Genomic DNA, 57671 nt, shown 5'->3' with positions numbered 1-57671 from the left:
CTAGTTACGCTTGCAGTACCATTTATCCCACTTTAATGGGCAGTAAGACCCCCACCTCAAAATTCAGAGAAAGCAAAGAAGTTAGGCGGGGGATCAACTGCCCATTAAAGTCCGATTGGTTCAACTTTATGTAGTAAAGCTCTATAAAGAGGGAGATGGGACTGTAAATTACATTTGTGAAATTACAAATGTGTCTAGGTCCTCATTATATTAGAAAGCTATCGGAAAGGAACAGTTAATGAGTTATACCCAAAATCAGAAATATATAATAGAAAATAAATTTCATATAGGGGTGGAATTATATGCCTAAAATTGACAATATGCTAGCAATTCTATGGATGCTTCGTTCAGGTAAAAAAATTACTGCGAAACAAATTTCAGAAAAGTTAGAGATAAATATAAGGACTGTGTATCGTTATATTGATACAATTTCAACTAGTGGCGTACCTATAATTTCAGAACCAGGACATAACGGCGGATACACTTTATTGAACAATTTTATTGAGGCTCCTCTTTTTTTTGATTTTGAGGAGCAAACTTCACTATTTCATGCTGCTGTTTTTGCAGAAGAAGCCGGATATTATGGGGGTGAAGCATTAAATAGGGCCATTTCAAAACTAAGTAAATACTCAAATCAAGAGCAGGAAACAAAAATAAACCAACATTTAACTAGTCTTGAAGTAATAAGCCGATTAACTTCACTCTCTATAGAAACTTTTTTGAAGGAGTTGGAGCAGGCTGTAGCTGACGGGTACTCAATAAAAATTCTTTACCATAAAAGTGGCGAAAAGCAATTAAATTATAGATTGGTCAATCCATACAGAATTATCTATTGGAATAATAAGTGGTATGTGATTGGATTGTGTCATCTTAGGAATGATATCCGTAGTTTTAGAGTAGATCGAATTGAAAGTCTAACGCTGACTGAAAATAAGTTTAACCAGCCAGAAAATTTTTCAGCAAGTGACTTTTTTATAAAAAGTCTTCTTCCAACTATAGAAGATAAGGAAAGTATTATTTCTTTGGTTATTAATGGGGATAAAAGTGTATTAGCTGATATTTGCCAACATTGGTTTTTAGGACATTATTTACAAGAACGAACTTCAAATCAAGCAGTTTTTCTTCTTGAAAAAGATATGATACATAAATATGTACCTTATTTACTTTTACCGTACAATAAATCTATTAAAGTTATCGAGCCAATAAGTCTTAAAAATAGACTTATTGAAGTTCTGTCGGAATTAATAAAATTTCATCAAGTATGATAACTTCCCTGACGTTAACTGTCAGGGAAGTTATATTATAATAGCTGTATAAATTGTGATTGGAGTGTTATTGGATGCAAACAAAAAAAGCTTTTCTATATGTATTTAATACAATGTCAGACTGGGAATATGGATATTTAATTGCTGAACTAAACTCAGGAAGATATTTTAAAAAAGATTTAGCACCTTTAAAAGTAATTACAGTAGGAGCTAATAAAGAAATGATTACTACTATGGGAGGACTGAGCATAAAACCAGATATTTCCCTTGATGAATGTACTTTTGAGAGTAAAGATCTTTTAATTTTACCAGGAGGGACTACTTGGAGTGAAGAAATTCATCAACCTATCTTGGAAAGAATCGACCAAGCTTTAAAGCTTGGCACTATTGTTGCTGCAATTTGTGGTGCAACTGATGCCCTCGCGAATATGGGATACTTGGATACTAGAAAACATACAAGTAATAACTTAGAATATACTAAAATGGTATGCCCTAACTATAAAGGAGAAAAGTTCTATGAGTTGGAATCTGCAGTATCTGATGAGAATTTAGTTACTGCGTCAGGAATAGCTCCTCTGGAATTTGCAATGGAGGTACTGAAAAAAATAGATGTATTTACACCAGATGCAATACATTCATGGTATAACCTAAATAAGACTCATAAACCTGAATACTTCTTCCAGTTAATGAATTCAATAAATAAATAAATAAATAAATGAATGAATGAAATAACTAAAAAGCTCAATTTCTCTATTTTGACTTGCAGAGAAGTTGGGCTTTTTAATGCGGAATTCCCTTATCGTTGTAAATCCGCATTTCTCTGACGCTCCCCCTATGTAAGCTTCTACGGTAATCCTACTCCAATTTCAATAAACCAATGCTATACTGTCCGTTTATAGGTACATTTCATTAAGTAGAAAGTAATAAATCTATTGAGGTTTAATAATTTTGATACTCATAATTTGACATGCACAAAACCAAAAATTGCATGTTACATTATTAGGCGCAACAATATAAATAATACCATTTGTTCATTTCATAAATAATGTTAATAAAAAAGGTGAAAGGATTTTTAAAGCTAAAAATAGAAATCTATATAAGAGAATATTTCGATGGTAGGGATATTATGAAAATCGGTAAGTTTGGAGAAGTAAATAACTTAAGTATTGATACAATTAGACATTATATGGATCTTAGTCTCATTATTCCTGAAAAAAAGGGAGGGCACTATTTTTTTGATGAGTATTGTCAAACAGATTTAGAACTCATTTTACATTACAAAGATTTAGGATTTAGTTTGAATGAAATTAAAGAACTATTTTTTTATAAAAATTTAGCGAAATCTATGAATTACGAAAAAGATACCTTTTACCAATCTTTATTTAAACTGAAATTTGACAAGATGGAACAGGAAATAGAACTTTTGAAGAAGAAACGGGACAAATTAAAGGAAGTGTTACATGATTTATTATTAACAAACGAAACTTCTAATTCAATTATAGGGATAGATTTAAGTGTACTACATTTACTTACATGTTCTAAGTGTAGCGAAAAATTAATTCTTCAAGATGGAATTATTACTAACAATCAAATTACTGAGGGGAAGTTAATTTGTGATTGTGGTGAAGAATATATTATTACTTCAGGAATTATAACTGCGGGTAAATTATTTAAAGCAAATGAGCTGACGTCACTTGATGATACTATTTCGGATTATATTCATGAAACGGATACTGCTTTTTTAGAAAATATACAGAAGGGAGGAGAATGGGCGAAAAAGAAACTAATGCAGCTAGATTTAAATAATAAGATACTACTTGATTTAGGATCCGGCCTCGGATTCTTTTTACGGAATAGTTATGAAGAACTACCGGAAGATTGTTTATATATTGCTGTTGATCGAGATTTGAATAAACTTTTATTTTTAAAAGATGTAATTGAAAAAAGAAATCCTAAAAGAAACATTTTATTTATCTGTGCTGATTTTTTAAATATCCCTATTCAAAAAGATTCTGTTGATATTGTAATTGATCAGTCTGGTACAAGTAATTATAGTTTTGAACATGAGGCTTTTTTATTACACGAATTAAATTCGCTTTTTAAACACGATTGTTATTTATTAAGCTCATTTATTTTATTTAATAAATTCAGTATAAATAGCCAAATTACAACTAGATTTCGAGAGAATTTTAAACTTTCAAAAGTAATGAAAGAAATTCATAATCTAAGGTTTCAATCCATTGATGAACGAACGTCAAATTATTTGGAACGGGGCGGAAAATACGAGGATTTCTTTGTTCAAGGAGAAGAAATTTATACATATTCATTTTTCGGAAAAAGATGGGGTTAACCCCATCTTTTATTTATTTTCCCTTCAAACTTTTCAAATCGTACATATTGCGATTGGGTTGACCCGAGAACTTACAATGTACGTAACACAAAATTAGGCAGGGGGAAAAGTTATGGCAAGTTTACGATTACATATGGAAAATAAAAAAAGAAACCTGGAACTAAGAAATGTTTTTTTATATTCAATCGCAAAAACAGTATCACTATTCGGTAGCTCTATTTATAGTTTTGCATTAGGATTGTATGTTTTACAAATAACCGGATCAGCGTTAAATTTCGCGATTACGCTCATATTAGGAACAATTCCAATGATTGTTATGAATCCATTTGCCGGTGTAATTGCTGATAAGGTTGATAAAAAGAAACTCATCGTTTGTATGGATTTACTAAGTGGCTGCTTATTAATAGCTGTATATATATTAAGTAGCCATTATGGATTAAACTTATTTATTATTTATACTACAACCTTTCTTATGACAGTATTTACAACATTTTTTGGAATAGGGTTAGAGGCTGCAAAACCAAATATCGTCTCTAAAGAGAGACTAATGAGTCTTAACTCTATAAGTAAAATTATCGACTCTATATCTTTAATTCTAGGACCTATGTTAGGAGGCATTGTTTTTGCAGTCTTTGATATGAAAACTTTTATAATTATTAATGGTATTTCATTTATCCTTTCGGCTATATCCATATTGTTTATAAACTTTAAATTATGTGAGCAATACATAAATGAGGAATGTTCAATTAGAGAAATTAAATTTATTAAAGATATAAAGGAGGGATACTCTTACTTAATGGAGCGGGAAAGCTTAAAAAATACGTTTTGTATTTTAATTTCACTTAATTTCTTCTTAGGGTTTGCTGTAACTGTTCCATTGCCCTACATTATTAATACAGTTCTCAATCTTAGCTCTAAACAATTTGGTATGATTCAAGGGACTTTTCCAGTAGGGATGATAATTGGTGCAATGGTAGTAAAAAAGATAACTGATCGTTTTTCTTACTCCTATCTTTTGAAAAAGCTAAGTTCTATGTTGTCAGTTATTATGATTATTTCAGGGATTCCAGTTTTATTCAAAAGCTTCGAAGTGAATGATTTTGTATTCGTTATTACGTATTGCGTTATTATGTTCTTTTTAGGGCTAATGATAGCATTAATTGATATCCCTTTAATTTATTTTATGCAAAGAGAGATTCCAGATGAATATAGGGGCAGAGTGCTTAGTATTGGATTAAGCATAGGTAAAATGATGCAGCCGATAGCACTGGCATTATCAGGTCTATTATTAAATCATATTCCAGCCTACACGCTTCCAATTGGAGGAGGGATCGTATTTCTTATTTTGAATCAGGCTTACTCAAATAAATTGAATTTAGAAATTCATTCAAAAGGGTATAGTGTTGAACGTAATTAAATAATATCGAAAAAGCGCAGGATGATAATCCTGCGCTTGTCTATCGTAATTCAGCTGTTTTTCTAATAACAATCTTATCAATATCATCTTCTTCATCACCAATAAATAACCCGCGTTCTTTTAAATACGCTTCAAAATATAAATCTGCTTCTGCACGTTCATCATATGGTTTTACAGATAGAACGAAACCTAATTTGTTTTGTTCCTCTAGATGAGAAGTGGAAATGTATGCCGGTACATTGTGGCGTAAAAAGAGTTCTTTAACCGGAATAATCATATCTTTCATTAATTTCGTTAACATACCCATTTCAAACTCGAAATTAAAGCGATCTATACTACATAAATCGGCGAATACTACACCGATAAAACCTGTATTAAATACTTCTTGATATTCTACGTCTTCGTCATGATTACCGTAAAAATTCTTTTCGATTAAATAATTTACAAAATAAGCAACACCGTCACTTTGTTCAAATGGTTTCGTTGAAAGAACAAAGCCGATTTTCTTTTGTTTATGTAAATATACACATGACATATATGCTGAAATATTATGTTCTTTAAATAAAGAACTTGTTGCTCCAGAGAGACCATCTAATACGTGATGAACAATTTGAAGTTTTTTACGAGCGAAATAATAGGATTTCTTTTGTAACTCCAATGTATCAATAAAGACAGAGCCGATAAAGCCTGTATTTGAAATAATAGGTGTTTGCTTTTTTCTTCCTCTGCGCTTTGCTTGAGCCATTGTAAAAATCATCCCTTCATGTACAAGTAAGTTTAAAAAGAACGTTTGTTCGTATGTTTATATTTTACTATTAAAACGCTCTAAAGTAAAGGGTTTTTGAAGAAAAAAACAACAAAAAAGACACCTGCAAAAGGTGCCTTAAACGCTGTAGGGAAGAGGGTTCATCCATACAATTTATATTATGACACAGAAACAATCTCTTCTGTATCTTCTACATCTAAATGACAGTCCATAGTACGAACATCTTGATCTTCATGACTTCCGAAATAAATAGTAATTTTCATATGTATCGCTCCTTTATTCTAGGAATACCTAAAATAATTACTAGTAATGTTAATATTTATTATATACCACTTTTTTCATTCCGACAACTTTATATCGTTTTTTATTCTTTTAGGGCGCAAAGAGTGATGTAAAGAGATATTTTTATAGAAATAGGTACATTTCTTATATGTTATATTTAATACTGAAGTATTCGATTACAAATATTATGAAAGGAGAAAAATGAATGAATTTTAAACAGTTACTAATAGATAATTTTACATATAAAACTTCATATATTGCACGGCAGGCACAGGGAATGAATGTAAAAGAAACGAAGGATTACATTGCTGTCGACTGTGGTTTACCTGCAGATACATTTAATATCATTACTTTACTAAACAATAATGTAACGGAAGATATCGAGAAATTATATAAGGAGGTAGCATACTATAATCAAAAGAAATATCCAATGAGTGTTTGGTTTTGGGACGAGAAGCTAGAGGATACTATAAAGAATGAATTATAATAAAGCTTGGATTAAAAGAAACAGAACAAAATATCGCGATGGTAGCAAACTTACATACAATACATCCAACAACAAACTTGCCAGAAGGTTTTACGATACAAAAAGCATCTTCATCAGAACAAATTAAAAAGTTTGGAAAAGCGTTAGCTAGTCTATTTGGTACATCAGAGGAAGGTATATATGTACAAGCATTCTACAATCAAACTACTTCTTTCCATTTATGGAATAGTGAAAATATGAAACTGTACTTAGGGTTTTATAAAAATGAAGTCGTATCGGTTGGTTCATTAGTGTGTACAAAAGATAGTATTGGTATTTATGATATAGCAACGAAAGAAGAAATGAGAGGAAAAGGATTTGGTTCTACTATGTTTCATTACTTGCTGCAAGAAGCAAAGGAATTAAACGTTGCTCAATGCGTATTACAAGCTTCACCTGATGGGATTAATATTTATAAAAAGGCTGGTTTTCAATCTGTTGGACAAATGACTGTATTTGAAAATCGACATTTATTTGAATAAATTATCCAAGCCAAATTGCTTTCATGTAGGAGTTAATACATCATTATGAAAAAGATATATATCGTTACAATACTTTGCATCTTTATAGTAATAGGTACTTTTGTTTTTCATAAAGTAAATGAACGTAAGTACACAAAAGCTATTAATCAATCGAATCATATAAAAAACATTGCACATAGAGGGGCTTCGGCGTATGCACCGGAACATACAATTGCTGCGTATAAATTGGGACAACAATTAAAAGGCGATTATATAGAAATAGATCTCCAAATGACAAAAGACGGATATTTAGTAGCTATGCATGATGAAACATTAAATCGTACTACAAATGGTACAGGACTAGTCAAGGAACATACATTAGAAGAAATAAAGCAACTAAATGCAGGCTCTACTTACAATAAAAAGTATCCAAATTTAGCAAAGAAAGAATATGAAAATGCTAAAGTTCCAACACTCGAAGAAGTAATTGAAGTGTTTGGGCATGACGCGAACTATTATATTGAAACCAAATCACCTGATGAATATCCAGGAATGGAAGAAAAGTTATTAGAAATTATTAATCACTATGAAATACAGGATAAAGTTATTATTCAATCATTTAGTGAAGAAAGTCTGCAAAAAATTCATAATTTAAATGTTAATATACCCCTGGTGCAATTATTATCCTATAAGAAGGCAGTTCAATTAACTGAATTAGAGATAAAAAAGTATAAAACATATTGCATTGGTCTTGGAATGAACTATAAATATATTGATTCAGCTTACGTAAAGAAAATAAAGAAACAAGGATTAGAAGTTCATCCATTTACTGTAGATAATGAAGCAGACATGAAAAAGTTACTATTATGGGGAGTTGACGGGATGTTTACGAATTATCCGGATCGTTTACATTCATTATTAAAGTTTTAATTAAAAGAAACTGTTTTTAACGTAATAGTTTATATAGGTTTTCGAGTAATATATAATTAAATTAATCTAGTTAAACTAAAAAGGAGTGTAAGTAGGATGAATATATTAGCTGTTGTCCCACGCCTCTATGTTTCAGACTTACAAACTCATCTAGAATTTTACAAAATACTATTAAAGCAAGAAAAACCACACGAATTTCAAATGAACGGAACGCCTGTGATTAGATTTACAAATTTACTTTTAATTGAAGAATTAAAAGAAACAATTAAGAATCATGTTGCTGCAACGATTGTAATTGATGATCTCAACGAAGTAAAAGAACTAATCTTAAACTATAACGGTGTAATGATTACTGAACCAATACAAGTACCCACAGGTATGAAAATGATAATTCGTCATCCAGATGGTAATATCATTGAATACATAGAGCCGACATTGAAATGAAATATGAAAAAGACGTGAAGAAGAATCCAATAAGCATATTGGATTCTTTTTTTGCTAGTTTTACGAACCGAACGCGAAAGAATACGACATTGGGTATTATTTTTCATAAGTTTAGTCAGAAAGTAACGAAAATGTAATGAATTTTAACTACGCTTTTTATATTTTTTTGATACACTGGCTACGAGAGGAATACCGATCAATGTAGGTAAAAACCAAAACCATATAGGTGGTAGTAAATTAATTAAGGGGATATGAATACCGACGTTTACTAAAAGTGCGGTTACCGCACCTATATAAGAACCTAACATACCTCTAATATGGTGGTGGATCCAATTTTTCCAGCGTTTTTTTCGTGCAAGGTAGCCATAAATGGCAAAAGCATAAGAGGAAATTGCTACATAAAATAAATATGCGATTTTATCCCAGTTTATAATGGATAATATAATTGCAGTAAGGGTAATGACAACATAGGATGCATGATATATTTCGCCCCATTCCGTATGTTTCCCTTTCTTCTTTTGAGCAACCATCGCCACAATACCGGTAATTAAACATATTGTTCCAAATAAAATGTGGATGGTTAAAAGAACATTGAAAATGCTCATAATAATTCCTCCTTTTTTATTTTTATAGTATTGCAGTATAGGAGAAAAGTTGAAACATATCTTTTATTCGTCTTAATATATTGAAATAAAGGTACTCTTAGAAAAAATTTTCTTGAATTTAGTGAGTCACGTATTACGTGAAATGAAGGAGAGACTTCCATGTTTACATCTATTACATATTTACAATCAGGGAATGACAAGCAACAAAAGGTTTATGATGTTTTGAATAAACTAAACATCATGGAGGATTTAGCTTTGTATAGTCCCGTTCTTTGCGGGACTATACCTATAAGAATTGATACGCTTCAATCTGACTTAGATATAGTAATGGAAGTACATAACTTTGATGTTTTTGAACAAGAAATGAGATCTTTATATGGTTCTTATGAAGGATTCAAAATAAAAAAGAAAAAAATTAAAAATATCGAATCAATAAAGATGAATTTTAAATTTGAAGGTTTTGATTTTGAATTATTTGCCCAACCTAAGCCAGTGCGTAATCAAAATGCGTATAGACATATGATAGTAGAACACATGTTATTAATGCAGCATCCACATATAAGAGAAGAAATTATTCGCTTAAAAGAGAACGGTTTAAAAACAGAACCTGCTTTTGCTCAAGTATTAAATATTGACGGAGATCCTTATGACGAACTTATTTTATTGGGACAGGAAATGAGATTGTGGTAATGTATAGTGATAATAAATTTATTGAATTTTGATTAAAAAAGATAAGAGCCTTACTACATTCTATATGCAGCAAGGCTCTTTAAAGTTGTTTCAAATTATATCTATCTGCTTATGTAATGCTTAAAAAATGAATAATAAAGTTGTTTACTTCTTATTAAACTAACGCCCCCGTTAGTTTAAGTGTAACTCTTCACAATTATTTGATATTATATAGATAAATAGAAATATAAATCAGAATTTAGTTTATAGTTATAAAAATAAGTTATTTATACCCTTATAATTCTTCAGAAAGGAGAGTGTATGAAAAAGACTCTTGTTTTTGTATTAACGATATTTATATTATTCTCAGGATTCGCAACACAAAGTTATGCGTTGTCAGATTCGAAATCTGTGGCAATACAAGCATTGCTAGATGATGCCTGTCGTACGTCAGGTGTGCCTGGAATGTCACTCTCAATACTTGCTGATGGTGAAGTGTTCTACTTTTCTTCTGGGTATGCAGATCTTGAAAAGGGACTGTCTGCAAGTGAAAATACACTCTATGAGTTGGCCTCGGTGAGTAAAGCTTTTACTGGTATGGGGATTTTGCTATTGGAAGAGCAAGGGCTGCTATCAATGACTGACCCTATCCAAAAATATTTACCTTGGTTTACGTTAAAGTATCAAGGTAAACCTGTTGATATGCAAAACCTTACACTAAATAACTTTCTTCACCATACCAGCGGCCTAACAAATATTAGACATACTCAAAATATTCCACAAGGTAATACGCCTGATATGTTGCAAAAGACTGTGGAAACGCTGGTAGATGCAGAATTGGCGTTCTCTCCCGGTGAACAATATAACTATGGAACCGTTAATTATGACGTATTGGGTTTGGTTATTGAGATTGTATCACGACAAAGCTATGAAGACTTTATGAAGGAACAGGTATTTCTACCCTTAGGTCTTCACCAGACGTATGTTTATAAAGAAGATGCTCAAGCCACTGGACAGTTAGCACAGGGCTACCGTTCTTCCTTTTTTATAACAACTCCATTTAACGCTCCGGATTATGCTGGGAATAAACCTGCCGGCTATATCATTTCTAATACAAAAGATATGGCGCGTTGGATGGGCATACAGATGGGTATCGTGCAGGACATACCCGAAATATTTCACAGGGCCATCGAAAAATCCCATAGGGGTGATATGTCTGTTTCGGCTGTCAATGATATGTATTATGCGGCAGGTTGGTCGGTAAACGCCGAACAAACGTTTATAGAACACACTGGGGGTAATCCAAATTTTAGTACCGAAGTAGCCATACTGCCAAATGAAAGAACAGCCATCTGCTTACTGAGCAACGGCGCAAATACCAATATAAACCTGGTACTAAAAGTTAAAAATATATTAAACGGCAATCTAGCTCAGTCATATGAGATAAGCGGCACACAGCTTTTGGACATCATTTTGTCGTCTACCACAATTACTCTTTGTCTATTAGCCGTTCTGTTATTTTTCTTAGGATTAAGAAAAAGGAAAACGAATGAGCAGCAGCCGATGACAAAAAAGAGAACAATCGTAACAATTATTTTCCTAATCGCTACGATTGCCCAGTGTATAATGTTTTTTGCCTTCGATTGGTCAACGATACTTATTTGGCAAACATATAGTGTTCTTACAGCTTTAATTTCGTCAACATTATTAACAGCAAGCATTACTTGGTTTGTATATACTCACCGATTAGATGCCTCGGTCCGAAAATAAGTATAATATTAAGTAAATAAATCCTAATTTATCGATATTCTTAATTTAAAAAACAGAAGACACCTCGGTGTCTTCTTTAATGTCATCGACACTTCTCCTAGTTAAACCCACTTGCTATTTCTTTCACTAACCTGCCTCGTTAGTAGAAGAAGGATTTTTAAACAACTTTATTATTTTTTAAATGACTTTATTGTAAATTAAACAACTTTATTATCTCTGTACAGGTAAATAAGATATACAAAAACTCCTCCATAGAAAAAGAGGAGTTTTTGTTATGCCATTAGCTTACGAATTAATTCACTTAACAATTTAATGCCGTTAGTCATTTGCTCTGGAGAAGCATATCCATATGATAAACGAATGTATCGATCGGATTCTTCTTCATAAATACGTCCTGGGTTTAAAAGAACTCCTTTTGATAGTGCCTCTGAAAATAATTTCTTCATCGGAATGCTAGGTACTACCTTTAGCCATATAAAAAATCCACCACTAGGAATATCCCACGTTGCAACATCTGCACAATACTCATTTAAAGCCCGTATCATGATTTGTCTTCGTTCTTTTAGTTGAATTCTTACGTTTGCAACATGTTCCTCATAAAAACCTTTATTTATCCATTCAGCAGCAACTCTTTGAGATAATGAACTCGATCCATAGTCTGTTTGCATTTTTATATCTGACAATCTATCAATAACTGGTTGCGGTCCAATAATCCATCCAATTCTAAGTCCTGGGCTAAGTGTTTTAGATAGGCTACTAATATATAATACATGTCCATGTTTATCTATCGACTTTAAAGGGACTGGAGGTGGTTCATCAATCCATAACTCGCGGTAAATATCATCTTCAATAATAGGTAACTGTTCCTTTTCACATATTTTTATTATTTCTTTTCTTCGTTCTTTAGACATTAATATCCCTGTTGGGTTTTGAAAACTAGGGATAGAATATAAAATGTTTTTCTTTTTACTATATTTAATGCGTTTTAATAATTCGTTAGGTAAAACACCGTGATGATCCATAGCTATACCAGATAAATTTATATTTGCTGATTGAAATACATGAAGCGAATATAAGTAAGAAGGTTGTTCAAGTAAAACGGTGGACTCTCTATGTAAAAGACCAATTGATATTAATTGCAATGCTTGTAATGCACCCGAGACGATTAATATGGAACTCGGTGACGTATGTATTCCGAATGATTTTACGTTTTTACTTATTGCTTCACGTAACGGATAAAACCCTTTTTGTTCCTCATATCCAAAATAATCTAATTCCTCACTTACTTTTTTCATAATGGACTGCATCGTTTCTAACGGAAAAAGATGAGGAGCAAGTTCGCCTTTACTAAGATGGATAAGTTTGTTATTTGCTTCTGCCTCATTTATTTCTCGTACCATTAACTTGCTTGGTTTATGAATACCGGCCTTTACATATTCACTCCAATCAGGTGGTGGATTCGTTGCTAATAATGACCATGTATTATTCGTTACAATTGTTCCTGCTCCAATTTTCCCTTGAATCAATCCATCAGCCATAAGTTCATCTAGTGCAGTTATTACAGTGCTACGATTTACTTGAAATGATTTTGCTAACTGCCTTTGACTAGGGATCTTACTTCCAATTGGCCATTCTCCATTTTCAATTTTTTCTTTCATATAATCTACTATCTGCCGATACTTAGGCAGTTTTTTACTAGTTGTCATCAAAAAACTCCTTCGTTCACTTGAAAAATACCAAGTGGTTGGTTTTTACGATAAAAAACTGGTTGAAGACATTGTATCAACTATTAAATATGATGAAAAGAAATAATTGGTAATTTAAAAATGGTTGGTTTATTAGGGAGGGAGAAACAACATGCATAATAAAAAATGGGATTTACGCATTATATGTGCTCATGCTTTTACGATTCTTATATGGGGATCTGCTTTTCCGGCAATTCGCATGGGGCTTGAATCTTATACACCTGAGCATCTAACTTTACTACGTTTATTAATTGCTTCATTTATACTTCTTTTGTTTTCCTTTATATATAAGTTACGGCTACCGGATTTAAAGGATATCCCAGCAATTTTTATATTTGGTGCTTTAGGATTTACTTTTTATCACATCGCATTAAACTACGGCGAAAAAACAGTAAATGCTGGGTCTGCAAGCTTAATTGTTTCCGTCACACCTATAGTAACGGCAATTCTTGCTTCTATTTTTTTGAACGAAAAAATGAAATTAAACGGTTGGATCGGTGGTGTAATTAGTTTTATAGGAATTGCTCTCATATCATTTAGCCAAGGAGATGCTATTCAATTAAATAGTGGGGGATTTTTTATACTATTAGCAGCAATTTCAGAAAGCTTATATTTTGTTTTCCAAACTTCTTACTTAAAAAAGTACGGCTTCTTACCATTTACGATATATACAATTCTATCTAGTACGGTATGTATGCTTATTTTCTTACCTGGAATGTATACAGAAATACTAGCAGCTCCTCTTGAAGTGAATATGAGTGTTATATATTTAGGTTTATTTCCAACAGTACTCCCATATATCGCATTGGCTTATATCATATCTCATTCTGGTGCTTCTGAAGCAACAAGTTCTCTATATTTAACGCCAATAACTGCATGTTTCGTTGCTTGGATATGGTTAGGAGAAGTACCGACTTTTGTTTCAATAATTGGTGGGGGGATTACTATACTTGGAATTTTGATTGTTCATATACCAGTATTAGGAAAAGAAAAACATAGGAATTTAGCAAATGATCAATCCGTATAATGTAATTCAATCATAATTTTATGATACTTTTTTATATAGTTTCTTTCTTATGTTGATAAATATAATATTTTGTATTTCAGTTAAATATTGTATGTTACATTTTATGTAGTAAGCATTTTAAAAGGAGCTGACAACATAATGGATGGAAAAAGAAAAATTTTCACATGTATTTCTATTATAGGAATCGGACTAGCTAGTTTTTCTAATTCTAGTCTCGCAGCAATTGTAACGGACAATTCAGTACAAAATTCTATTCCCGTAGTTAGTCAACAAGTAGCTGCTGCAAAGGAAATGAAACCCTTTCCCCAGCAAGTTAATTATGCAGGTGTTATAAAACCGAATCATGTTACACAGGAAAGTTTAAATGCTTCTGTAAGAAGTTACTACGATAATTGGAAAAAGAAATATTTGAAAAATGATTTATCTTCTTTACCTGGTGGTTATTACGTAAACGGAGAGATTACGGGCGATGCGGATGGATTTAAGCCACTTGGAACTTCAGAAGGTCAAGGGTATGGGATGATAATTACAGTATTAATGGCTGGTTATGATTCGAATGCTCAAAAAATCTATGACGGTTTATTTAAAACAGCAAGAACTTTTAAAAGCTCTCAAAATCCTAATTTAATGGGATGGGTTGTCGCAGATAGTAAAAAAGCACAAGGTCATTTTGATTCTGCTACTGATGGGGATTTAGATATTGCCTATTCTCTTCTTCTTGCCCATAAGCAGTGGGGATCTAATGGAACAGTTAATTATTTGAAAGAAGCACAAGACATGATTACAAAAGGTATTAAAGCTAGTAATGTTACAAATAATAACCGACTAAATTTAGGAGATTGGGATTCTAAAAGTTCACTTGATACGAGACCATCTGATTGGATGATGTCACATCTTAGAGCATTTTATGAATTTACAGGTGATAAAACTTGGCTTACTGTTATTCATAATTTGTACGATGTTTATACGCAATTTAGTAATAAATACTCTCCCAATACAGGACTTATTTCAGATTTCGTTGTAAAAAACCCACCACAACCCGCACCTAAAGACTTCTTAGATGAGTCAGAATATACAAATGCATATTATTACAATGCTAGTCGAGTACCTTTAAGAATTGTAATGGACTATGCGATGTACGGTGAGAAGCGAAGTAAAGTCATTTCTGATAAAGTATCTTCATGGATTCAAAATAAGACGAATGGAACTCCTTCTAAAATTGTGGATGGTTATCAATTAAACGGATCCAATATTGGTAGTTATCCAACTGCTGTATTTGTGTCACCGTTTATTGCTGCAAGTATAACAGATAGTAATAATCAAAAGTGGGTAAATAGCGGTTGGGATTGGATGAAGAATAAGAGAGAAAGCTATTTTAGTGATAGTTATAATTTATTAACTATGTTATTTATTACAGGAAATTGGTGGAAACCTGTACCTGATAATAAAAAGACACAAAATCAAATAAATGATGCAATTTATGATGGATACGATAATTAATTAAATTTGAGAATGGTTAATTAAAAAGGAATTAGCATACGCTAGTTCCTTTTTACTATCTTGTAAAACATTATCCATTCTAAAATTCGCATAGATATACTTGTTTTTTTCATATACATAGTTATTGATGATTCTATGTTTTTGTGAAGGGAGGGTATTTCTTGGAAAAAGTATTATTTTTCGGAGACCCAGGTATTGATGACTCATTTGCTATTATGTATGGTTTACTGCATCCCGAAATTGAAATTGTCGGTATTGTAACCGGATACGGAAATGTTGAGCATATACATGCTGCACATAATGCAGCGTATATTTTACAGTTAGCAAATAGACAAGACATTCCTGTCATTAGTGGTGCAACAAAACCACTTACAGAAGAAATCACTACGTACTACCCTGAAATTCACGGAGCAGAAGGATTAGGTCCCATCCATGTTCCAGAAAAAGTATTATCTATTCCAATATACAATTTTGGCAGTATTGCTGCGATTCTTATAAAGTACGGAAAAGATTTAACGATTGTTGATGTAGGAAGATCTACCTCGTTAGCAATTGCTTTTAATTTATGGAATGATTTAATGCTAAATGTAAAAGGAATCTATTTCATGGGTGGTGTTTTTTTAGAAGTAGGAAACGTTACGCCATTAGCAGAGGCAAACGTGTATGGCGATCCTATAGCAAGTAAAATTGTTTTCCATCAAGCAAAGAATTTATTAATATTCCCTTTAAATGTAACAAACAAAGCTGTGTTAACACCAAATGTATTTAACTATATTCAAGCTAATACAAAGAATCCATTTCATATGATAATGAAACCAATGTATGATTACTATCTATCCGCATACAAAAAACTTAATCCATCTATCGAAGGACCTTTGCTACATGATGTGGTTGCAATAAGTGGATTAGTAAATCCAAGTTTTTTTGAATTTGTGCATCGTACAGTAAATGTAGATACATACGGAGATACGAAAGGACAAACATTTGCTGATTTTCGCCCTAGCTCTATATCTGAAGGAGCCCATATAGCATTAGAAATAGATGAACAAAAATTCATTCAAGATTTTATAAAAACCATGTTATAAGTTGGTGTCGACAAAGGGAATTGTTTCACTACGTTGAATATAAACATACATCCTCTATATAAGGGAGCTTACAATATTGAATGTCCAGTTAAAGGTTGTTACGAGAGAAAATTGGGAAGAAGCATTAAAGCTACAAGTTAAAGAAAATCAGTTGAAATTTGTTCCATCCGTAGCAGTTTCACTTGCTAAAGTATATATAAAACCAGATGGTGACAATGTAGAGTACATGCCATTTGTGATATATGATGGCGACCGTATGGTTGGTTTTATTATGCATGCTGTTGTAAGAGAGACATCGGATATGTATTGGATTAACGGATTTATTATTGATCAATCGCAGCAAGGTAACGGTTATGGAAAAGCGGCATTACAAGAAAGTATATACTTAATAAAAAATACGTTTAAGGCATGTAAAGAAATTAGATTAACAGTACATAAAGATAATATCTCTGCTAAGAAACTATATGAACGTTATGGTTTTCAATCATTGGGACATGATTATGATGGTGAGCAAGTATATCGCTTATTCGTTTAATTATTTATGTAGCAAAGGTGTGAAATGAATTATGCAATTTACTGAAGTCAAAATTGAAGTATTTATCCCTGAAGAATACATTGAAATGTTGAGGAATGAGTTAAATAAAATTGGTGCTTGTAAAACGGGAGAATATGATCATTGTCTGTCCTATAGTTCTGTGAAAGGATACTGGAGACGGTTAAAAGGCGCATCACCTTTTAACGGGGAAATTGGTCAGATTTGTGAAGGGCAAGAATGTAAAATTGAAATAAATTGTAAACGAGAACTTGTAAAAAATGCTCTTGAAGTTATCAATAAAATTCATCCGTATGAGACACCAATGATTTATAATATCCCGATATTAAATGACTATTTTGAGCAAGTATAAATTGAATACCTAGGAGGAATATCAATTGAAAAGTAAATTCCATCATATTGTACGAGCTGTTATGGTAAAGGATAAAAAATTGTTAGTGGCGGAATATATTGGCCATCATTATTTTTTACCAGGTGGTCATGTTGAAGTTGGCGAATCAGCTGAAAATGCATTAATAAGAGAACTACAAGAAGAACTCGGAGTAAATTGTAGTATAAAACAATTTTTAGGAGTCATAGAAAACCAATGGCAAGATCGAGAAGTTCTTCACCATGAAATCAATCATATTTTTGAGATAGATTCACAAGAGTTACATATTGATTTCGTACCAAAATCTAAAGAATCTCATTTAGCGTTTCACTGGATAGATTATAATCAAGAAACATTAAATACGTATAAAATTATGCCAGCTCCTTCAGTTAAAGAGTTACTAGAAAGAAAATTAAGTGATGAACTACTAAACTGTTGGATTAGCAATTTTTAAACGCCTCTATCAATAGTAAATCCGTCCGCCAAAAGGAAAATAAGAAAATAGGCTAAAAAACAAGGTACATCACCTAGTGTAAGTTCATATTTTGTTGATGTACGCATTTAGTCTATAGTCTTGTTTCTACTTTATTTACAAAAATTTATTAACTTTAATATTTGGACGGAATTTACATTAATAAATGGAGGGTTTCATAATGAATCAGTTTCAACAAGAACTACAATCATTAAACCTTAATGATTTTCAAACTGGTAATGTTGTTTATTGGGATCAACAACAAAATCAATATCCATATTATTACATTCAAGGCGATGTACGTCGTTGCGGTGGATGCGGTGGTTGTGGCGGACGCTGCGGTGGTTGTGGCGGCAGATGTGGTGGATGCGTAGGTTGTGCAGGATGTTTCGGTTGCTTTAATTGCTGGAACTGGTGGATCATTTAGGTATAGAAGATCAAAACTATTTTACATGAAAGAAAGGTGTGAAAATTATTTTGCACTTTTCTTTCATGCTGTAATTTTGTATTAGTGTTAAGGGGGATTCATTTGTATACATATGATAAGTTGATTTCTTGGGTAGAGAATATAAAAGAAAAAAATCATAGTTCTGCAGCAGCACTTTGTATTATAAAAGATAATAAAATCGTACTAGAGCATTATAGTGGTTATCACACAAATACATCTACAAACAAGAGAGTAACAGCATCTTCACAATTTAACGTTGCTTCTGCTAGAAAAAGTTATTTAGGATTAATGATAGCGTATGCGCTTTACGAGGGGAAAATAAACTCTATTGATGATGAAGCGATAAAATATTTTAAAGACTTTGATCCTGTATTGCTTGGTAAAACGACGATAAGACATTTAGTAACACATTCGCACGGATTAGAAGAAACGAATGACGGGACAATTTTTCGTGAATTTGAACCGGGGCAAGGATGGGCGTATAGAGATATTAATGTAAGGATGATGACACGTCTTATTTATCAGCTATATAACAAAAGTTTTCCTGAATTGTTAAAAGAGCGTGTGTTTAAACATGCTAATTTTCAAGAAACAGGTTGGAGAGTTCAGCAAGATGAAAATTTAGTTGAAGTCGTTAATGATCCAAATGAAGATGCAATTAGCGCAATTGGTACAGTAGATGACGGTACGGAAAAAAATCTGTTTGTTTCAGCTAGAGAATTTGCTTATTGGGGAAATCTTCATTTAAATCAAGGTGTATTAAACGGGAAACAAATTGTTCCAAAAGAAGTGATAGAAATTGCGACAAGTTTACAGAGTCCAACATTTACAAACAATGAACTACCACAAAACGGGTTATTTTGGTTCGTTCAAAATGAATCTGCACAGTTGAGCGAACTTGGTGAACGAGTACCCAAAGGATCATATCAAATATTAGGAATTACGGGACCAACTATATTAGTAATACCTGAATATAATGTAGTTGTTGCAAAAATGTATAATAAAAGATATAACTACGGCGGTGATAATTATTTATATTATTTACGTGAATTCAGCAATTTAGTCGTGGATACATTTCGTAACGGTAATAGGGCATAATTACTCCTATAATGAAAAGGAGTGAGAGAAAGTGAAAGATAAAATGAATAAAAACAAAAAGCAAAACATTAAAGATGTAAATACAGAGCAAAATGCAATTTATAGCGATCCGAAAGATGCAGCTAATATGCAAACGGTACCGCAGCCGAAGGATTTTGATGAAATTGAATATTAATTTTTCGTTTATCCGACCATATGATGAATCAAAAATACATCTTAAGTCCCATCACATGATTGAAAACTTTTGGTACTCTATATACATAAGCATTTGAAAATGTCTTATCTTAACAAAGCTTTCTTTAAGTAAATCTAATATAACCTGCAGAAAGACACTTCATTATGGAGTGTCTTTTTGTGTACATGAATTCAATTTCCATTTTTCATGCAGTATCTTGCTTTTTATGATGGTTATACTAACTGTGAAAATTCATGTCACGATAAAAGAAGGGGACAGTTAGTATGAAACAAACCTCTATAAATCCGTTACTAATTGTTCTAGGTACAATCATTGTTCAAATTGGCCTTGGAACAATTTACACATGGAGTTTATTTAATCAGCCCCTTGTTAGTAAGTTTGGATGGAACCTTAATGCCGTTGCGATAACTTTCTCCATTACAAGCTTCTCTTTATCATTTTCAACATTATTTGCAGGAAAGTTACAGCAAAAATTAGGGCTTCGAAAACTCATCGCTACTGCAGGGATTGTGCTGGGACTCGGTTTAATACTTAGTTCACAAGTTTCTTCCTTACCATTACTTTATTTATTAGCTGGTGTAGTAGTTGGTTATGCAGATGGAACTGCTTATATCACATCATTATCTAATTTAATTAAATGGTTTCCAAATCGAAAAGGACTTATTTCTGGTATATCTGTTTCTGCATATGGAATGGGTAGCTTAATCTTTAGATATATAAACGGAAGTCTGATCGATAGCCTTGGTGTATCACAAGCATTTTTATATTGGGGTATCATCGTTTTACTTTTAGTATTAATCGGATCGTTCTTCTTACGTGAAGCAATAGTGAGTAACACTGTAACTGAGACGTTACACAATGATTATACGCCTCGTGAAATGATGCGAACGAAGCAAGTATATCTTTTGTTTTTTATGCTATTTACGTCGTGTATGGGTGGTCTATATTTAATCAGTATGGTAAAAGATATTGGAGAGCAGCTCGTTGGACTTAGCGCTGCAACTGCTGCTAATGCCGTCGCAATGATTGCAATTTTTAATACAGTAGGTAGAATCATTCTTGGAACGCTATCAGATAAAATTGGTCGAATGAAAATTGTCTCTGCAACGTTTGTTATTATTGGATTGTCAGTCTTTGCTTTAAGTTTCATTCCACTAAATTACGGGATTTATTTCGCTTGTGTAGCCAGCGTAGCCTTTTGCTTTGGTGGTAATATTACAATTTTCCCAGCCATTGTTGGGGATTACTTCGGTTTAAAAAACCATAGTACAAATTATGGGATTGTATACCAAGGGTTCGGATTTGGTGCGCTTGCAGGATCATTCATCGGGGCGCTTCTTGGAGGATTTGAACCAACCTTTATTATAATCGGCGTTCTTTCTGTTATTTCTTTCGTTATATCTATTTTAATTCGTCCACCAAAAGCAGAAAAGAAAAAAGAAACACAACATTTATATCGAAAAGTAGCTTAAGTTTAAAAAGAGTCCTCATAAAGGGCTCTTTTTATATTACACAACATTTAATTTGCCCTTTTTAGCCATTGTGTAGGAAGAATACACTTACTTAATTTAAAATGAAATGATTTGAGAAGCAATAAAGTGGTTTATTTATTACCGAATCAAGTAGCAGATAAGTAAAATATTCATATTGTTTTATAAAAGAATCAGAATGCTATTATAAAACTATAGTTAATCCGCTTTGTTATTAGGCAAACATTTCATTTATATACCAGTATTTTATTATAAAGGTAGTTGGCTTATTTTGGTTACAACCATGATTTCTTCTTTTATTGCATTTACTTCAACAAATATTGTTACATTAGTTATCTTTTTTTGCATGATAGCAATATGGTGTTTTATTAGCTACACATTGTTAAGAGCTCTTATTTTAGCTAAATTACTTGAGAGAAATTGTCATATTATCGTGCCAATCGTTCTAATTGGTTTAGGAATGTTCATTCTTTTTCGCAGTAATACAATAGAATTATTTTACTAATACGTTCAAACTAACGGAAGTTTTAATTAAAAAGAATCAAAAGCGATAAAAAGCGATAAAAAGCGATAAAAAGCCGTACTACAAATAAAATGTAGTACGGCTTTTTAAAATTTTAGTGAAATGAAACAGTGCACTACGACTATTAAGTTAGACAGGATATTACGATTATTAAATTGAATAGATACTTTAAAAGGAGCGTGATGATTAAAATGAAAATAGTAAAACAATGGGTCCAAGAAGATAGTGATTACATAAGAGAAAAAGTAATTGAATATAATCAAAAACATATTTCAGATGAAGAGAAAAAGCCTTCAGAAAAAATTAGTTTTATAGTGAAAAATGAAGATGATGAAATAGTAGGTGGAATAACTGCAATTACATTTTGGCATCACGTACATGTTGATTTCCTGTGGGTTTCTGAAGAATATAGACACGAAGGTTATGGAACCAAGTTAATAAAACTTATTGAAGAATTTGCAATTGAAAAAGAGTGTAGGCTAATCAATTTAGATACTTTTAGCTTTCAGGCACCTGCTTTTTATAAAAAACATGGATATAAAGTAATTGGAGTAAGCGAAGATCACCCTAAAGGGCATAATCGATACTATTTGGAAAAAAGGTTAGAAAATATATAGAATCCCAAAATGAATCAATCAAACCATAAAGAGCGTACGTTGAATAATTACTTTCAAAATACGCTCTTTTTTATTTAGAAATGAAGGGGTATCGAGTATTACCTTTACTAAGGACAGATAAATGAAATACTCAATTAACTTTTTTATATTTTAAAACGAATAAATGGTAGAATGTAACAAAGATAGAAAATTCCCATTATTAGAGGTGGACTTAGATGAAGAAAGTAAATGTTACATATGCACTTTTATACGATAAAACAAACGAAAAGATCTTAATGGTAAAAAACAAAGGAAAGAATGGTTCTTATTACACACTACCAGGTGGCGCGGTTAAATTGGGAGAAACGTTAGAAGAGGCATTAATTCGGGAAGTGAAAGAAGAAACCGGTCTACATATAACTGTAAATGGTATTTGTTACATTAGCGAAGCTTTTTTTGAAGAGAGAGGACATCATGCAATTTTCTTTAATTTTTTAGGCGAAATAATCGGCGGAGAGACATATATATCAAGACCAAAAGAAATCGAAGAGATTACTTGGATGGAACTTCATATAGCAGCACCGTATTTGCGTATACCAGAACATTTACTAGACATTTTACAAAAGAAAGAAACAGTACCTTACATTTTTAATGGAACAATCATTCATCAAGCAACATAAAAATATCATTTCATATGAGGCGGGGAAAAAATGGAGTTTATCGTTAATCATAAACATTTCACTCAAGCACTTTCAGAAGTAAGTAAAGCAATATCTACCAAAGCTATAATTCCTATACTATCCGGTATAAAAATAACTGCAAATCAATCTGGAATTACTTTAATCGCAAGTAATTCAAATATTTTTATCGAAAAATTCATCCCTAGTTCCATGGATGACGAACAAATTACGACTACCTTAAAAGCAGGAACAATTGTTGTACCTGCAAAATACTTCATTGAAATTATAAAGAAAATGCCAAGCGATATAGTAATAAAAAGTAAGAATGAGCAAACAATTACCATACAATCAGAAGAAATCACATTAAACTTAAATAGTTTTCCAGTGAATGAATTTCCTAACGTACCACAAATAGACGATCATGCAGAAATACAAATAGAAACAAAACAATTAATTGATGCGTTTAAACAAACAGTCTTTGCAGTAGCGAAAAATGAATCTAGGCCCGTTCTTACCGGAGTACATATCGAGTTAGACCACAACAAATTAATATGCGCTGCAACTGACTCTCATAGACTAGCTATACGTGAAACATTAATTTCTACTAATGTGAAAGCGAATTGTATTGTACCAAGTGCAACCATTAATGAACTTTTAAAATTAATGAACAGCAATTTAGAATTCGTTTCTATTTATCTATCAGAAAGCCACATTATTTTTACATTCGGCACAACTACATTATATTCAAGATTAATTGAAGGGAAATATCCTAATATATCTAGTTTAATTCCAAATAAATTTCAAACAGTCATTAACATAGATAGACAAAGAATGTTACAAGGGGTAGATCGATCAAGCTTATTAGCAAGCGAATGGGCAAATAACAATGTTAACTTAGAAATTGTAAACGAATCTACAATTAAAGTTTCTTCTAATGCTTCTCAGATTGGAAAAATATCTGAGACACAACAGATAGATGCGATTCACGGTGAAAAACAATTACATATATCTTTCGATGGACGATTTATGGTGGATGCTTTAAGGGCAATAAAAGAAGAAACGGTTACTTTAAGTTTCAGTGGTTCTATGAGACCGATATTAATTGAAGCAGGGGCACAATCTGCAGCAGTACATCTTATATCTCCAGTAAGAGCTTATTAAAAACGTAGGAAGGAATTACATTATGTACAAGCACACTTTATGTTTTATAAAAAGAAACGAAGAGATACTTATGTTAAATAGAGAATATGACCCTGTAAAAGGATTATGGAATGGGGTAGGAGGAAAGATAGAAAAGGGAGAAACACCTTTAGAAAATGCAATTCGTGAAATAAAAGAAGAGACTAATATAAAAGTTACACATGACCAAATTCAATTTAAAGGCATTATTAAATGGGAGGATTCTTCATATTCTGGCGGAATGTATGTTTATCTAGTAGAGCTATTTAATGAATTTACATATCACACTCCAAAAAAAGTCTCAGAAGGAATTTTAGATTGGAAAGAGGTTTCTTGGATTCTTAGTGACTATAATTACGGCGTAGGAGAGATGATACCTAAATTTTTAGTTGAAGTGCTCCACAATGAATTCATATTAGAGCATAATTTTATTTTATCTAATCATAAATTAATAGATTATAGGAATAAAGAATTAGCGAAGCAGGACAACTCTATAGATAATATAATTCCATTATAAAAAGTAAGAATCTTAATCTATCATACACAGCAAAATAATTATCACCTAAATATAAAAGCCATAGATTATTCGAAGAGTAGCTAAGGAGAAAATTTATATGAGGATGAGTGTGATGAAGAAAATAAGTATTTTACTTATAGGTATCGTTCTAATTACTATTGCTTTTTATCAATACAACAAAAAAGAAGGTTTAGCTAAAAATGATAAGGTGTTTGTAGAAGACTTTAAAGGTAAAAATGATTCAAACAAAATACAATCTGCTATTAATAAAGCAGAATCTAGTAAAATTAAAACAGTATTGCTTGATGATAAGAAGTATAAAATCACGTCACCAATCGTAGTGAAACAGGGTGTAAAGTTATTATTTGGTTATGGAACACAATTTGTTGTTGAAGGTAATTTTAGAGTTCTAGAGTTAGAAAAAAACGCTTCTATTGAAGGAGCTTATATAGCTATAGATGATCCTACATTTAATTCTGAAGTTATATATTTAGACGGAAAAAATAAGTATTATAACACTTGGCACAAAACAAAAATAAAAGATATAAATATTATCAATTGGACAGAAACGAATAAAGGCACCGGCATTTCTTTGTATTCTGGTGGGAAGGAAAATGAAATTTCATTTATTAATTTTGAAAATATAAAAGTTGTAGGAATGGAAACTGGGGTGAAATTAGTAGCAAAGAAACCACAATCTGGACATGCATGGATAAATGCCAACCGTTTTATGAATTTCTCTCTCGAAGATTGTGTAAATATGATTTATATGGATAGTAATGTAACAACGCCAAATGAAATTAGTGGTAACCTATTTACAAACCTTCAAATACAACCTACAAATAAAACGAAAAGTATTGCAAAGGTAAGTGGACAGCATAACGAGTTCAATGGAATGGTGTGGGATTTACAGAAAATCAATCATGAAAACGAACTCGTTGAACTAACTGATAAGAGTATGAATACAGTGATTGAAATGTCCAGTGTACCAGCAAATAGAATTTTAGATAGCGGGAAATCAAATATAGTGAAATAAGTTTAAAAACAGAAAAAGAGCGCATTCCTTATAAGAAATTTCGCTCTTTTTCTATTTATAATTAAATTTCTCTCCACCAAGCTGATGAAGGATAGTCTATAGATTTTAAAGTAATAGATTCGCCAATTTGAGGCGTTGTAATTTTAACTCCTAAACGGTTAGCTTCTTTCGTAACACGCTCTATCGGGTCACTCCATTCATGTAATGCTAATGTAAAAGCACCCCAATGAATCGGAAGAAGTAATTCTCCTTGTACATCAATATGAGCTTGTACAGTTTCTTCAGGCAACATATGAATCGCAGACCACCTCGGATCATATTGTCCGCATTCCATCAATGTAAGATCGAATGGACCATATTTATCACCAATTTCTTTAAAGTGAGGGGCATAACCGCTATCACCACTAAAGAAAATTTTAGTCTCTTGACCAAGAATAAGCCATGAACACCATAACGAACAATCTCTATCTGTCATACTTCGTCCAGAGAAATGCCTTGCAGGAGCACATACTAACTTAATATTATCAAACGTAATTTCGTCCCACCAATTATGCTCACTAATTTTACTAGGTGAAACACCCCATTTAATAAGATATTGTGCAACTCCAGTTGGAACATAAAAGTGCTTTGCGCGATCTTTTAACTGCATAATACTTTTATAATTTAAATGATCATAGTGATTATGAGAAATGATAATCGCATCAATTTCTTGCAGGTCTTCACGTTCTAAAGAAAAGGTACCGCTATAACGTTTACTATTAAACAGAGGAAACGGGGAAGAGGCATCTCCAAACATCGGGTCTAATAACAATGTTTTACCTTCTATTTTTAATAGTGAAGCAGAGTGCCCAAACCATGTAATACTCTCTAAAGACTTATTGTTTTTCTCCGATAAAACAATAGGTAAATTCTTTATAGGACGCAGTTTAGTTTTCATTTTAAAGTAATCAGTCATTAAACCTATAATATCTTTCGGTTTAAAACTTACATCAGTATGAATTTGATTTATATATTTCTTTTTCATTCGTTCTCCTTTTTACGTTTAACAATATACGTATGTTGTTATTGTAGCTATCTGTAGTTTAAACGAAATCATTTTACCTTTCACCTTAAATACAGTACATTTCATAAATTTGTCAAATTCATTATTTGTGTATATAAAATGTAAATCCTACAGCAGCAGATACAAGGAATATGAAGTAAATGTAAATTGTTTTAATTTAGTAAAGTTCTTCTTATAAGCAACAAAGAACATATGTTTTGTTATATGTTATAGAAGAAAATATGTCTCTAATTATCAAAGGGAAGGAGAGGATGTAAGTGCAAATAGAGAGAAAAAAGAAATCAAAATGTAAACTATCAAAATCTGAAATCATTCATCTGTATGCGGAAGGGAAGGGTACCTCAGAAATCGCTATGCTTGCTAACGTATCTGCAAGGTATATTCGTATGGTTTTAACAGACAATAACGTTCCAAGGCGTGCTATAGGGAGTTGGAAGAGGAAGTATGACATATCAGAAGATTATTTTAAAACGTGGTCAAATAATATGGCTTATATATTAGGATTTATAGCAGCAGACGGTGTTATACCAAAAGAAAATCAATGCGTCAGTATATCACAAAAAGAAAGTTATATTTTAGAAGACATAAAAAAAGAACTAAAAACAAACCAGCCACTTTACCAAAACAAAAAGACAGGCGTATATATGCTAAATATTAATAGCAAAACAATAAAATACGATCTAATGAACATTCACGGAATTAAGCCATGTAAATCTTTTAACATTGAATTTCCTTTTGTACCAGAAGAATATTTACATCATTTTGTGCGAGGGTATTTTGATGGGGATGGTTACGTCAATTATGAAACTTATACAGTAAGCTTTGTAGGAGGATCATATACTTTTATGAATTCTTTACATCAAATTCTTCAAAATCGCAATTTACGAGCCGAGTTACTAAATCAAAACAAACATTATCGCGTTATTTTATCAGGGAGAAAATCAATACAACTATTTTCAAATTGGATTTATAAAGACAAAAATATTTATTTGCATAGAAAATATGAAGTGTTTCAGAAGGAAAGTCTGAGTTTAGACCAATTACAAGATCGAAAATTAAAACAAACTCAAACTGCCGTTAAACAAAGAAAACAAAATTTTCTTAAAGAATATATGAAAAATAAATGTAGTGCTACAGCTTGCTCTAATTTAAAAATAAGTGAATCCACTTTTAAACGTTGGTTAAAAAATGATAATCAATTTAAAAAAGACTATGAAAGAATTCATTCAATATAAAAATGCAAGAAACCTTAGTATCTCTATGCTAAGGTTTTTAATTTGAGATTATTAGAGGATACTTATTTTCGTTTATAGAACTTAGTATATACATAGATTTTACAATGAATTTACTAGTAAGGGAGGGAATATGAAATGCCCACTAATAATAGTCCGGAGAATATATTACATACGGCTTATGAAACTAAAATGATTTCATCTGGAGATAATTCGCCAGCTATAAAAATAAAAGGAACGAAACTTCAATATTTACTTGTATTGGTTCATCTTGGTTTTGAGTCAAATGCTATAAAAATGATGCTAAATTGGACAAATGATGAATTCGAAAAGCACGTTAATTCATTAGAAGTAGAGGGGCTATTGAAACAAACAGGAGGGAGGTACTATCCAACATGTATGGTTATAACAGCTTGTGAAGGAAGAAAGCTTTATAACCTTTGTGAACCTCTAATTAAACCAACACTTAGGATCTTTGAAAACTATTCAAGTCATATTGAAGATATTTCAAAAAGAATCGACACGTTTAATCATTTATCTAGAGAATCTTATAGTCTTTTATTGTATAGTGGTGTGTTATTAGATTTTGGACAAATAAATCACATTGAAGAAAACTATTTAAAAAAGAAACGACCTTTAAGAAATAAGAAACGATATTATTATGCTATTCAAGAACAAGAACTAACAGATATAGAGGCTTTCGGGATGTATGGTAATACGTATTTAGATTTAGGAGAAGTTCAAATTGGTCTTTATGGAAATTCTCGATATTCAACATTAAATTTAATAACAGCAAATAACGAAACATTTGAAGAATATTTTCAAAACAATATTACTGATATTAATTATAAGAAAAAGCAATTAGTAAAAGGTTTCGTAGCAGCAGATAGACAAAAAGACTTACATTTTAACGTAGTTTACGAAAAATTAGGCTTATATCAAAACTCACAACCTATTATCCCAGTGTTTGAAAAAAAAGACTTATCTACGCTTAACGAAATTGCAAACACAATCAGTGAAGATTTAGTCTTATTGTTTAATGGAAATGATAAACCTTTAAAAGAATACTTTGCCAGCAGCAGATACTCAAAAGAAATTACTTATGAAGAGTTTTTTATCTGGTGGTATCACTTTTTCTATACAAAAGTAACTGAAGAATTAATAAAACAAGGTGTAATTATAACAAGCACACAAAAAAATCAAACGTACATAATCCATTAATAACTTTAAATTAAAGTGTTAATATACTTTTACAAATGTAGCAGCTGAATGGATAAATAATTATGAGTAAATAAGGGATAATCTAATATAAAGAAAATAAGATATTCAAAGAGGAGAATGGCCATGCAAAAGAAATTTATCAATCCAGAAACGATGCCACCAACTTTTGGATACTCACATGTTGTCGAAGTTAGTAACACTAAACGAACAATTTATATATCTGGACAAGTAGCGATCAATACTGATGGTCAAATAGTAGGCATTGGTGATTTAGCTACACAAACGCGACAAGTTTTCGAAAATATTAAAAGCGCTTCAGAAACTTCGGAATTAAGATTTAATGATGTAGTCAAATTAACATTTTTCCTAACAGACATTTCTCAAATGGCCATTGTTAGAGAGATTCGAGACCAATACATTGACACTAAAAATCCTCCAGCAAGTTCAGCTGTAGAAGTTAGAAAGTTAATTAACGATAACTTATTAATTGAAATCGAAGCAATTGCTGTAGAAAACTAATTTTAAAAACGTATTTGCAATCATATCAATACAATTCGTTTAAAATGAACACATTAAACGAATTGTATTTTTTATTATTTAAAATCCAATTTATATAGAGGATAAAGCGAATAACTACACAATCAGTCACACATTACTGATTCGGTGAAAAAGGGGACATAACAACCTATACTAACATTTAATAAGTTTATTATTTTCAGTAAGTTAACATAATATATATTATAGGTAGTTATAGAAACAAAGCAATATCAGGTATCAAAAACCAAGTAAACTATACTTAATGAGACGAAACGGAGATTTTTAGTGAGATTTACATAAATTCTTATCTAAACGGATTTCTACAGTTTTTACCGTTTGTTTTGCTATACAATCAATCACCGCAAATCTGAATCAATAATCGATTCAGATTAAACGAATTAAAATCACTTTTGATTAGCGAGAAATTTTTATACAGAAAAATCATTTCTAAACAAAACATAAATTAATAATTATATTTTATGTTTTACTGTATGAATTTATTGCTATTTACACACGTTTTACAACTTCACATTATTTATTGTTATTTCTGCTATTTACGCTTGACTTTTGTTATACCTATTGTTTTATATTCTAGTTAACATAACGTTTATTTTTAACATAAAAAATCTCCCTCACCTTCAGGAAGATTTTTTAACTTGCTAGTATTTCATTTATACATTTTTAATAACAATCCCAATTGTAAATAACATTGGAAAAATCTAGATTTAACAAGTCTTCTTTTTTTATAAAGAAATTTGCAACACCAGAATCTCCCCACATAATATTTAATGAATCATCTGTATCGATTTGCAGTAATAAGATGTCATGCTGTTGGTATTTTTCTTCCCATTCTCTCGGATCTGTCTGTGTGAAAAATGGATATCCGCCAATTTTATGTCCTTGATCTTTACATAAATCATCATACAGTTCGCCTAATTCTGTGTTATTTTCTTCATCAACAATTTCTTCCCAATCAATATCCTCACTAAAAATCTTTTCAAATCGATAATCCCCTGACGTTACGGGTTGATAATCTAATTCAAACTTTAATTTCGCTGCTTCAGGTATAATAAAGTCCTCTAATTCTAAAGTGTTTAAATAACTAAAATCAGTAATAACCTTATTTAAGTCTTCTATAATTGTAGAATGATAAATAATTCGAAAGTCTTTTTGAGTTGTTGGCTGATCAAAATCTGCTCCGTAAAGCTCATCAGCAGCACTTACGAAAAACTGTAACATTCCCTCTTGAGGCATATATTCAACATGCGGCATTTCTTCAAAGTTTAGCTGAGCAAGTAACATCATAGGTTGTCCATTTGAATCTTTAGGGTGCTCTTGATCTATAGGTAAATACGGATATCCACCAAACTTACTCTCAAAAAGCGTTGTCTCTGCTAATGTTCCAGACACTTTAATATACGGTTTTACACTTTCTTCTAAAATAGTACGATACTGCTCTAGTTCTTTCGGAATTTGAAGTTGATACGTATTCTTCATTACATTTGCCTCCCTTTCATAATGAATTAAAAATGCCTTACTTAATTATATAGCAAGAGATAGCTTCATGAAAAATTGTTAAAAGTCCGTTTTCACCCTCGTTTTTTGCGCACTTGGTGGACAAAGTAAATTATGTTCTAAAACCTTTTTATTAATAGTTCGAATTAAATTCGCTGCTTCTGCAGTATTTGTATTTTCTTTTAGCCTTTCTTTTAAATCATCAATTTCTTTTGAAAGCTCAATCCACCTTGGTAAAACATGATTATTCTTTAACGTTCTATACAGTTGCTTTTCAGGATTGTACGAAAGGTCTTTATCTAGATTTAGAGGTTTCCCTTTACCAGGCATATTATCAAAAGACCCTTTCTTTTCTGCTTCTTTAATGATAGAACTAATATGATCCTCATACGTATAAGACCAAACTTTCTCATCTTTTACTAAAATCTCTTGCTTTTTTAGTTTCTTATCTAGTTCTTCTTGATTCATAGATTCTCTCTCCTTTTTATTTTATAGTGTGTTTTTTGTAAGTCTTAAAGCTTTCAACCCGTCAAACAACTTTTCTCGCCACCAAATACCGTCATGTCCGCCTTGGAACTCTTCATAAGTGTTTTGGTATCTATTTTCTTTTAAAGCTTTATATAGGCGTCTATTAGCCGTTAAAAGAGGTTCGTTTTCAAGTTCACCTACTGCTATGTAAGAATAGAGATGAGTCGCATTAGAATCTATTGATGAAATTTGATTTTCAATCCAAGGAATTTGATTTTCATAACCATCTTTTTTCCAATGTACGGATCCAGACATTGACAACACATTCCCGAAAATATGCGGATTTTGAAGTGCTGCATAAAAAGCTGCTAGGCCACCAAGACTGAAACCTGCAATTGTTGTATGTTTCGCTTCTTTATGCGCACGATACTTAGCCTGAATCCACGGAAGTAATTCCTTCGTTAAAAATGCGTTCATTTTATCGTTATAAGTTAGCTCTTCTAATCGGTCAACAGGATCTATAGCAACAGCAATACAAGATGGGATTTCTTTTTCGTAAATTAAATAATTAAGTGTTTTTGTGATTGAAAGGTCATTAATGAATGAATTCCCATCAAATACAATGAGAAGTTCTTGAAGATGTGAAGTGTGAGAATAATCATGAGGCGTATAAATATGAATTTTGCGTGTGTTATTTAAAATCGTACTATGAAATGAATATGTTTCAATTTTTCCGGATGGATAATGGGTTGAAGGAAAACGACTGCTATACTTTACTTCCATCTCTATATTTAACAAAGACGCTTTATTGGTACCTTCTCCAAATGTATTTTTATTAAATTGGTCTAGTTGATACTGTTCACTACGCTTTATCCAATCATTTTCGAAAAAATCGTTTACTGAAAAATAGTAAGTTGAAATAAAATGTTCATTTGTCCTAAACGTTACATACCAAATATCTGTCTGTAACAGTCGTTTTAATTGATTTACAGACTGATCCCAACCGGGAAAACTGCCGAATACATAAACATTTTCAGTATTTTGATCGCCTAACCATATATACGTTATAAGCTTATGCTGACTTTCTAAAGGACATTGTTCTATTAGTGGCGTGTGATTTGACTTTATTTCATGCAAAAAAGTATACAAAACTTTCTCATTTCCATTCTTTAATTGATTTTTAAGCTTCTCTAACTTAGGACTGATTATTGTAGTCACCTCTCTTCCTCCTTTGTAGTATTCTATATGTAGTTTTTTCATTAGAATCCCTATATAGAAGTAGTCGTAAGATATGTGTTTAGAGAAGTTATTAATTAGAAAAATGATCAATTGCTCGAATAGAAAGTTCCAATGATTTTATTCTTCTTTCTAAAAGAGTTCTTTGAGGACTCCCGAGCTTTGACTTAACATAAATCTTTTCAATTGATGGAAGCAAACCAATTAGAACATTTCGAGCGTCTGCTAAATCCTCTTGCGTGTAATGATGGGTTTCTTGATTCCAAATACTTTCTAACATAGCTAAGCCGATACTAGCTGCTTTGAGTCGTTTTTTCACTAATGTAGTATTTGCACCTTTTTGAGTCATCTGAGAGAGTGCATTTTCAAGTTTACGGATTGTTGACTGTAAAGACTTTATTGATTCTACTTTATCTACATTTGATACGTTTTCCATTTTAAACCTGTCCCTTCTTCATTTCTAAATTAGTTTTCCTGATATTTGATAATACCATTAAGAAACGAATTTTACTCGAAATATTTGAGTTGGACATGAATTGAAAGGAAAACAGCTAACAAACTTCAATCTCCTCCCTCGCACATATTCTATATGTACTTCTTTTTTCTCGTTAAAATACCTACATGGACAAGTTGTAAATATTGTATATTTTATGAACAAAAAACGTACAAGCAGCATGACTTGTACGTTTGAATTTTTATTCAGTAAGATAATAAAGCAATAGCTTCCGGGTCTTTTCATAATTCATGAAATCTCTATACAAAGTGGGATACTTCATAATCTCTGTTTCTAGAAAACGATATTGTGGAAACCACTCAAAAAAAGATTTCTTTAACCACTTGATTTGCTGAAACGTAATGTTCTGTTCATTTTCATTTAGTACAGAATTTAAAGTTGCTGCTGTATGCATCCAATAATGATTAAAATCAGCGTTTATACAGTCATCTTCGGTAAATTTACTTTTTAAGGTTCGCTGCAATTTTGCTGTAGCACGGTAAGGAAACGGCTTGTGCAATGGACTATGCATGTTCTGCAATTCCTTAAAAATAATTTGTTTTCCTAACTTCAACTTTTCACCCCTTTATTTTTCTATCCAATTTAATAAGTTTTCATAATGACATTGAGCATCTGTATACCCAAGATTATATAAATTAACGAGTTTTTCTTTATTTCTCTCTATACCGCTTATAGGAAGTTGTACACTTGGTTGAATGACATAAAAGTTGTCTTTTTGTTTTATTTGATTCATATAAGATATCGTCTCATTATAAAAACGATAATGTTCTACTAAAGATTGTGCGATATTCGGATATTTCCTATATAAAATTTTTGCCAGCCCTGAAAATTTATTTCGCTGCTTCTCATATCCTTCTGGCTTTGTCATAATTACAACGTTCTTTTCATAACCATCAGTTTGAGCTTTTAAAACTGGTATAGGATCTATAATTCCTCCATCTAGTAATTTTCTATTATCATATTCTACAGCAGGCGCTATAAACGGCACTGAGCTAGATGCACGAATGATTTTTAAAATATCATTCCCGTGTTCTGCTTTATTATAATAAATAGCTTGTCCTGATTCGCAGTCAGTCGTTCCTATAACAAACTGTTCATTTGAGTTTAAGAAAGTTTGAAAATCAAACGGTACAATTTTATTCGGTACTTCATCAAATAGAAAATCCATTCCAAATAATTCACGTTTTCGAATCAAATTTCGATAAGATATATAACGATTGTCTGCTACTAGCTCTGTATTTACTTTTTTATTTCTCCCTTTTTGACGTGATAAATAAGTTGCTCCCATACAAGCTCCAGCGGATACGCCAACTACATATGGAAAAAATAAGTTTTTTTCCATAAAATATTCGAGTACGCCTGCAGTATATAAACCTTTCATTCCTCCACCTTCTAATACTAAACCGATATTCTTCATACTATATCCCTCTGCTTCTTTTTTCTTACTTACATATTAGCACAAGACTTTAAGACAAGGTGATATAAGTGCGTTACAACAATAACCAGAAACTACTAAAGTAATGTCATTATTTCTTAGTCAAGAGCGTGGTACAATATAAATAACACATTACACAAATAATGGAGGAGGAATTTCCTATGGGTTTATTCAGCGGTATTTTAGGAAATGCATCAAATACGAGTACAGAAAGTGTAGAACGTGATTTAGAGAAGATTATGTTAGACGATGAGAAAGTTGAACATGCTTATAAATTAATTCGCGATTTAATCGTATTCACAAATCGTCGTCTTATTTTAGTAGATAAACAAGGGATATCAGGTAAAAAAACTGAGTATCATTCTATCCCTTATAAAAGCATTACACAATTCAGCATTGAAACAGCTGGGCATTTTGATTTAGATGCAGAACTTAAAATTTGGGTATCTAGTTTGAGTACACCAATTACGAAAGAATTTAAAGGTGACGATAGTGTTTTAAGCATTCAAAAAGCGTTAGTAATATATACGACGAAATAACGTTTTTCTGTATGTTTATTCATCTATAAAATTACTAACCCGATTATTTTGGAAGAATATTCATCGTTTTTGTATATTTAATCTAGAATAACAGAAAAAGGTAAAGCGTATTTCAAATGCTTTACCTTTCTTTTTTTGTAATAAATTAGTGTAGTTTTATCATTTAATTTCTTTCTTACTTCTGTTCTTTTATACCCCATTTTTTCGTACAGAAAACAATTTCTTTCTTCTTCTAAAATCGTAGCAAGTTCAAAACATTGTGCTTTTGGAAACATCACTTCAATTAAAATAAGTACCTTCTGAGCGATTCCTTTCCCTTGATAGATTGGATGAATAAACATCGGACTGATCCAAAATTTATAAGGTAGTTCTTTTTGGGATATACATATCGCCCCAACAAGTCTCGAATCTATTATAATTTTATAAAAATTACTGCTGGGATTATTTATTCTAAAAATAGTTTTTTCAATAGATTCATTTGCTGGGTTTGTTTCATAGTCTTTATATTTATTTAATAAAGGGCTAAATGAGTCTATTTGCATTTGAAATAAAACTGATGCATCACTTTCTGTCGTTTTCTCTAATGTAATCTTCACGTTACTACCAATTTAGTCGCTTTCTTAATGAAGTTATATGAGCCGTATGATGACGTCCATGCCATGCGTATAGTCCAATTGCAACAGCAAGTTTTGTTTCACCAGTCTCTGGGTGGTTAAATGTCTTTTCTAGATCTTCAAGTTCTAAAGAATATAAAAGGTTAACCCATCTTTTATGTAATGATTCTAACATTACTAGTGAAACATCTACTGGTAATTTAGAATCAGGTAATTCTGCCCACTTTTCTTCTTTATATGGTTTAATCGTTGGATTCTTTTCTGTTAGTGCTAATTTAAAGCGTATGTAACTATTCATATGGCTATCAACAACGTGATGGACTACTTGACGAACTGTCCATCCACCAACGCGGTACGGTGTGTCTAACTGTTTCTGATCTAAATCTTTAATTGCCTTCGTTAGTTCATTAGGTAAATCTTCAATTTCTTGAATCCATGTATCAATCATTTCTTCCGTTATAGGACGTTTATATGTAAATTGCCCAATTGGATAACGTAAATCATTCATGAATAAGTCCCCCTTATTATAAGCGCGAAGTATTTCTCCAAATATAATGTACAAAATTCACATGTTCTCCATTTAATACTACAGATGTTGTATCTGCTTCGTTTTGATAAGAAGAAAATCCGCTTTTTTCTAGTACAATTTGTGATGCAAGATTATTAGTAGTTGTTTTAGCATGAACCTCATTAATTTCATTGTTTTTCGCTACGTCTAAAATTAATTTTACAGCTTCTGTTGCAACTCCTTTTTTAGTAAACTTTTCTCCGACCCGATAACCTAACGAACTGATTCGAGTTTCCGAATCTATATCTACTAAATTTATTCTTCCTACAATTTCACTTTCTTCGTTACGAATTAAATAAAAATAAGATTCTCCATCCGCCTGTTCTATTAACAAATCATCTAGTAGTTTTTGGAAATATTCAAAATCAAAATATTGCGAGCCACGATTAGGTACCATTGTTTCAAAAAAAGACTTATTCGTAAGTTCAAACGTAAATAAATCTTTTGCATCGTGTTTCTTTAATTGTTCTATGTATATTTTCATCTCGATTACCCCTTCTATATCTACTAACTGTTATATATTCTTTTTTAATCAACTATTTTCCTGCTATTTTTTTTGCTTCAGTAACACAGCAAATAGCACTTTTGGATGAAATAGGTGAAATGGGCTACGAATTAAATTCATCACCTTTACTAATCGAATATAAACGTCAGAATCAGTTGCAGATAGTTGATATATTTGTTTCGTATACCATAGCTGAAATTTTTGTTTTATCGTTAATTCTCTTTTTAGCTGTGGATGACGTGATATTTCCGTTGTTGTCATTTCCCACGGAGTTTGTATGATATGAGCGGTCTCTTTATAAAACTGCTGTGTAAATGCATGATCGAGCTTTTGTCTCCTTTGTAAAAGTAACTGCAATTGATGAGCTTCCATAGCTGCAACTGAAACACCTTGCCCGAAAACAGGATCAAAACGACAAAGTGCATCTCCAACGACTAATAATCCTTCTGGCATATTTGTGGTGAGATCAAATCTCCGACGTACTTGATAAGGAATTTTATACGTTTTGATATCTGAAATTGCCACAGCTTTGTTAAGAAAATCTGTAACATTAGGGATTGATAAGTTTTCAGCAAAATCATAAAATTCATCATCTGTTTGTGGTGCTTTCTCATTTGCATATCCGCTGAAAGTAACAAAATAACGATGATCCTCAATCGTTTGAATAAGAACACCATACGGATTGCCAGGGAAACTTGGAGACATTAGCATATTACAGCAGTCTAATTTCTCATTTTCTTTAAGTTTAAACATTCTCGTTACGTAAAATAAATCAATCCGTACTTTCTCTTCTTGCACTTCAATTTCGTATTCTCGTAACCACGCTATGCTTTTTGAACCGAATCCACTTGCATCAACAATAATATCTGCATGAATTTCTTCTTGATTTTCTGTATTTAAACATTCCATTTTTACTCCGCACACTTTATTAAGCTTTTCATTTACTACTAACCCTTCAACCAATGTTTTATATTTAATAGTAATATTTGAAATTTGTTCAATGCGTTTTTGAATATGTGATTCGAGCATAGAACGACTTTGCTGAATCATATGTACTTCTCCTCTGAATGGCTGTTTCCATAAACCAAATTGATGCCATTTTAAATCACGAGTAAAGTTATGTACGACACTACCTGCTTCTATTAATTCATTCGTAATATTAGGAAACAATTCCTCAATGGCTTTTTCTCCACCTTTTAATAACACATGAGGATGATTACTTTGTGGGACTCTTTTTCTCGAGGACTTTCCATCCCATTTTTCACCGGCCTCTATAATGATTACTTCTTTAAAAGCAGTTGATAATGCTTTTGCTGCGAGCTTTCCTGCGATACTTCCGCCAATAACGATAGCCTTATTAAACATGTTTTCCCCCTTAATAAAAAGAAATCCTGCCTTATATGAATGAAACAGGATCTTAAACTCATTAACTTCTTTATCATTATAATTAAAACACATGAGTAAATTGTAACGTTAAAATTAAAATACCTAATCCCCAGACGTAATAAGCGAATACTTTTAAGGAGTGACGTTTTAAATACTGAATCATCCACGAAACAGCTATGTAACCGAAAAACGCAGCTGATAACGTTCCAACAATTAAAGATGTACTAGAAATAGATTCTGCTTTCCCTTGAAAAACATCTACAAATTGCAAAATGATTGCTCCGACAATGGCTGGTGTTGATAATAAAAAAGAAAAGTAAGCTGCGGTTTCGCGGTCTAACTTTCTCCATAATGCAGCGACGATTGTCATACCAGAACGAGAAATTGCAGGGAAAATAGCAACCGCTTGAAATGAACCGATGATAAATGCATCTTTATATGTAATGTCGTCCATTTTTTTACGACCATTCTTTTGTTTATCCGCCATGTAGAGAAAGAACCCTGTCACTAAAAACTCCCAACCAATCGTAATACCTGTTTTTGAAATATCCTCAAAAAAGTCTTTAAATAACAATCCAATTACAACCGCAGGTATCGTCCCGACAATAAGTAATAGCATTAGTTTTGAAAATGGATTTTTGATTAAATATATAAATTCTTTTTTGTAATAAATAAACACTGCAAGTAAAGTACCAATATGCAGCATCGTATCTAAAAACAATCCTGCTTTATCTAATTGAAACAAATGTCTTCCTAAATAAAGATGACCTGTACTACTTATCGGTAAAAACTCTGTTAAACCTTGTATAATCCCTAATATAAAAGCTTCTAACCAATTCATGATGGTCCCCTTTCTTGTTTGCTTGTACCAATATATGAAGGTTAAATTTTTGATATGAAAAAAACTATATTTCTCTATGAATTTACTTTCAATTTATGGATATATATGTAAAGAGGGTTGAGGAGGGTTATTATGTGGAAGCACACAAAATTCGGCAATGTATTACTTTGGCTAGGACCGATCCTTGTGTTTGTAGGATTATGTATGACAAATATTATTTCTGATATTCCTTTCTTTTTGGGAAAACATAAAACGATTGGAATTGTACTTATATGTATAGGAGTATGCTGCTTTATTGCTGCGAATCATTTAAAAAAAGGAGAAAAATATGAGGAATAAATTTAAATAAAAAAACAATCCCAGTATATGTACTAGGATTGTTTTTTTTATTACTTATTTATAGAATACTTTATCAACGTTATATTTTGCTTTGTATTCATTAATGATATATGTTTCATAAATTTCTCTTTCTGTTGGATCTTCTACGATACATGCATCAATGCGATATACTTCATCACGGTGATTTTTAATTGGTGAAACATTGTCTTCGAAATGCTTCTTAATACGTTGTCTAATTTTACGAGCTTTACCTACGAAAAGTAGTTCGTCATTAATATTGTAAAACATAAAAATGCCGCCTTTATCTCTAGGGAACAAGTGGAAATCGATAAAACCATTGATTGGCGTAATTCTTGGCTCGTCTCCTCTAATAACTTGTTTACGTTCAGTAATTGTAACATCAACTTCAGGGATACTAATTTTAATCAAGTTCATTCACGTCCTCTTTTATTATAAAGATAAATAATAGCATACATATGTAAGAAAAGCTACGTTCATAGGCATATTTCATTTTATAATTCAAATATTATAGGTGTATCATGTAAACTCTTCTTCCAAATCATATGATCACTTGATTCTCCCCAATAATCTTTTAGTACATAACTAGGCTCTCCAAACTTCTTCGTCCATATACTTTGCGCTTTTCTGTATCCACTATCTAAACAAAATTCTGTTATTCCTCTGCTAAGTAACGTAAGAAACATTGTATGCAGCAGTAATCTCCCGATACCCTTTCTTTGATACTCTGGGAGTATAAATACAGTTCCTATTTCATACAAATCCTTAAGTACACCGCTTGTACAACTAGTAATCAATGTACTTACTGGGCCAACTTCAATTGTTCCAATGATTTTATCGTTATTTGTATCAATCGCTAATAAAAAGTAACGTTTTTCTCCATTACTATCAAAATCTATTTTCAAATATTGCTTTTTCATGTTAATTTCATTTTCTATGTCATTCAATTGTTGTGATAATCCTTCGTCTTTATATGTATTCGTAATAACTATACGGAAAAACAAGTGAAGTTCCTCTAAATCATCCGAATTTGGTCTCCTAATTGCAACGTTATACATGTTTTAATTCTCCATTCTATACAATTGTTAAAACAATGCTTTATATACTCTATTCAACAATATGCTACAAAGCCCTGCATAGATCCAGCAGTATAGAAAGCTCAGTATAAATATAGATGAAATAATTTTTATATCCATAGTTGTATGAATAGTAGGACCAAGTACGGGAAAACGGAAAATATCGAGAACTATCATAATTCCTATAAGTAGACAAATCGCAGAAAAGGAAACAACCCAAATTCTCCTCTTGAATTGTATAAAGGAAAGCCCTAAGGCTATACCTAATAAACCTGTAGTAAAGGGAAAAACAATTAGTTCACTTGGCTCGATAATAAATAATAAGAGAATAGTAAGGATATAAGAAAGTACTCCCTCACGAATAGAGTAGCAAATAGCCAAAAAAATTGGTAATGTCGCAAAAGGACTAATGAATAACCCTATACCATGAATTAAATTCCCCGCTGCTTGAAACATGGTGGCTAAAGCACTCATTAAAGCTGTAATGACTAGCTTATTTGCTAGGGACAATTTTCTTTTATGAACAAAGTTCGCATCATTCTCTATCATAAGTTGACACCAATAACGTACAAACCGATTCATCAATATACCCCCTAAAGATATCTCATTCATCACTTTCTATATTATTCATACACTAGTTGTTTATGATTTGCTTTCTGCTTATTATCAATCACAATACAATAGACGTTTATAAAGAAGACCTTTAGGGGATAAACTATAAGTGTATATCTTTTTAAGGAATAATTTCAAATATGGTACCTTTGTTAAAATCAGTTACTTTCATAGAACCGTAAACTCCTAAATATAACCTAGTTTGATCCAAATTTGTTCCTAAACTCATATAATAAGCTGCTTGCGTACCAAAATCATAATTGGTTTCAATAACATGAAAGTCATTATGTTTATCTTCTGTATCGGCTTTAGTATATGCTAAAACACCTTTAACTGGCGGCCGAGATTCTTCTTTCTTAGCAAGATCAGTAAATACAACGCTACCATATAAATTTGGGATTGCAGTTCCCATATATGGCTGAACGCCTGTAAGTGAAGTTCCTCCAAACTTATCTGGTCTCGGGTCTTTATGAAAATAACTAATGAGCGGCTGCATACGCTTTACGGATAATTCTATTGTTTCATTATAATAAACCATTGTTCTCTCATCTAAAGTAGGATTATCAGCACAGTGCCGTATAAAAGAAGTAGGTAATTCTCCTTCCCATCCTCTCCAACCAAAATTAATAAATCCATCTTGATTAGAAGTGAATCTCATTACCTGCATTTTATTAAGTTCGGTAACCGGAATTGGTTTATACTGAACAAATGAAAAAATAGACTCTACAATATCCTGTCCGACATTACCTGCATATTTAATATATTGATTATAAAACCTTTGGAATGAAATGCCGGTTATATTACGGACGCCTTTCGCAATTAATGTAAGTGTTTCTTGTATAGATAGAGGAAGTTCATTAAAGCGTGTAACTACTGGAGGATTATTTATGAATGTATCTCTACTTACATCGATTTCAATTATTTTACCTGCTATTTCTAAATCATCTTGGCTTAAATTAAACGGATCATAACCCGACCCACCATCTCCATTTGTAAATACAAGTTTCCCCGTCTCTGGAGAAAAGTTTAAAGTATTTACTCCATTATGATTAAAAAATGGGCGTTTTATATGAAGTAATGTTCTACGTTTTTGAGGTTGCCCGTTTGATTGTAAAATCCATTCTTCAATTGTATCAATATGATCATATTGCGTATTTCTATTAACCCACTTTAAATTTAAAGTTTTCGGGTCACAAGGATTCGGTTTAAATTGTTCAGAAAGTGCACCGGGTCCTTGAGTTCCAGCTACTGAATAATGAAGATAAAATAAACCGTTTTGATAAAATTGTGGATGAAACGCAAGTCCGAGCAATCCACGTTCATCATAGCCGCTACTAGAGACACCTTCTTCAGATGTACCTAATTTAATAATACGTTGACGAATATTTAAAAATGTTTTTATGACTCCATCGCCTATGTAAAAAACCTCTCCTAATTGGGTTGCGATAAATAGTCTTTCAACTGATTCACCTGGAAGTATTGCTGTTTTTATGACAGTCGGTAAATTTATGTTACGAACAATGGGTCGTAAATGAACCTTAACTTTTGTCAATTAACTTTACACCCCTTTATATTCTTTTTAATAGAAGAGTATGATTAGAGTGATCTCATTAGTATCAAATAAGTAGCATTCCTTTTTATTACAATTTTGTATATAATGTAATTATAAATAAACTAGGGGGCTACTTATGACACTTTTACTACAAATCATCTTACCACTTATATTTGCGCTATATTTATTTACCCTCTATCGTAATACGACTATTGGAAAAGCTGCTTTTCTTTTAGCGGTCATTATTGGGATTTTTGGATTAGAGAACATTTTTCAGCATGCTAATCTAACAGATCATGCTATTTATCCATATTGGGGCAGTTTGAAGGCTGTTTTTATCGTTTTATCAGTCGTATTTCTATTTAAAAAAGGTGGTTTAACAGGAAAATATTGATTTGTAATGCTATACATATTTTATTGTTACACTGCTTTTGATTTATAAAAAAAGAAATGTTTATGTAAAAACACGAAGGGATGTGTTACATATGTCTATAAATATTATTTCTATAGTTTCTATAATAATATGGATTGTGTTGATTACAGAACTTATAAAATCTTCAAAAGAACAGAATGGACGAAAAATAGTAATGTTATTAACTACTGGTTCCGCATCAACACTTATTTTGACGGTTTCATTTATTCAAAATATCTCGTTTTGGAATTGATAGTGAAATAACTAATAAAAATATATATAAGATTAGGACCGTACATTTTAGAAATGTACGGTCCTTTTGTTTACTAGTGGTCCACTTATAAGTATGTGATCTTTTTACAATTCGAATTTCTTTTTAAGTTTCTTATATTTTCTATACGAACGTCTAACAATGTTTAACATAAAATACGGTATTTTAACAGGGAAAGGCAATTTATAAATGAAAGGCAAATAAAATGTAAAATATGCCTTTTCTAGGTCTCTCCACTTACTATCTTCTTTTGTTTTTAAGAAATCAGATACATCGACTACATATCCCCTTCCTTTTTCCATCATCACATTTTTTCCGTGAACATCACAAGGAGTTAATCCTTGTTTCCTTGCATACTCTAAAGCTTTATTTATATCAAGGATTACCTGCTTAGGAATTTTAATTCCCTTATGAATAGCATCGTATAAGGTAATTTCTTTTAAACGTTTCAATACTATGAAATTTTCTCCTTTATATATAAGCTTTGAATAAGAAGGATGATTTCCGATTCTGCGGTATACTTCTGACTCTTTTTCAATTCCTTCTCCTTCTCGCGCGTAAACTTTCACTACCCAATCTTTGTATTTGCTATGCATGAATACTGCAGCATAATTACCTTTCCCTAAACACTTCCAAAGTCTAGGAATATCTTTAACTACTACAGGCTCAAATTCGTCCTCACTTCTTATGATTACCTCTTTTAATAATTCATCCTTTATCAATCCCACAAAACAATTTACACTCATCATTTCCACTCCGGTTTTGCTAAAAGGGGCTTACCCACATTTTAACGAAAATATACACTAAGCGAATTTTAGCATAAAACGAGTCATCTTTCTTCTTCAAATAAAAAGATGGCTCGTTTTATTTGAACTGTTGAATACTTAATATGTATTCCGCTATTCAGAGCCAAAAACCATACAACAAAAAAATATTTCTAACTATTTTCATTTTTTCAGAGGCAACTGTATAGAGCTTTTCTTAGTGCAAGTTCTCTTGGTTCATTGACCATGCCAAATCCATGTTTGATTTTTAGTAGTGTTCAATTCTTGTTCCTCTACTATCGTTGTTAGCTAACACTTTTATTGATTTAATAGTCTTTTGTTTAATTCCCACAATGCTGTTTTATTGCTATCCCACTTCAAATACGTTACTGCTTCCTCAAAGCATAACCATTTATAATGTAAGTGTTCTTTAGATAATGAGATGTTTTTTGTAGGTACTTTAACTCCAAAAGAAAATTCTTTTATTACATAAACGTCATCTCCCCATAGGAATCCTCCAACTACATCCTCTACTGGTAGTGAAGACACGGAATCTAATTGTATATATGAACATTCTCTTGTAATACCGGCCTCTTCAAACGCTTCACGTTTTGCTGATTCAATAGGAATCTCACCGTCTTCTCCACCACCAGCTATGCCTTGCCAATAACCATAATCACTTCGTTTGAAAATCGCATATTGAATAGAGTCGTCAATTTTTATGTAAGGAAATATTAATACTTGATATGGTGCTCTCATTGCTTAACCTCCTCTCGAAAATAAGCTTTAAATACATATGAATAAAGAGCCGACATCATAATTCTACATTAATAATGCAGGTTTATGGTGTCAGCCCTCTATTTTTGAAGAATTTTATTTTTCATAAACTGTCTAATTCTTCACGAAGAAAAAAACGCTTATTTTCTATCAAATTTGCTTAGTGTATTTTTTTCATACCCGATGTTATTCAATTGCGCCTGCAACGTCATAATCGTTTAAATCTAATTCAATTGGTTGTCCTAGCGCTAATTTAGCGAGTTCTGATCCTAAATATGGACCAGCAGTTAAACCTGAAGCTCCTAATCCGTTTGCAACAAGAATACCGTCGAAGTTAGGAAGCGGTCCGATAACAGGTAAGAATCCTGGAGTAAACGGTCTAAATCCAACTCTCGTCTCAAGCATAGTAGCATCTTCTAAGCCAGGTGCAACTGTTAATGCTTTATGGAATACTTCATTTAAACCACCAGCCGTTACACGGTGATCGAAACCAGTATCATTCTCATGTGTTGCACCAATTACGACATGACCATTGTCAAATGTTAAAATGTATTGATCATTTGGTGGCATAACAACTGGCATATTTTCTGTTGCTGTATTTTCCATTCGCAAGTGAACAATTTGTCCTTTTTGGAACGTAACTAAGAAATTAATTCCTAAAGGGTTTAAGATTTCGTTCGCCCATGCACCTGCAGTTACAATAACCTTTTCTGCTAAAATAGTTTCATCGTTTACTATAACTCCCGTAATATGATTACCTTCACGGACTAATACTGCATCTCCTTTTATAAAAGTTGCACCATGTTTTTTCGCAGCGCTTATTAATGCATTACGTAATAATCTTCCATTTACTCTTGCAGCACCACTAATATGAACAGAACTAAATTCTTCTGATAATGCCGGGAATAATTTTTTTGTTTCTTCAGCTGATAAGCGAGTGATTTCACCAATCTCTGGGGCATCTTCACGACGTTTATACGCTCGTTCTTCCATTTGATCAAGTTTTTTCTCATCAGTATGTAAACTAATTGCACCTACACGGTTATAACCTGTGTCCGTTTCACCGTCATCTTCTAATTGCTGAATTAACGAAGAATAGTAACGTGCACCGCCTTTAACGATTTTATACCATGCTTTATTACGACGTTGCGAAAGCCATGGACAGACAATACCTGCTGCTGCATCTGTTGCTTGACCAACTTGTTGACGATCCACGATAATAACATTCGCGCCAGCCTTAGCAAGATGGTAAGCAGTAGACGCCCCTAAAATACCCGCTCCAACTACAATATACGATTTCATTTCAAACACCTTTTCTCTTTTGCTAATTATTTAAATATAAGAACATACTTTAGTATACTGAAAGGAATCCTTTTTTCAATGTGCCAAATACAATTAATTGTTGCATCATTGTGAATTGCCTAGTCTTACTTTTTCTTTTTACGAAATAATTCAATTGTTTTATATCCTTGCGAAAGAATTTCAATCATTTTCTCAAGACGTTTTTCACGTGTTTTTTCTTGTTTTACAGAAAACAAATTACGTGCCCAATCTTTTTTGTATCCAGGTGTTAAACTTTGATAAAACTTAAGTTCATTTGGGTGATTAGCTAATAAAGCTTCAACATCTTGAATTCGATCTGCATAATCAGCTACACATTGGCTCATTGCAGGCGTTTTTGTCGCTTTTTTCTTCTCACGCTTTAAACCTACAACAGTAAAAATATCATCCATACTTACCATTCGCGCAAATTTAATATCGCTTTCTCCCACATATCCATCTTCTCCAACGTTTAATGCTGGAAACATCTCATCACGGTGAATAAACGTACTGTAGCGAGAATTACCTTTTTTCGGATATGCGAAGAATACGTATCCTTTTTCAATTAATAATTCTTCATTACTAATAATATAATTCGTTTGTTTCACCATTTCATCCAGTGTTTCTACAAAAATAAAAATGGCATCGTGTTCTTTTGAAAATACAGTTTCTTTTCCTGTAAAAACTTCGTAATCACTTGGTTCATTAATAACAACCATATTCGTATACTTATTAAGTTTCAATTTATCGATAATTGACATGAAGATCTTCCTTTACATTCAAAATTCGTTGTTTATACTTTTTCATACTGTTCTAGTGTATTATATCTATTAAGAAAATCAAACTTTAATAATTGTTTTAAATTAAAATAACCGATTCTTCATAAGAACCGGCTAGCTATTTGTTTTATCATAACTCAATAGCAAATAAAGTATATAAAAGCTCTTTATATTGATCTTCTGTAATTTCACGTTTCGCTTTTTCACCATGAATCATTTCAGTTAAACTAGTATTTGTTAAAGAGACATGGCCAGAGTCCGTCAATTTGACTGCAATTGGGCCCTTATTGAAAATAGATTTCTCATCTTCTATTACTCTTTTTTGAACATCATTCACTACTACTTCATCAATTATACGATTATAAAAAGCATGACAAACTTTCCACTCACCATTCGTATCTTTTCTTTCTAGAACGTAATTCCCTTTACTCGTATCTTTTTGTCTCACTCGATACGTACCATTTTTAGAAGAAACAGACTCACCAGTAAAAGGTACAGGGACTAGAGGTACTAGTGAAGCAATACCTACATCAATTACGTATCGTACTTTATCATAATTTAGAATAATCGTTATATGTCCATTCTCAAGTGCCCATGCGTTTCTATCATTTTTATATACGGTACCTAATGCGAGTTGTACATCATAACCACAATCTTTTAAAAAGTAATAAAAAAGCGTATTTAATTCATAACAAAGCCCGCCGCGGGAACTAGTTAAAATTTTATTCTGTAAATTTTCCATAGTAATTATATTCGTATTACGGGCTATAACATCTAAATTCTCAAATGGTATAGTGTGTGCAAATGCAAAGAGAATTGTATTTAATTCCTCAAATTTAACTTCAGTACGCTTTGCAAGGTTCAATCTTGTAAACAGCTTATGTTGTAGATTTGTCATAGTCAGCACCCCTTAAAATATATAGATTAAAATAGTATATGCTGATTGTAAATTTGATGGGGTGCTGAAACAATGTACATTTCGTTTAACTGTACCGGTACAAAAAGTCTAACCAACAAGATTACTTAAGATAAGAAGCTACGAATACAAATTTAATAGTTTGTCTATAGGTAAATTATTATGATTGCTTAAATCAACAAAATATTGAATTTGCCACAGTTGACTCTTTTTAGCTTGGTTGCTAACAGGGCTATCCCAGATTGGATAAATCCTCATAGCCATCTTGCCTTTTTGGTTTTCTGTTCTCAAGATTTTTTCCTTAAGAAGAATCTCTTTAGGGAAAATAAATTGTCCTAGTTTATTATCATCTATACAAGTGATAACTAATAAATCAGGAGCAGCGTCATAAGAAAACGCTTGATTTTGCATATTGTCATCTTTCTCCCAAAAAGAAACAAATTGACCAATTTTATTAGGAGTAATTTTTGATTTTCTAAAACGAATGGTTTTGTTATTTAAGTGAAATATACATCCTGCATATTCTGCGTTTTGCTTTTCTTCTTTTACATTCGTTATCATTAAATTATTAGGTTTGTAAACTATATTGTCTAAATTTCGCATCGTATCATTATAATTGTTCAAGAAAACTCCCCCTTTGTTCATTTCTTAGTTTAACACAAACATCAGTTCTTCTACATTGTATAGAATGTATATAATCATGAGTGACATGAAAAGGGAAGATATAATTATTACTTTAATTTACTTTTTACTTAAATAAAAAAGCCTCCATTTGGAGGTTTTTTTATGCAAACACTTCAGGATATGTTGTCGCTAAATACTCTTTCCAATAACCAGTGTCTCCATCCATATCATGTAGCCACCAATACATCATTAGCGTTTCTTATTCTTGTTTCTTGCCTTGTATAAATGCCTTATGGGGTAATCTTCTGTACAAAGCATCTATATTGAATAGATTTTTCCGCTGCATGTAATCATATTTAAAACCTTGTCACTTGTCCTTACTCTTCTTTTTATAATTCCCACTTTACTTTAAATAAAATGTGTTTAACTATTCGTGGGATGAAGAGTGTATTTTTGTAAATAATAAGTTTGTAAAGTATTAAATTGAGGAGGGTTTGTATGCAATATTCTAAAAAAGCTATAAAGTCTGCTTCTAATATGAAATCAGATTTTGCTACAACTGATGCGCAAAAAGTAAAACAAGAAATTCAAAATGATGTAAGAGCAGGACAAGGAGCAATGACTTCTCGAGAGGCGGGGGCAATGCGAGATTAAGAATACATTCCTTACTTGTATTTTTAGTTTGTTTATTTCTTAAACATTTACCAGTAATGAGTGTTTCTATAAAGTCACTGCCCTTAAGTAGAGCTTGAAGTGTTTCTTTGTTTTTACTTACAATGCGGTAAATAAAATCTTTCTTAATTATTTGTTTAGAATATGAAAATTCATTACTCCGCAATATTTTTACTTATTATAAAAAAATTGCGGAGTAATATAACTTAATAAACTATCAAAAGTGTCAATCTCAGAATACGGTTTTATTTCAGTCTTATTTGTGATTCTATGAGGATTAAACCATATCCCTTTTATATTTACATTTTGAGGACCAGCAATATCCTTTTCTAAGTCATCTCCAACAAATAATACATCTTCTGGTTGCACATTAAGCTTATTTAATGCTAGTTCAAATATACGTTTATCCGGTTTACTAAATCCTACTTCTTCAGAAATAATGATCGTATCAAAGTAATTGTTTAAATTCGTGTTAATTATTTTAGCTCTTTGCCTCTGACTTGAGCCATTTGTGATAATTCCAACTTTAAAGTACTTCTTTATATGATTTAAGAAATGAATAGTATTTTGGTCTATCGAAAAACATTTAGGGAATTTTTCATTCCAAAAATCTTCGATGTAATTGCGTGGTAATCTATACTTCGGCGGAAATTCATCAAACAATGATTCTAAAACTATCGTTTTATCACTCATGCCGTATTCCCTTTTATCATATTCTTTAAATTTCTGTAGCATATTGTTTTTTACTGTATCACTAACATCCTCATAACACTTTTCTAAAACAAATAAAAACAATGTATCTACTGCCTTATCCCTATTAAGTAACGTATCATCTAAATCAAACAGCATAGCTTTATAACCCATCAAATAAATTCACAACCTTTCTCACATGATTTAAATAATCCTTAGTTCGCACCTTAGGCCTTTACTAAATTAGCAAAAAAACTACAAAGTTTGTGGCGTACGCTCTAGAATTTCGCTTGCTTCTTTTATATTTAAATTCATCTCCCTTTCTCCCTTCTAGTAAAGTATCGAAAGTGTATTTTCAAACAGTTAAAAAAACTACATGTAATTTACATTATTATACATTAGTTTTTCGTAAATATTAATCGTTCAACTTTTTATATGATAAGTTTTTTCAAGCACACAAATATTCCTACATAAAAAAGGAATATCGGTAATAATCTTTTTTACGGAGAATACACAATCTTGAAAATGGAGTTAATACGTTAAACGTCTTATAAAGTTTCCTACTGTATCTCCACATAAACTACAGATAGTACGGCTATAATGACTACCAGAGGTGATATTATGAAAAACTATCATATCCTCGTGGTTGAGGACGATCAAGAAATTCAGGAATTAATTAAACAATTTTTAATGACACAACAGTATACAGTGGTAGTTGCTTCAGATGGACTAGAGGGTATGACACAATTTAATAAGCAATCATTTGATTTAGTTCTTCTAGATGTAATGATGCCCAATCTTAATGGATTTGAAGTTGCTAAAATGATTCGAAGTCAGTCAAACATACCAATTATTATACTAACTGCGTTAGAAGAAGAGGAAGATCAAATGAAAGGGTTCGATCTTGGGATTGATGATTATATAACAAAACCCTTTTCGTTTCATGTTTTGATTAGACGAGTCGAAGCAGTACTTAGAAGAAGTTATGATAACAATGTAAATAATCATTTGATATTTAAAGAAGTACGCATTGATGTTGATGCATATCGAGTATATGTAGATGATGTTGAAATTTTCTTAACGACAAAAGAGTTCGAAATTCTACAACTACTATTTCAAAATGAGAGAAAAGTACTGACAAGAGAAAATATCGTAGAGAAAGTTTGGGGATACGATTATTTTGGAGAAACACGAATAATTGATACACATATTAAAAATCTACGTAAAAAACTAGCTATCCCCTACATTAAAACAATAAAGGGTATTGGTTATAAAGTTGATGAATAAAATTTTAAAAATCATGAAGATGAAGCGAATTACTTATAAACTCTTTATGACTACATCTCTCATTTTGTTATCCTTTGCAGTGTTGATTTATTTAACTTTATACTTCTTTCTTCCTACGTTTTATGAGCAATACAAAACAGATCAACTTCAAACAGGGATAAAAGAAATAATTGATAAGTCCAAAGATCTTACATTTCAAGATGCGATACCACTTTTTGATGAATACGCAAAAAAAAATAACGCGATGCTTTCGCTTCAAAATAAAGAAGGAGTAATTATTTACTCGCCTTCATTTTCTTTTATTCAAAGTGGTACACAAACAACAGTAGTTACTAAAGCCACACGATTTGAGAATGCAGGTACCATTAGTAATTCATATAATGTTACGGAACCAATTCAATTCCAAGATGGTAGCTTAACACTTGTAGTGTTCGCAACATTTCAACCAATTGATGAAGCTTCGCAGGTATTAGTGCGTTTTCTCCCCTATATTAGTATCATTGTGCTCATAATTGGTATAGGGAGTGCTTATTTCTATTCCAGGTTTATTACAAAGCCACTTATTTATATTAATGAGAGTGCACAAAAGATGGCAAATTTGGATTTCTCCGAAAAAATTGAGGTTCGCTCTACAGATGAGTTAGGAGAGTTATCTAATAGTTTGAACGACATGTCTATTAACTTACAACAAGCTATGTTCGATTTAAAAAAAGCAAATGAACAACTAAAAAATGATATTGAAAAAGAAAGAGAAATAGAAACAAAACGCAGAGAGTTTTTTGCGATTGTAGCACATGAATTAAAGTCCCCTCTTACTGTAATGAAAGGGTACTTAGAAGGGATGATATACAATATTGGCCCTTATCAAAATCGTGATCAATATTTAAAGAAAAATCATCAAATTATTGAAAGTATGCAACAATTAGTTCGTGAAATTTTAAGTATGTCAAAGTTAGAACAACACACTTTTAAACTAAAAATAGAAGAAGTTAATCTTTCAAAGTTATTAGGTACAATCACAAAAGATCTCGAATTTTTCGCTTCTCAAAAAAGCATCCAAATAATAAAAGAAATTGACTCTGACTTTTCTGTTTATACAGATCGTGTTCTATTTGAAAAAGCATGTAAAAATGTTATCCATAATGCAGTTATGTATTCACCACATGATGAAAAAGTCTATATCAAGTTAAATAATGATTCTAAACATGGTCAAATCAAAATGCAAATTATAAATACAGGTGTCAATATTAAAGATGAAGATATACAACAAATTTTCAAACCATTTTATCGAATTGAAAAATCAAGGAATCGAAATACTGGGGGAAGTGGTTTGGGACTATATATTGTTAAACAAATTCTTGAAACGCTAAATATAAAGTATACTATAAAAAATATGGAACATAGTGTGCAATTTTGCATGAACATTCCTTTATCTAAAAAACAAACAAACAAACTCCCCTCTTAGTAGGGCGAGTTTGTTTGTTTTTGTAGCAAGTATAATCTTATTAGGAATCAATTAGGGGGACTTTTCGTTTTTCAAGCTTTTTATTTCTACCATCCAACTTTAAAATGAAATCAGTAGTTGTTATTCCTTATTCTATCCGAGACGAGGTTGTTATATATGCGCTATCCAATTGAAATTCCCATTACAAGAAAAACTCACTCTAAATCCATATTAAATTAAGTGGAGTTCAAAAAAATGGAGTTTGCGATGCTTAAAAACAAAGTTAATAGATATGTTAAAAAGCTTAATCATAAATGGAACAAATGTGTTACTAAGATTATCTATTACGTATAAAAAAGGTGTTCTTGGTAGTCCTCTCATTTTGTACAAGAGGAGTGCTATCCAGTGCATTTGTTAATTGTATAGGTATGTAAAAACCTATACAAAATCCATATATTCTTGAAAGAAATTGAAAATATATGATAGTTTCAAAGAAGTTTTTTCACATTGCACATTATAAAAAGATACTACCTGTAGTATTACTTTCATGTGTAACGCTTATAGGCTGTTCTAATAGTAATATTCAATCCGAACCATCAAAACAAACCAAAAAAGAAAATACAGAATGGTCTTTCACGTTCGAATCTCTTATTTAGAGTTAATATTTTATGTTTCCTTTCACTTTCAACCATTCTAATGCTCAATCATATTACGCTTATTTTTAGATTTTCCATTTGTAGCTATATTAATCGAGACATTTAAATCTAATTCTTTATTTTGAAGAAATACCCCTCCCTCTTTTTTGTGTTTTTTCCATAATTTATTATTTTGACGATATAAAGAATGTGATAACTGATACGTGTCAATCCCTCTTTCGATTCCTTTTCGGTACGTTGTTTTAATTTCTTTTTCAACTTGGGCCTCTGCAATTTTTTTAATATCATTTACAGGCATAGAGTGTATTAATTGAAAAATATCAGCATCGAAATGGATGTTCATAAGTATGCGTAACTTTCCATTTTTCACAAAATGTTTTGTATCTATCTTCGGGTTTTTTAATACTATATGTCCAATAATTTTCTGATTAAATTTTAAAAGTAATGGAGCTCGTTTCGTATTTCCATCCGTCCAGCGAATCCCAGCAATATCATGGCTGTTTAAATGATTTATATAGAATTTATCACTTATAAAACCATAACCACTAAATTTTAACATTGGAAATGATGTATGCCCTTTTTTCCAATATGCTTTAGTCGTAGCTAAGAAAGGAATACGAGTTGTCATCCCAGGTTCATAATAATTTCTTTGAAATTTATATAAAGGTAAAGGATCTATTATTGTATATTGCTTGGTTATCTCTTTTGGTAAATTAATGATTGTATATAATTGAGAAATATTTAAAATATTATTGTTTGCTAATATATTTTCTAAAGGTTCCTTAGTTCCAAATATCCACATAGTATCTCGAAATTGAAAAAAACGAGAGAAAAAATCATTAAATTGATTTATGTCACCATGTTTTAAAAATCGCTCTGTTACAACAATTGTTTTGAGATGCTCCCATGAGATTTCTTGTTGAGCCCCCTTATAAAAATCAAATGCTGCCTCATCTAAAATGGAGCCTTTTCCCTTTCCAATATAGGCCTGGCTATAATTACGGGTAGTGCTGCCTTCTTGTTTAGCTATGTTAGAGAAATTAATAAATTGCGGACGGATGATATAATTATTATCTTTAAAATCGATACCTAGACTATTTATATATAGAACGTGATGCAACTCTCTTTGATCCCAACACCCTGTTAGAAACGTACACATCATAAAAAGAAATACAACTATTCTTTTATTTTTCTTCATCTGTACTCTCTCTTTTCCTTGTATTATCTTGCGTATGCAATTCTTCAGGTCTTTTTTTCATATACGTGAAAGGAATTCTAAATGTGGCTGCTAGCATACTTTTAAATACAGGGGGTGAATATGGTGTAAAGAATGGGACTCCAAAAGATCGTAAATTCACTACATGTATTGCCATCACAAGAACACAGAAGATAAATCCTACTATACCTAATAAAGAAGACACTACAAATACTATATATCGCAATATACTTATTATTCCTGTTACCGACTGATTAGTTAAAGCAAATGTCGAAACAACCGAGATTGCTATTATAATGACCATAGATGCTGAAACAATTCCAGCACTAATAGCGGCTTGTCCAATAATCAATCCCCCTACCACAGATAATGTTTGACCAAATACCGCAGGAACACGCAATCCTGCTTGCCTCAAAACTTCAAATAAGGTCATCATTATTAGCCCTTCTAAAGGAGCAGGAAAAGGAATCCCTTCTCTTGATAAGCTTAATGTAGCTAACAACGTATAGGGAATCTGATCAGGATGATATGTAATTAATGCTATCCAAATTCCTGGAAGAAATATAGAAATTGCTATCCCCAAAAGACTTACAAGCCGTACAAAGCTACCGAATATATAGAAAAAATCTTGATCTTCAGATGTATTCACAAAAAAAGGAAACGTAACTGGAGCAATAGTGGCTGTCGGTGACCCTTCGACTAATAAAATAAAACGCCCATACAACAAACAATTCACAGCATAATCAGGACGTCCTGTATATTCAACTAAAGGAAATACACTAAATTGATTGTTTGTAATTAATTCTTCAATCTGTGCACTTGAAACAATCCCATCTATTTTAATTTGTCTTAATTTTAATCGAACTTGATTAATGATATCTTGGGATGCAATATCTTTTAAATACAAGAGGGCTACTTTAGTTTGTGTTCTTTCTCCAATAATAAATTCTTCATAACTAAGAGAACTTGTTTTTAGCCTTTTTCTAATTAATCCTATATTTGTGTTTAACTCTTCAACAAATCCATCACGTCCACCACGAATGGTCATCTCTGTATTTGTTTGCTCAACTGATCTTGTAGGTATTTGGGCAATATCAACTATATACCCTTGTTTATATTCTTCAAAAATAATGAGGAGGTTACCTTCAAATATAATCTTAGATATAGTTTCATTCGAATTTACTATATCTAATTTTTTTACTGATAACTGAGGAATTAATGTTGAAAGGTTAAATTCTTCTATAGAATTAATTAAAAGCTTTTTGCAAACTTGAGATGATGTGGCTTGTTTTAATTTTGTATTATCAATTAAGTTTTGACAATACATAAATAATACTGAACTCGTATTTTCTTCCTCATCCAATTTATGCTTTATTATTTTTACATCATTGCATCCTTCAAACCACTCTAGTATTACCTTCTCGTTTAATTCTACTCGTTTGTTCATCTACGTTGTCTCCTTCAAACTCAGCAACCTCATATAAATTATATACTCATACTCTTTCAAGAGCTTTTTTTAAATTTAACAACCCATACAAACATCATTAGTAATATAGAAAACAAAAATAGTCCTAATGTTGAAACTGGCAAAACAATTTGAGATACAAACCTATAGAAACTAGAGTCACTGATGGGTAGTATACTTATTACTAAAATACATGAAAGTATTGCAAACATAACCCGATTTCTTGTTTTCCGATTTGTAATTGATAACAAATCTGGAATGAGAAAAACAACAAGCGATAGACGAATAAAGATCCCTACAAGCCACTGATACACGGAGAGAAAGTCTAAATTTTCAATGTACCTTCCTATTGACACAAGTCTCCATTCTTCAAATGCTGGATATCGTTGGTTTGCTGCTGCGAAAGGACCAAATTCTATAATAGCTGCCATAACTGGGCCTATTGTGATACCAATAATAACAATACCTAAAGCAATCAATTGATATAATTTTACTTTTGAACAAATATGATGCTGTAAAAAAAGAATAAAAATTAATTCTAGAAATCCTGCTGCAGGATAAACCATTCCCCTAAATATTGGGTTCATTCCATTTTCCATCATTGGCTGAAGTAAAGAATAATCTTTATGTGGAACATTTGCAAACATTACAAAAAAACCAAGTAAAAATACAATTGGTAACAAAACACCTGTTGTAAGTGCAATAGATTGAATTCCTTTTGTAGCATTATAGAGACAAATCAACGAAAAAAGTATTCCTAATACAAAGTGAGGTGTTTCTGGTAAATAAAAAGAGAAAAAGGTTAAGGTTTCTTTTAGTGCAACGACACCAATCGTTATTAAATAAAGTGCAACTATGAATATGATTGGATATACACTGAATTTCCCGAAATTATTTTTTAGCCACAAAAACAAATGTTCATTTTTTATGTTTTTATATATGATGAATATTATTGAAATCCAAAGCAAGTATAGGATGCTTACTAATATGATAGAGATCCACGAATCTCTACCTGATGTATCTAATAACATAGGAATCATAATGACATGATTAATTATCCCAATACTACCAATGAGTATCATAGAAACTTGAAATAAAGTAATTGTT

60 protein-coding genes and 5 pseudogenes are annotated in these 57671 nt (G+C 31.7%); 37 read left to right on the top strand and 28 right to left on the bottom strand.

The genetic code is table 11. The annotated features are described in order from the left end of the window. Positions 1-127: 127 nt before the first annotated feature. From MR079_RS04090 to MR079_RS04070, 5 genes and pseudogenes are all read left to right on the top strand, one after another. Positions 128-239 (top strand): annotated as a pseudogene (locus MR079_RS04090) (helix-turn-helix domain-containing protein); the annotation flags it as partial. Between the two features lie 63 nt (positions 240-302). Further along, complete coding sequence (locus MR079_RS04085) at positions 303-1265, top strand: helix-turn-helix transcriptional regulator (RefSeq protein ID WP_242293575.1); 963 nt, start codon at positions 303-305, stop codon at positions 1263-1265. A gap of 74 nt (positions 1266-1339) precedes the next feature. After that, positions 1340-1972 (top strand): type 1 glutamine amidotransferase family protein, encoded by a 633-nt coding sequence (locus tag MR079_RS04080; protein WP_242293574.1) that lies wholly within the window; start codon positions 1340-1342, stop codon positions 1970-1972. Between the two features lie 419 nt (positions 1973-2391). Next, positions 2392-3615 (top strand): methyltransferase domain-containing protein, encoded by a 1224-nt coding sequence (locus tag MR079_RS04075; protein ID WP_242293573.1) that lies wholly within the window; start codon positions 2392-2394, stop codon positions 3613-3615. 112 nt (positions 3616-3727) lie between these two features. Continuing rightward, positions 3728-5032 carry an MFS transporter gene (locus MR079_RS04070; RefSeq protein ID WP_242293572.1) on the top strand — a complete coding sequence of 435 codons (1305 nt, stop codon included), beginning with the start codon at positions 3728-3730 and terminating at the stop codon, positions 5030-5032. Between the two features lie 40 nt (positions 5033-5072). On the opposite strand, the gene MR079_RS04065 is transcribed toward MR079_RS04070, so the two are convergent. Then, positions 5073-5789: a hypothetical protein gene (locus tag MR079_RS04065; protein WP_002021581.1), complete on the bottom strand. Its 717-nt coding sequence runs from the start codon at positions 5787-5789 to the stop codon at positions 5073-5075. Positions 5790-6285: 496 nt separating this feature from the next. On the opposite strand from MR079_RS04065, the pseudogene MR079_RS04060 reads away from it, so the two are divergent. From MR079_RS04060 to MR079_RS04050, 3 genes and pseudogenes are all read left to right on the top strand, one after another. After that, positions 6286-7088 (top strand): annotated as a pseudogene (locus MR079_RS04060) (GNAT family N-acetyltransferase). 45 nt (positions 7089-7133) lie between these two features. Continuing rightward, positions 7134-7997, top strand: a complete 864-nt coding sequence (locus MR079_RS04055; RefSeq protein WP_242293571.1) for a glycerophosphodiester phosphodiesterase — start codon at positions 7134-7136, stop codon at positions 7995-7997. A 96-nt stretch (positions 7998-8093) separates the two neighbouring features. After that, on the top strand, positions 8094-8441 hold the full coding sequence (locus MR079_RS04050) for a VOC family protein (protein ID WP_242268548.1): 348 nt from the start codon (positions 8094-8096) through the stop codon (positions 8439-8441). 143 nt (positions 8442-8584) lie between these two features. Here MR079_RS04050 and MR079_RS04045 read toward each other — a convergent pair whose 3' ends face one another. Next, positions 8585-9046: a DUF2306 domain-containing protein gene (locus tag MR079_RS04045; protein WP_242293570.1), complete on the bottom strand. Its 462-nt coding sequence runs from the start codon at positions 9044-9046 to the stop codon at positions 8585-8587. Positions 9047-9205: 159 nt separating this feature from the next. Here MR079_RS04045 and MR079_RS04040 point away from each other — a divergent pair, with 159 nt between their 5' ends. Beyond that, complete coding sequence (locus MR079_RS04040) at positions 9206-9736, top strand: DUF4269 domain-containing protein (protein ID WP_242293569.1); 531 nt, start codon at positions 9206-9208, stop codon at positions 9734-9736. 300 nt (positions 9737-10036) lie between these two features. Next, positions 10037-11485, top strand: a complete 1449-nt coding sequence (locus tag MR079_RS04035) for a serine hydrolase domain-containing protein (RefSeq protein ID WP_242293568.1) — start codon at positions 10037-10039, stop codon at positions 11483-11485. Between the two features lie 272 nt (positions 11486-11757). Here the strand turns inward: MR079_RS04035 and norG are convergent, their stop codons facing one another. Beyond that, a complete protein-coding gene (gene norG / locus MR079_RS04030) occupies positions 11758-13194 on the bottom strand; it encodes an efflux pump transcription regulator NorG (RefSeq protein ID WP_455551095.1) in 1437 nt (478 codons plus the stop codon). Between the two features lie 148 nt (positions 13195-13342). Between norG and MR079_RS04025 the strand changes: the two genes are divergently transcribed. From MR079_RS04025 to MR079_RS03950, 16 genes are all read left to right on the top strand, one after another. Further along, positions 13343-14257 (top strand): DMT family transporter, encoded by a 915-nt coding sequence (locus tag MR079_RS04025; RefSeq protein ID WP_242293567.1) that lies wholly within the window; start codon positions 13343-13345, stop codon positions 14255-14257. 138 nt (positions 14258-14395) lie between these two features. Then, the gene (locus tag MR079_RS04020) at positions 14396-15757 is read left to right on the top strand and encodes a family 8 glycosyl hydrolase (RefSeq protein WP_139865728.1); all 1362 of its coding nucleotides are present in this window, start codon (positions 14396-14398) and stop codon (positions 15755-15757) included. Positions 15758-15918: 161 nt separating this feature from the next. Then, entirely contained in the window at positions 15919-16842 is a 924-nt protein-coding gene (locus MR079_RS04015) for a nucleoside hydrolase (RefSeq protein ID WP_139865729.1), read from the top strand. 76 nt (positions 16843-16918) lie between these two features. Beyond that, positions 16919-17377 (top strand): GNAT family N-acetyltransferase, encoded by a 459-nt coding sequence (locus MR079_RS04010; protein WP_242293566.1) that lies wholly within the window; start codon positions 16919-16921, stop codon positions 17375-17377. Positions 17378-17408: 31 nt separating this feature from the next. Further along, positions 17409-17747 (top strand): divalent cation tolerance protein CutA, encoded by a 339-nt coding sequence (cutA, locus tag MR079_RS04005; protein ID WP_139865730.1) that lies wholly within the window; start codon positions 17409-17411, stop codon positions 17745-17747. A gap of 25 nt (positions 17748-17772) precedes the next feature. Then, positions 17773-18219: an NUDIX domain-containing protein gene (locus MR079_RS04000; protein WP_242293565.1), complete on the top strand. Its 447-nt coding sequence runs from the start codon at positions 17773-17775 to the stop codon at positions 18217-18219. A gap of 199 nt (positions 18220-18418) precedes the next feature. Beyond that, positions 18419-18664 carry a heterocycloanthracin/sonorensin family bacteriocin gene (locus MR079_RS03995; protein WP_001071372.1) on the top strand — a complete coding sequence of 82 codons (246 nt, stop codon included), beginning with the start codon at positions 18419-18421 and terminating at the stop codon, positions 18662-18664. A gap of 102 nt (positions 18665-18766) precedes the next feature. After that, a complete protein-coding gene (locus MR079_RS03990; RefSeq protein ID WP_242293564.1) occupies positions 18767-19783 on the top strand; it encodes a serine hydrolase domain-containing protein in 1017 nt (338 codons plus the stop codon). Positions 19784-19814: 31 nt separating this feature from the next. Continuing rightward, on the top strand, positions 19815-19958 hold the full coding sequence (locus MR079_RS03985) for a hypothetical protein (protein WP_000653369.1): 144 nt from the start codon (positions 19815-19817) through the stop codon (positions 19956-19958). A 284-nt stretch (positions 19959-20242) separates the two neighbouring features. Further along, positions 20243-21451 carry an L-lactate MFS transporter gene (locus tag MR079_RS03980; RefSeq protein ID WP_139865733.1) on the top strand — a complete coding sequence of 403 codons (1209 nt, stop codon included), beginning with the start codon at positions 20243-20245 and terminating at the stop codon, positions 21449-21451. 301 nt (positions 21452-21752) lie between these two features. Continuing rightward, positions 21753-21974, top strand: a complete 222-nt coding sequence (locus tag MR079_RS03975; protein ID WP_277932984.1) for a cadmium resistance transporter — start codon at positions 21753-21755, stop codon at positions 21972-21974. 209 nt (positions 21975-22183) lie between these two features. Continuing rightward, positions 22184-22609: a GNAT family N-acetyltransferase gene (locus tag MR079_RS03970; protein ID WP_139865734.1), complete on the top strand. Its 426-nt coding sequence runs from the start codon at positions 22184-22186 to the stop codon at positions 22607-22609. A gap of 215 nt (positions 22610-22824) precedes the next feature. Beyond that, positions 22825-23268 carry an NUDIX hydrolase gene (locus MR079_RS03965; protein WP_242293563.1) on the top strand — a complete coding sequence of 148 codons (444 nt, stop codon included), beginning with the start codon at positions 22825-22827 and terminating at the stop codon, positions 23266-23268. 30 nt (positions 23269-23298) lie between these two features. Then, positions 23299-24429, top strand: a complete 1131-nt coding sequence (dnaN, locus tag MR079_RS03960) for a DNA polymerase III subunit beta (protein ID WP_242293562.1) — start codon at positions 23299-23301, stop codon at positions 24427-24429. A 22-nt stretch (positions 24430-24451) separates the two neighbouring features. Then, positions 24452-24964: an NUDIX hydrolase gene (locus MR079_RS03955; protein ID WP_139865737.1), complete on the top strand. Its 513-nt coding sequence runs from the start codon at positions 24452-24454 to the stop codon at positions 24962-24964. A gap of 97 nt (positions 24965-25061) precedes the next feature. Next, positions 25062-26000 (top strand): hypothetical protein, encoded by a 939-nt coding sequence (locus MR079_RS03950; protein WP_139865738.1) that lies wholly within the window; start codon positions 25062-25064, stop codon positions 25998-26000. Positions 26001-26061: 61 nt separating this feature from the next. Here MR079_RS03950 and MR079_RS03945 read toward each other — a convergent pair whose 3' ends face one another. After that, positions 26062-27024 (bottom strand): MBL fold metallo-hydrolase, encoded by a 963-nt coding sequence (locus tag MR079_RS03945; protein WP_242293561.1) that lies wholly within the window; start codon positions 27022-27024, stop codon positions 26062-26064. Between the two features lie 296 nt (positions 27025-27320). On the opposite strand from MR079_RS03945, the gene MR079_RS03940 reads away from it, so the two are divergent. From MR079_RS03940 to MR079_RS03930, 3 genes are all read left to right on the top strand, one after another. Then, the gene (locus tag MR079_RS03940) at positions 27321-28298 is read left to right on the top strand and encodes an LAGLIDADG family homing endonuclease (RefSeq protein WP_242293560.1); all 978 of its coding nucleotides are present in this window, start codon (positions 27321-27323) and stop codon (positions 28296-28298) included. A 135-nt stretch (positions 28299-28433) separates the two neighbouring features. Continuing rightward, the gene (locus MR079_RS03935) at positions 28434-29516 is read left to right on the top strand and encodes a hypothetical protein (protein ID WP_242293559.1); all 1083 of its coding nucleotides are present in this window, start codon (positions 28434-28436) and stop codon (positions 29514-29516) included. A 123-nt stretch (positions 29517-29639) separates the two neighbouring features. Continuing rightward, the gene (locus MR079_RS03930; RefSeq protein ID WP_242293558.1) at positions 29640-30035 is read left to right on the top strand and encodes a RidA family protein; all 396 of its coding nucleotides are present in this window, start codon (positions 29640-29642) and stop codon (positions 30033-30035) included. A 699-nt stretch (positions 30036-30734) separates the two neighbouring features. Here the strand turns inward: MR079_RS03930 and MR079_RS03925 are convergent. The 5 genes and pseudogenes from MR079_RS03925 to MR079_RS03900 all read right to left on the bottom strand — a co-directional run bounded on the left by MR079_RS03925 (position 30735) and on the right by MR079_RS03900 (position 35203). Then, entirely contained in the window at positions 30735-31550 is an 816-nt protein-coding gene (locus MR079_RS03925; RefSeq protein WP_000799817.1) for a YwqG family protein, read from the bottom strand. Between the two features lie 78 nt (positions 31551-31628). Then, positions 31629-33254 (bottom strand): annotated as a pseudogene (locus MR079_RS03915) (DnaJ family domain-containing protein). Positions 33255-33345: 91 nt separating this feature from the next. Continuing rightward, positions 33346-33708: a hypothetical protein gene (locus MR079_RS03910; RefSeq protein WP_139865744.1), complete on the bottom strand. Its 363-nt coding sequence runs from the start codon at positions 33706-33708 to the stop codon at positions 33346-33348. A 259-nt stretch (positions 33709-33967) separates the two neighbouring features. Continuing rightward, on the bottom strand, positions 33968-34339 hold the full coding sequence (locus MR079_RS03905) for a YxiJ-like family protein (RefSeq protein WP_242293556.1): 372 nt from the start codon (positions 34337-34339) through the stop codon (positions 33968-33970). A 12-nt stretch (positions 34340-34351) separates the two neighbouring features. Continuing rightward, positions 34352-35203 carry a patatin-like phospholipase family protein gene (locus tag MR079_RS03900; protein ID WP_139865745.1) on the bottom strand — a complete coding sequence of 284 codons (852 nt, stop codon included), beginning with the start codon at positions 35201-35203 and terminating at the stop codon, positions 34352-34354. Between the two features lie 179 nt (positions 35204-35382). On the opposite strand from MR079_RS03900, the gene MR079_RS03895 reads away from it, so the two are divergent. Beyond that, entirely contained in the window at positions 35383-35760 is a 378-nt protein-coding gene (locus MR079_RS03895; protein WP_242293555.1) for a PH domain-containing protein, read from the top strand. A gap of 77 nt (positions 35761-35837) precedes the next feature. Here the strand turns inward: MR079_RS03895 and MR079_RS03890 are convergent. From MR079_RS03890 to MR079_RS03870, 5 genes and pseudogenes are all read right to left on the bottom strand, one after another. Then, positions 35838-36356, bottom strand: a pseudogene (locus tag MR079_RS03890) (GNAT family N-acetyltransferase); the annotation flags it as partial. Between the two features lie 4 nt (positions 36357-36360). Continuing rightward, complete coding sequence (locus tag MR079_RS03885) at positions 36361-36882, bottom strand: YfiT family bacillithiol transferase (RefSeq protein WP_000999078.1); 522 nt, start codon at positions 36880-36882, stop codon at positions 36361-36363. 16 nt (positions 36883-36898) lie between these two features. After that, on the bottom strand, positions 36899-37426 hold the full coding sequence (locus MR079_RS03880) for a GNAT family N-acetyltransferase (protein WP_139865748.1): 528 nt from the start codon (positions 37424-37426) through the stop codon (positions 36899-36901). A gap of 63 nt (positions 37427-37489) precedes the next feature. After that, on the bottom strand, positions 37490-38812 hold the full coding sequence (locus tag MR079_RS03875; protein WP_242293554.1) for an NAD(P)/FAD-dependent oxidoreductase: 1323 nt from the start codon (positions 38810-38812) through the stop codon (positions 37490-37492). An 82-nt stretch (positions 38813-38894) separates the two neighbouring features. Further along, positions 38895-39674 (bottom strand): undecaprenyl-diphosphate phosphatase, encoded by a 780-nt coding sequence (locus MR079_RS03870; RefSeq protein ID WP_139865750.1) that lies wholly within the window; start codon positions 39672-39674, stop codon positions 38895-38897. A gap of 132 nt (positions 39675-39806) precedes the next feature. Between MR079_RS03870 and MR079_RS03865 the strand changes: the two genes are divergently transcribed. Beyond that, the gene (locus tag MR079_RS03865; protein WP_139865751.1) at positions 39807-40013 is read left to right on the top strand and encodes a hypothetical protein; all 207 of its coding nucleotides are present in this window, start codon (positions 39807-39809) and stop codon (positions 40011-40013) included. A 54-nt stretch (positions 40014-40067) separates the two neighbouring features. Here the strand turns inward: MR079_RS03865 and MR079_RS03860 are convergent, their stop codons facing one another. The 4 genes from MR079_RS03860 to MR079_RS03845 form a co-directional block, all read right to left on the bottom strand. After that, a complete protein-coding gene (locus MR079_RS03860) occupies positions 40068-40448 on the bottom strand; it encodes a nucleotide excision repair endonuclease (protein WP_001048949.1) in 381 nt (126 codons plus the stop codon). Positions 40449-40525: 77 nt separating this feature from the next. Continuing rightward, positions 40526-41089, bottom strand: a complete 564-nt coding sequence (locus tag MR079_RS03855) for a GNAT family N-acetyltransferase (RefSeq protein WP_139865752.1) — start codon at positions 41087-41089, stop codon at positions 40526-40528. Between the two features lie 27 nt (positions 41090-41116). Beyond that, positions 41117-41689, bottom strand: a complete 573-nt coding sequence (locus MR079_RS03850) for a hypothetical protein (protein WP_139865753.1) — start codon at positions 41687-41689, stop codon at positions 41117-41119. 151 nt (positions 41690-41840) lie between these two features. After that, complete coding sequence (locus tag MR079_RS03845) at positions 41841-43271, bottom strand: PQQ-dependent sugar dehydrogenase (protein ID WP_139865754.1); 1431 nt, start codon at positions 43269-43271, stop codon at positions 41841-41843. 136 nt (positions 43272-43407) lie between these two features. On the opposite strand from MR079_RS03845, the gene MR079_RS03840 reads away from it, so the two are divergent. After that, complete coding sequence (locus MR079_RS03840; protein WP_242293553.1) at positions 43408-43665, top strand: hypothetical protein; 258 nt, start codon at positions 43408-43410, stop codon at positions 43663-43665. A 91-nt stretch (positions 43666-43756) separates the two neighbouring features. Further along, positions 43757-43936, top strand: coding sequence for a hypothetical protein (locus MR079_RS03835; protein WP_242293552.1), 180 nt, complete (start codon positions 43757-43759; stop codon positions 43934-43936). A gap of 104 nt (positions 43937-44040) precedes the next feature. Here MR079_RS03835 and MR079_RS03830 read toward each other — a convergent pair whose 3' ends face one another. From MR079_RS03830 to MR079_RS03805, 6 genes are all read right to left on the bottom strand, one after another. Further along, complete coding sequence (locus MR079_RS03830) at positions 44041-44703, bottom strand: protein kinase family protein (RefSeq protein WP_173601659.1); 663 nt, start codon at positions 44701-44703, stop codon at positions 44041-44043. Positions 44704-45036: 333 nt separating this feature from the next. Continuing rightward, complete coding sequence (locus tag MR079_RS03825) at positions 45037-45477, bottom strand: NUDIX hydrolase (RefSeq protein ID WP_139865756.1); 441 nt, start codon at positions 45475-45477, stop codon at positions 45037-45039. A 204-nt stretch (positions 45478-45681) separates the two neighbouring features. Beyond that, positions 45682-46797, bottom strand: coding sequence for an NAD(P)/FAD-dependent oxidoreductase (locus tag MR079_RS03820; RefSeq protein ID WP_139865757.1), 1116 nt, complete (start codon positions 46795-46797; stop codon positions 45682-45684). 125 nt (positions 46798-46922) lie between these two features. Beyond that, entirely contained in the window at positions 46923-47576 is a 654-nt protein-coding gene (locus MR079_RS03815; protein ID WP_242293551.1) for a YdeI/OmpD-associated family protein, read from the bottom strand. A 148-nt stretch (positions 47577-47724) separates the two neighbouring features. Further along, positions 47725-48492, bottom strand: coding sequence for an arylamine N-acetyltransferase family protein (locus tag MR079_RS03810; RefSeq protein WP_139865759.1), 768 nt, complete (start codon positions 48490-48492; stop codon positions 47725-47727). A 138-nt stretch (positions 48493-48630) separates the two neighbouring features. Continuing rightward, positions 48631-49155 carry a MepB family protein gene (locus MR079_RS03805; RefSeq protein WP_139865760.1) on the bottom strand — a complete coding sequence of 175 codons (525 nt, stop codon included), beginning with the start codon at positions 49153-49155 and terminating at the stop codon, positions 48631-48633. A gap of 477 nt (positions 49156-49632) precedes the next feature. Here MR079_RS03805 and MR079_RS03800 point away from each other — a divergent pair, with 477 nt between their 5' ends. Further along, complete coding sequence (locus MR079_RS03800) at positions 49633-49788, top strand: hypothetical protein (protein WP_167496953.1); 156 nt, start codon at positions 49633-49635, stop codon at positions 49786-49788. Positions 49789-49977: 189 nt separating this feature from the next. Here the strand turns inward: MR079_RS03800 and MR079_RS03795 are convergent, their stop codons facing one another. Continuing rightward, on the bottom strand, positions 49978-50670 hold the full coding sequence (locus tag MR079_RS03795; RefSeq protein ID WP_242293596.1) for an HAD family hydrolase: 693 nt from the start codon (positions 50668-50670) through the stop codon (positions 49978-49980). A gap of 447 nt (positions 50671-51117) precedes the next feature. Between MR079_RS03795 and MR079_RS03790 the strand changes: the two genes are divergently transcribed. The 3 genes and pseudogenes from MR079_RS03790 to MR079_RS03780 all read left to right on the top strand — a co-directional run. Then, a complete protein-coding gene (locus MR079_RS03790) occupies positions 51118-51783 on the top strand; it encodes a response regulator transcription factor (RefSeq protein WP_242293550.1) in 666 nt (221 codons plus the stop codon). Continuing rightward, the gene (locus MR079_RS03785; protein ID WP_242293549.1) at positions 51776-53248 is read left to right on the top strand and encodes a sensor histidine kinase; all 1473 of its coding nucleotides are present in this window, start codon (positions 51776-51778) and stop codon (positions 53246-53248) included. Before MR079_RS03790 ends, MR079_RS03785 begins: the two co-directional genes overlap by 8 nt. 458 nt (positions 53249-53706) lie before the next feature. Next, positions 53707-53850 (top strand): annotated as a pseudogene (locus tag MR079_RS03780) (class A beta-lactamase); the annotation flags it as partial. 70 nt (positions 53851-53920) lie between these two features. On the opposite strand, the gene gerXC reads toward MR079_RS03780, so the two are convergent. The 3 genes from gerXC to gerXB form a co-directional block, all read right to left on the bottom strand. After that, positions 53921-55081 carry a spore germination protein GerXC gene (gene gerXC, locus MR079_RS03775; RefSeq protein WP_139865763.1) on the bottom strand — a complete coding sequence of 387 codons (1161 nt, stop codon included), beginning with the start codon at positions 55079-55081 and terminating at the stop codon, positions 53921-53923. Beyond that, positions 55068-56546 carry a spore germination protein GerXA gene (gene gerXA, locus MR079_RS03770; RefSeq protein ID WP_242293548.1) on the bottom strand — a complete coding sequence of 493 codons (1479 nt, stop codon included), beginning with the start codon at positions 56544-56546 and terminating at the stop codon, positions 55068-55070. Before gerXA ends, gerXC begins: the two co-directional genes overlap by 14 nt. Before the next feature lie 56 nt (positions 56547-56602). Then, a partial coding sequence (gerXB, locus tag MR079_RS03765; protein ID WP_277932980.1) for a spore germination protein GerXB occupies positions 56603-57671 on the bottom strand: 1069 nt, incomplete at its 5' end.

This window comes from Bacillus cereus group sp. BfR-BA-01381, from assembly GCF_022663555.1.
Lineage (GTDB): Bacteria > Bacillota > Bacilli > Bacillales > Bacillaceae_G > Bacillus_A > Bacillus_A pacificus.
This window is presented reverse-complemented; position numbering and strand designations above follow the sequence as displayed.

What these genes read in the sequence shown, in the direction of transcription:
- MR079_RS03900 (WP_139865745.1), bottom strand. Translation starts at nt 35,203, where the DNA reads ATGAAGAATATCGGTTTAGTATTAGAAGGTGGAGGAATGAAAGGTTTA.
- MR079_RS03970 (WP_139865734.1), top strand. Translation starts at nt 22,184, where the DNA reads ATGAAAATAGTAAAACAATGGGTCCAAGAAGATAGTGATTACATAAGA.
- MR079_RS04020 (WP_139865728.1), top strand. Translation starts at nt 14,396, where the DNA reads ATGGATGGAAAAAGAAAAATTTTCACATGTATTTCTATTATAGGAATC.
- MR079_RS04050 (WP_242268548.1), top strand. Translation starts at nt 8,094, where the DNA reads ATGAATATATTAGCTGTTGTCCCACGCCTCTATGTTTCAGACTTACAA.
- MR079_RS03785 (WP_242293549.1), top strand. Translation starts at nt 51,776, where the DNA reads ATGAATAAAATTTTAAAAATCATGAAGATGAAGCGAATTACTTATAAA.
- MR079_RS03995 (WP_001071372.1), top strand. Translation starts at nt 18,419, where the DNA reads ATGAATCAGTTTCAACAAGAACTACAATCATTAAACCTTAATGATTTT.
- MR079_RS03945 (WP_242293561.1), bottom strand. Translation starts at nt 27,024, where the DNA reads ATGAAAAAGAAATATATAAATCAAATTCATACTGATGTAAGTTTTAAA.
- MR079_RS03840 (WP_242293553.1), top strand. Translation starts at nt 43,408, where the DNA reads ATGACACTTTTACTACAAATCATCTTACCACTTATATTTGCGCTATAT.
- MR079_RS04040 (WP_242293569.1), top strand. Translation starts at nt 9,206, where the DNA reads ATGTTTACATCTATTACATATTTACAATCAGGGAATGACAAGCAACAA.
- MR079_RS03865 (WP_139865751.1), top strand. Translation starts at nt 39,807, where the DNA reads ATGTGGAAGCACACAAAATTCGGCAATGTATTACTTTGGCTAGGACCG.
- MR079_RS03860 (WP_001048949.1), bottom strand. Translation starts at nt 40,448, where the DNA reads ATGAACTTGATTAAAATTAGTATCCCTGAAGTTGATGTTACAATTACT.
- MR079_RS03965 (WP_242293563.1), top strand. Translation starts at nt 22,825, where the DNA reads ATGAAGAAAGTAAATGTTACATATGCACTTTTATACGATAAAACAAAC.
- MR079_RS03790 (WP_242293550.1), top strand. Translation starts at nt 51,118, where the DNA reads ATGAAAAACTATCATATCCTCGTGGTTGAGGACGATCAAGAAATTCAG.
- MR079_RS03820 (WP_139865757.1), bottom strand. Translation starts at nt 46,797, where the DNA reads ATGAAATCGTATATTGTAGTTGGAGCGGGTATTTTAGGGGCGTCTACT.
- MR079_RS03875 (WP_242293554.1), bottom strand. Translation starts at nt 38,812, where the DNA reads ATGTTTAATAAGGCTATCGTTATTGGCGGAAGTATCGCAGGAAAGCTC.
- MR079_RS03815 (WP_242293551.1), bottom strand. Translation starts at nt 47,576, where the DNA reads ATGTCAATTATCGATAAATTGAAACTTAATAAGTATACGAATATGGTT.
- MR079_RS04075 (WP_242293573.1), top strand. Translation starts at nt 2,392, where the DNA reads ATGAAAATCGGTAAGTTTGGAGAAGTAAATAACTTAAGTATTGATACA.
- MR079_RS03810 (WP_139865759.1), bottom strand. Translation starts at nt 48,492, where the DNA reads ATGACAAATCTACAACATAAGCTGTTTACAAGATTGAACCTTGCAAAG.
- MR079_RS03975 (WP_277932984.1), top strand. Translation starts at nt 21,753, where the DNA reads ATGATTTCTTCTTTTATTGCATTTACTTCAACAAATATTGTTACATTA.
- MR079_RS03855 (WP_139865752.1), bottom strand. Translation starts at nt 41,089, where the DNA reads ATGTATAACGTTGCAATTAGGAGACCAAATTCGGATGATTTAGAGGAA.
- MR079_RS03930 (WP_242293558.1), top strand. Translation starts at nt 29,640, where the DNA reads ATGCAAAAGAAATTTATCAATCCAGAAACGATGCCACCAACTTTTGGA.
- MR079_RS03825 (WP_139865756.1), bottom strand. Translation starts at nt 45,477, where the DNA reads ATGAGAGCACCATATCAAGTATTAATATTTCCTTACATAAAAATTGAC.
- MR079_RS03885 (WP_000999078.1), bottom strand. Translation starts at nt 36,882, where the DNA reads ATGAATGATTTACGTTATCCAATTGGGCAATTTACATATAAACGTCCT.
- MR079_RS04065 (WP_002021581.1), bottom strand. Translation starts at nt 5,789, where the DNA reads ATGATTTTTACAATGGCTCAAGCAAAGCGCAGAGGAAGAAAAAAGCAA.
- MR079_RS03925 (WP_000799817.1), bottom strand. Translation starts at nt 31,550, where the DNA reads ATGAAGAATACGTATCAACTTCAAATTCCGAAAGAACTAGAGCAGTAT.
- MR079_RS03850 (WP_139865753.1), bottom strand. Translation starts at nt 41,689, where the DNA reads ATGAATCGGTTTGTACGTTATTGGTGTCAACTTATGATAGAGAATGAT.
- MR079_RS03980 (WP_139865733.1), top strand. Translation starts at nt 20,243, where the DNA reads ATGAAACAAACCTCTATAAATCCGTTACTAATTGTTCTAGGTACAATC.
- MR079_RS04035 (WP_242293568.1), top strand. Translation starts at nt 10,037, where the DNA reads ATGAAAAAGACTCTTGTTTTTGTATTAACGATATTTATATTATTCTCA.
- MR079_RS03955 (WP_139865737.1), top strand. Translation starts at nt 24,452, where the DNA reads ATGTACAAGCACACTTTATGTTTTATAAAAAGAAACGAAGAGATACTT.
- cutA (WP_139865730.1), top strand. Translation starts at nt 17,409, where the DNA reads ATGCAATTTACTGAAGTCAAAATTGAAGTATTTATCCCTGAAGAATAC.
- MR079_RS03795 (WP_242293596.1), bottom strand. Translation starts at nt 50,670, where the DNA reads ATGGGTTATAAAGCTATGCTGTTTGATTTAGATGATACGTTACTTAAT.
- MR079_RS04085 (WP_242293575.1), top strand. Translation starts at nt 303, where the DNA reads ATGCCTAAAATTGACAATATGCTAGCAATTCTATGGATGCTTCGTTCA.
- MR079_RS04080 (WP_242293574.1), top strand. Translation starts at nt 1,340, where the DNA reads ATGCAAACAAAAAAAGCTTTTCTATATGTATTTAATACAATGTCAGAC.
- MR079_RS04055 (WP_242293571.1), top strand. Translation starts at nt 7,134, where the DNA reads ATGAAAAAGATATATATCGTTACAATACTTTGCATCTTTATAGTAATA.
- MR079_RS04045 (WP_242293570.1), bottom strand. Translation starts at nt 9,046, where the DNA reads ATGAGCATTTTCAATGTTCTTTTAACCATCCACATTTTATTTGGAACA.
- MR079_RS03935 (WP_242293559.1), top strand. Translation starts at nt 28,434, where the DNA reads ATGCCCACTAATAATAGTCCGGAGAATATATTACATACGGCTTATGAA.
- MR079_RS03950 (WP_139865738.1), top strand. Translation starts at nt 25,062, where the DNA reads ATGAGGATGAGTGTGATGAAGAAAATAAGTATTTTACTTATAGGTATC.
- MR079_RS03830 (WP_173601659.1), bottom strand. Translation starts at nt 44,703, where the DNA reads ATGATGAGTGTAAATTGTTTTGTGGGATTGATAAAGGATGAATTATTA.
- MR079_RS03880 (WP_139865748.1), bottom strand. Translation starts at nt 37,426, where the DNA reads ATGAAAATATACATAGAACAATTAAAGAAACACGATGCAAAAGATTTA.
- MR079_RS03910 (WP_139865744.1), bottom strand. Translation starts at nt 33,708, where the DNA reads ATGGAAAACGTATCAAATGTAGATAAAGTAGAATCAATAAAGTCTTTA.
- MR079_RS04070 (WP_242293572.1), top strand. Translation starts at nt 3,728, where the DNA reads ATGGCAAGTTTACGATTACATATGGAAAATAAAAAAAGAAACCTGGAA.
- gerXA (WP_242293548.1), bottom strand. Translation starts at nt 56,546, where the DNA reads ATGAACAAACGAGTAGAATTAAACGAGAAGGTAATACTAGAGTGGTTT.
- MR079_RS03800 (WP_167496953.1), top strand. Translation starts at nt 49,633, where the DNA reads ATGCAATATTCTAAAAAAGCTATAAAGTCTGCTTCTAATATGAAATCA.
- dnaN (WP_242293562.1), top strand. Translation starts at nt 23,299, where the DNA reads ATGGAGTTTATCGTTAATCATAAACATTTCACTCAAGCACTTTCAGAA.
- MR079_RS03835 (WP_242293552.1), top strand. Translation starts at nt 43,757, where the DNA reads ATGTCTATAAATATTATTTCTATAGTTTCTATAATAATATGGATTGTG.
- MR079_RS03805 (WP_139865760.1), bottom strand. Translation starts at nt 49,155, where the DNA reads ATGAACAAAGGGGGAGTTTTCTTGAACAATTATAATGATACGATGCGA.
- MR079_RS03870 (WP_139865750.1), bottom strand. Translation starts at nt 39,674, where the DNA reads ATGAATTGGTTAGAAGCTTTTATATTAGGGATTATACAAGGTTTAACA.
- MR079_RS03895 (WP_242293555.1), top strand. Translation starts at nt 35,383, where the DNA reads ATGGGTTTATTCAGCGGTATTTTAGGAAATGCATCAAATACGAGTACA.
- MR079_RS04025 (WP_242293567.1), top strand. Translation starts at nt 13,343, where the DNA reads ATGCATAATAAAAAATGGGATTTACGCATTATATGTGCTCATGCTTTT.
- gerXC (WP_139865763.1), bottom strand. Translation starts at nt 55,081, where the DNA reads ATGAAGAAAAATAAAAGAATAGTTGTATTTCTTTTTATGATGTGTACG.